The 51,686-nt window shown below is 69.9% G+C and carries 50 protein-coding genes; 20 read left to right on the forward strand and 30 right to left on the reverse strand.

Annotated elements, in window-relative coordinates; all coding sequences use genetic code 11:
* Positions 1 to 232: 232 nt before the first annotated feature.
* Positions 233 to 526, reverse strand: a complete 294-nt coding sequence (locus tag ACWGKT_RS06135) for a hypothetical protein (protein ID WP_356150815.1) — start codon at positions 524 to 526, stop codon at positions 233 to 235.
* Positions 527 to 747: 221 nt separating this feature from the next.
* Between ACWGKT_RS06135 and ACWGKT_RS06140 the strand changes: the two genes are divergently transcribed.
* The 5 genes from ACWGKT_RS06140 to ACWGKT_RS06160 all read left to right on the forward strand — a co-directional run bounded on the left by ACWGKT_RS06140 (position 748) and on the right by ACWGKT_RS06160 (position 3,742).
* Complete coding sequence (locus tag ACWGKT_RS06140) at positions 748 to 1,314, forward strand: hypothetical protein (protein ID WP_453272669.1); 567 nt, start codon at positions 748 to 750, stop codon at positions 1,312 to 1,314.
* A gap of 352 nt (positions 1,315 to 1,666) precedes the next feature.
* Positions 1,667 to 2,299: a nucleotidyltransferase family protein gene (locus tag ACWGKT_RS06145; RefSeq protein ID WP_453272722.1), complete on the forward strand. Its 633-nt coding sequence runs from the start codon at positions 1,667 to 1,669 to the stop codon at positions 2,297 to 2,299.
* Positions 2,296 to 2,580 carry a BON domain-containing protein gene (locus ACWGKT_RS06150; RefSeq protein ID WP_453272670.1) on the forward strand — a complete coding sequence of 95 codons (285 nt, stop codon included), beginning with the start codon at positions 2,296 to 2,298 and terminating at the stop codon, positions 2,578 to 2,580. The genes ACWGKT_RS06145 and ACWGKT_RS06150 overlap by 4 nt, the downstream gene beginning before the upstream one ends.
* Entirely contained in the window at positions 2,577 to 3,377 is an 801-nt protein-coding gene (locus ACWGKT_RS06155) for a metallophosphoesterase family protein (protein ID WP_453272671.1), read from the forward strand. The genes ACWGKT_RS06150 and ACWGKT_RS06155 overlap by 4 nt, the downstream gene beginning before the upstream one ends.
* On the forward strand, positions 3,374 to 3,742 hold the full coding sequence (locus ACWGKT_RS06160) for a low affinity iron permease family protein (protein WP_453272672.1): 369 nt from the start codon (positions 3,374 to 3,376) through the stop codon (positions 3,740 to 3,742). Before ACWGKT_RS06155 ends, ACWGKT_RS06160 begins: the two co-directional genes overlap by 4 nt.
* A gap of 36 nt (positions 3,743 to 3,778) precedes the next feature.
* Here ACWGKT_RS06160 and ACWGKT_RS06165 read toward each other — a convergent pair whose 3' ends face one another.
* The 11 genes from ACWGKT_RS06165 to ACWGKT_RS06215 all read right to left on the reverse strand — a co-directional run bounded on the left by ACWGKT_RS06165 (position 3,779) and on the right by ACWGKT_RS06215 (position 16,235).
* Positions 3,779 to 4,498: a UdgX family uracil-DNA binding protein gene (locus ACWGKT_RS06165; RefSeq protein WP_453272673.1), complete on the reverse strand. Its 720-nt coding sequence runs from the start codon at positions 4,496 to 4,498 to the stop codon at positions 3,779 to 3,781.
* Between the two features lie 53 nt (positions 4,499 to 4,551).
* Complete coding sequence (locus ACWGKT_RS06170) at positions 4,552 to 5,115, reverse strand: hemerythrin domain-containing protein (protein WP_453272674.1); 564 nt, start codon at positions 5,113 to 5,115, stop codon at positions 4,552 to 4,554.
* A gap of 528 nt (positions 5,116 to 5,643) precedes the next feature.
* Complete coding sequence (locus ACWGKT_RS06175; protein WP_453272675.1) at positions 5,644 to 6,561, reverse strand: LysR family transcriptional regulator; 918 nt, start codon at positions 6,559 to 6,561, stop codon at positions 5,644 to 5,646.
* Positions 6,562 to 6,649: 88 nt separating this feature from the next.
* Positions 6,650 to 8,353: an NAD-dependent malic enzyme gene (locus ACWGKT_RS06180; protein WP_453272676.1), complete on the reverse strand. Its 1,704-nt coding sequence runs from the start codon at positions 8,351 to 8,353 to the stop codon at positions 6,650 to 6,652.
* A gap of 176 nt (positions 8,354 to 8,529) precedes the next feature.
* Entirely contained in the window at positions 8,530 to 8,988 is a 459-nt protein-coding gene (locus tag ACWGKT_RS06185) for an SRPBCC family protein (RefSeq protein ID WP_356150833.1), read from the reverse strand.
* Positions 8,989 to 9,494: 506 nt separating this feature from the next.
* Entirely contained in the window at positions 9,495 to 10,646 is a 1,152-nt protein-coding gene (locus tag ACWGKT_RS06190; protein WP_453272677.1) for a vWA domain-containing protein, read from the reverse strand.
* Complete coding sequence (locus ACWGKT_RS06195; RefSeq protein ID WP_453272678.1) at positions 10,639 to 11,547, reverse strand: AAA family ATPase; 909 nt, start codon at positions 11,545 to 11,547, stop codon at positions 10,639 to 10,641. Before ACWGKT_RS06195 ends, ACWGKT_RS06190 begins: the two co-directional genes overlap by 8 nt.
* Complete coding sequence (locus ACWGKT_RS06200; protein ID WP_453272679.1) at positions 11,540 to 12,460, reverse strand: XdhC family protein; 921 nt, start codon at positions 12,458 to 12,460, stop codon at positions 11,540 to 11,542. The genes ACWGKT_RS06195 and ACWGKT_RS06200 overlap by 8 nt, the downstream gene beginning before the upstream one ends.
* A 10-nt stretch (positions 12,461 to 12,470) precedes the next feature.
* Positions 12,471 to 14,843: an aerobic carbon-monoxide dehydrogenase large subunit gene (locus ACWGKT_RS06205; protein WP_453272680.1), complete on the reverse strand. Its 2,373-nt coding sequence runs from the start codon at positions 14,841 to 14,843 to the stop codon at positions 12,471 to 12,473.
* A complete protein-coding gene (locus ACWGKT_RS06210) occupies positions 14,840 to 15,361 on the reverse strand; it encodes a (2Fe-2S)-binding protein (protein ID WP_356150843.1) in 522 nt (173 codons plus the stop codon). The genes ACWGKT_RS06205 and ACWGKT_RS06210 overlap by 4 nt, the downstream gene beginning before the upstream one ends.
* A gap of 1 nt (position 15,362) precedes the next feature.
* A complete protein-coding gene (locus ACWGKT_RS06215) occupies positions 15,363 to 16,235 on the reverse strand; it encodes an FAD binding domain-containing protein (RefSeq protein WP_356150845.1) in 873 nt (290 codons plus the stop codon).
* Between the two features lie 165 nt (positions 16,236 to 16,400).
* Between ACWGKT_RS06215 and ACWGKT_RS06220 the strand changes: the two genes are divergently transcribed.
* Positions 16,401 to 17,357 carry a LysR family transcriptional regulator gene (locus tag ACWGKT_RS06220; protein ID WP_453272681.1) on the forward strand — a complete coding sequence of 319 codons (957 nt, stop codon included), beginning with the start codon at positions 16,401 to 16,403 and terminating at the stop codon, positions 17,355 to 17,357.
* A gap of 53 nt (positions 17,358 to 17,410) precedes the next feature.
* Here ACWGKT_RS06220 and ACWGKT_RS06225 read toward each other — a convergent pair whose 3' ends face one another.
* The 5 genes from ACWGKT_RS06225 to ACWGKT_RS06245 form a co-directional block, all read right to left on the reverse strand.
* Positions 17,411 to 17,674, reverse strand: a complete 264-nt coding sequence (locus tag ACWGKT_RS06225) for a hypothetical protein (RefSeq protein ID WP_356150849.1) — start codon at positions 17,672 to 17,674, stop codon at positions 17,411 to 17,413.
* A 52-nt stretch (positions 17,675 to 17,726) separates the two neighbouring features.
* Positions 17,727 to 18,866, reverse strand: coding sequence for an inorganic phosphate transporter (locus tag ACWGKT_RS06230; RefSeq protein WP_356150851.1), 1,140 nt, complete (start codon positions 18,864 to 18,866; stop codon positions 17,727 to 17,729).
* 383 nt (positions 18,867 to 19,249) lie between these two features.
* On the reverse strand, positions 19,250 to 19,435 hold the full coding sequence (locus ACWGKT_RS06235) for a hypothetical protein (protein ID WP_453272682.1): 186 nt from the start codon (positions 19,433 to 19,435) through the stop codon (positions 19,250 to 19,252).
* On the reverse strand, positions 19,417 to 19,716 hold the full coding sequence (locus tag ACWGKT_RS06240) for a hypothetical protein (protein WP_453272683.1): 300 nt from the start codon (positions 19,714 to 19,716) through the stop codon (positions 19,417 to 19,419). The genes ACWGKT_RS06235 and ACWGKT_RS06240 overlap by 19 nt, the downstream gene beginning before the upstream one ends.
* A gap of 22 nt (positions 19,717 to 19,738) precedes the next feature.
* Complete coding sequence (locus ACWGKT_RS06245) at positions 19,739 to 20,143, reverse strand: LytR/AlgR family response regulator transcription factor (protein ID WP_453272684.1); 405 nt, start codon at positions 20,141 to 20,143, stop codon at positions 19,739 to 19,741.
* A 316-nt stretch (positions 20,144 to 20,459) separates the two neighbouring features.
* Here ACWGKT_RS06245 and ACWGKT_RS06250 point away from each other — a divergent pair, with 316 nt between their 5' ends.
* Entirely contained in the window at positions 20,460 to 20,822 is a 363-nt protein-coding gene (locus tag ACWGKT_RS06250) for an ATP-binding protein (protein ID WP_453272685.1), read from the forward strand.
* 659 nt (positions 20,823 to 21,481) lie between these two features.
* Positions 21,482 to 22,717: a BtrH N-terminal domain-containing protein gene (locus ACWGKT_RS06255; RefSeq protein WP_453272686.1), complete on the forward strand. Its 1,236-nt coding sequence runs from the start codon at positions 21,482 to 21,484 to the stop codon at positions 22,715 to 22,717.
* Between the two features lie 127 nt (positions 22,718 to 22,844).
* Here ACWGKT_RS06255 and ACWGKT_RS06260 read toward each other — a convergent pair whose 3' ends face one another.
* Positions 22,845 to 23,390 (reverse strand): YciI family protein, encoded by a 546-nt coding sequence (locus ACWGKT_RS06260; RefSeq protein WP_453272687.1) that lies wholly within the window; start codon positions 23,388 to 23,390, stop codon positions 22,845 to 22,847.
* Between the two features lie 190 nt (positions 23,391 to 23,580).
* On the opposite strand from ACWGKT_RS06260, the gene ACWGKT_RS06265 reads away from it, so the two are divergent.
* Complete coding sequence (locus ACWGKT_RS06265) at positions 23,581 to 24,342, forward strand: transglutaminase domain-containing protein (RefSeq protein WP_453272723.1); 762 nt, start codon at positions 23,581 to 23,583, stop codon at positions 24,340 to 24,342.
* A gap of 44 nt (positions 24,343 to 24,386) precedes the next feature.
* Here the strand turns inward: ACWGKT_RS06265 and ACWGKT_RS06270 are convergent, their stop codons facing one another.
* A complete protein-coding gene (locus ACWGKT_RS06270; RefSeq protein ID WP_453272688.1) occupies positions 24,387 to 24,722 on the reverse strand; it encodes a hypothetical protein in 336 nt (111 codons plus the stop codon).
* 160 nt (positions 24,723 to 24,882) lie between these two features.
* On the opposite strand from ACWGKT_RS06270, the gene ACWGKT_RS06275 reads away from it, so the two are divergent.
* Positions 24,883 to 25,140, forward strand: coding sequence for a hypothetical protein (locus ACWGKT_RS06275; RefSeq protein ID WP_453272689.1), 258 nt, complete (start codon positions 24,883 to 24,885; stop codon positions 25,138 to 25,140).
* Here the strand turns inward: ACWGKT_RS06275 and ACWGKT_RS06280 are convergent.
* Positions 25,104 to 25,844 carry an alpha/beta fold hydrolase gene (locus ACWGKT_RS06280; RefSeq protein ID WP_453272690.1) on the reverse strand — a complete coding sequence of 247 codons (741 nt, stop codon included), beginning with the start codon at positions 25,842 to 25,844 and terminating at the stop codon, positions 25,104 to 25,106. The two genes, ACWGKT_RS06275 and ACWGKT_RS06280, sit on opposite strands and share 37 nt — an antisense overlap.
* Before the next feature lie 333 nt (positions 25,845 to 26,177).
* Between ACWGKT_RS06280 and ACWGKT_RS06285 the strand changes: the two genes are divergently transcribed.
* Entirely contained in the window at positions 26,178 to 28,439 is a 2,262-nt protein-coding gene (locus ACWGKT_RS06285; protein ID WP_453272691.1) for an ATP-binding SpoIIE family protein phosphatase, read from the forward strand.
* 37 nt (positions 28,440 to 28,476) lie between these two features.
* Positions 28,477 to 29,313, forward strand: a complete 837-nt coding sequence (locus tag ACWGKT_RS06290; RefSeq protein WP_453272692.1) for a hypothetical protein — start codon at positions 28,477 to 28,479, stop codon at positions 29,311 to 29,313.
* Positions 29,314 to 29,372: 59 nt separating this feature from the next.
* On the opposite strand, the gene ACWGKT_RS06295 is transcribed toward ACWGKT_RS06290, so the two are convergent.
* A complete protein-coding gene (locus tag ACWGKT_RS06295; protein WP_453272693.1) occupies positions 29,373 to 30,440 on the reverse strand; it encodes an alkene reductase in 1,068 nt (355 codons plus the stop codon).
* Positions 30,441 to 30,674: 234 nt separating this feature from the next.
* On the opposite strand from ACWGKT_RS06295, the gene ACWGKT_RS06300 reads away from it, so the two are divergent.
* On the forward strand, positions 30,675 to 31,208 hold the full coding sequence (locus ACWGKT_RS06300) for a MarR family winged helix-turn-helix transcriptional regulator (protein WP_453272694.1): 534 nt from the start codon (positions 30,675 to 30,677) through the stop codon (positions 31,206 to 31,208).
* 838 nt (positions 31,209 to 32,046) lie between these two features.
* Here ACWGKT_RS06300 and ACWGKT_RS06305 read toward each other — a convergent pair.
* Both ACWGKT_RS06305 and ACWGKT_RS06310 read right to left on the reverse strand, forming a co-directional pair.
* Positions 32,047 to 32,841 carry an SDR family NAD(P)-dependent oxidoreductase gene (locus ACWGKT_RS06305; protein WP_453272695.1) on the reverse strand — a complete coding sequence of 265 codons (795 nt, stop codon included), beginning with the start codon at positions 32,839 to 32,841 and terminating at the stop codon, positions 32,047 to 32,049.
* Between the two features lie 202 nt (positions 32,842 to 33,043).
* On the reverse strand, positions 33,044 to 34,609 hold the full coding sequence (locus ACWGKT_RS06310) for a phospholipase D-like domain-containing protein (RefSeq protein ID WP_453272696.1): 1,566 nt from the start codon (positions 34,607 to 34,609) through the stop codon (positions 33,044 to 33,046).
* Between the two features lie 418 nt (positions 34,610 to 35,027).
* Here ACWGKT_RS06310 and ACWGKT_RS06315 point away from each other — a divergent pair, with 418 nt between their 5' ends.
* Complete coding sequence (locus ACWGKT_RS06315) at positions 35,028 to 35,351, forward strand: hypothetical protein (protein ID WP_453272697.1); 324 nt, start codon at positions 35,028 to 35,030, stop codon at positions 35,349 to 35,351.
* A 41-nt stretch (positions 35,352 to 35,392) separates the two neighbouring features.
* Here the strand turns inward: ACWGKT_RS06315 and ACWGKT_RS06320 are convergent, their stop codons facing one another.
* Positions 35,393 to 36,316, reverse strand: a complete 924-nt coding sequence (locus ACWGKT_RS06320) for a GNAT family N-acetyltransferase (RefSeq protein WP_453272724.1) — start codon at positions 36,314 to 36,316, stop codon at positions 35,393 to 35,395.
* Positions 36,317 to 36,749: 433 nt separating this feature from the next.
* Here ACWGKT_RS06320 and ACWGKT_RS06325 point away from each other — a divergent pair, with 433 nt between their 5' ends.
* Entirely contained in the window at positions 36,750 to 37,715 is a 966-nt protein-coding gene (locus tag ACWGKT_RS06325; RefSeq protein ID WP_453272698.1) for an alpha/beta hydrolase family protein, read from the forward strand.
* Between the two features lie 60 nt (positions 37,716 to 37,775).
* Here ACWGKT_RS06325 and ACWGKT_RS06330 read toward each other — a convergent pair whose 3' ends face one another.
* From ACWGKT_RS06330 to ACWGKT_RS06350, 5 genes are all read right to left on the reverse strand, one after another.
* Positions 37,776 to 38,798 (reverse strand): SDR family oxidoreductase, encoded by a 1,023-nt coding sequence (locus tag ACWGKT_RS06330; RefSeq protein ID WP_453272699.1) that lies wholly within the window; start codon positions 38,796 to 38,798, stop codon positions 37,776 to 37,778.
* A gap of 16 nt (positions 38,799 to 38,814) precedes the next feature.
* The gene (locus ACWGKT_RS06335; RefSeq protein ID WP_453272700.1) at positions 38,815 to 39,954 is read right to left on the reverse strand and encodes an enolase C-terminal domain-like protein; all 1,140 of its coding nucleotides are present in this window, start codon (positions 39,952 to 39,954) and stop codon (positions 38,815 to 38,817) included.
* Positions 39,951 to 41,756, reverse strand: coding sequence for a thiamine pyrophosphate-requiring protein (locus tag ACWGKT_RS06340; protein WP_453272701.1), 1,806 nt, complete (start codon positions 41,754 to 41,756; stop codon positions 39,951 to 39,953). Before ACWGKT_RS06340 ends, ACWGKT_RS06335 begins: the two co-directional genes overlap by 4 nt.
* Positions 41,757 to 41,798: 42 nt before the next feature.
* Positions 41,799 to 44,864: an FAD-binding and (Fe-S)-binding domain-containing protein gene (locus ACWGKT_RS06345; protein ID WP_453272702.1), complete on the reverse strand. Its 3,066-nt coding sequence runs from the start codon at positions 44,862 to 44,864 to the stop codon at positions 41,799 to 41,801.
* Positions 44,865 to 45,057: 193 nt separating this feature from the next.
* Positions 45,058 to 45,321: a DUF6343 family protein gene (locus tag ACWGKT_RS06350; RefSeq protein ID WP_453272703.1), complete on the reverse strand. Its 264-nt coding sequence runs from the start codon at positions 45,319 to 45,321 to the stop codon at positions 45,058 to 45,060.
* Positions 45,322 to 45,477: 156 nt separating this feature from the next.
* Here ACWGKT_RS06350 and ACWGKT_RS06355 point away from each other — a divergent pair, with 156 nt between their 5' ends.
* On the forward strand, positions 45,478 to 45,927 hold the full coding sequence (locus tag ACWGKT_RS06355) for a Ku protein (protein ID WP_453272704.1): 450 nt from the start codon (positions 45,478 to 45,480) through the stop codon (positions 45,925 to 45,927).
* Entirely contained in the window at positions 45,885 to 46,667 is a 783-nt protein-coding gene (locus tag ACWGKT_RS06360) for an Fpg/Nei family DNA glycosylase (protein WP_453272705.1), read from the forward strand. The genes ACWGKT_RS06355 and ACWGKT_RS06360 overlap by 43 nt, the downstream gene beginning before the upstream one ends.
* Positions 46,668 to 46,731: 64 nt before the next feature.
* Here ACWGKT_RS06360 and ACWGKT_RS06365 read toward each other — a convergent pair whose 3' ends face one another.
* On the reverse strand, positions 46,732 to 48,942 hold the full coding sequence (locus ACWGKT_RS06365) for a catalase (RefSeq protein ID WP_453272706.1): 2,211 nt from the start codon (positions 48,940 to 48,942) through the stop codon (positions 46,732 to 46,734).
* Positions 48,943 to 49,190: 248 nt separating this feature from the next.
* On the opposite strand from ACWGKT_RS06365, the gene ACWGKT_RS06370 reads away from it, so the two are divergent.
* The 3 genes from ACWGKT_RS06370 to ACWGKT_RS06380 are packed head-to-tail and all read left to right on the forward strand — an operon-like array spanning position 49,191 to position 51,601.
* Complete coding sequence (locus ACWGKT_RS06370) at positions 49,191 to 50,156, forward strand: LLM class F420-dependent oxidoreductase (protein WP_453272707.1); 966 nt, start codon at positions 49,191 to 49,193, stop codon at positions 50,154 to 50,156.
* Positions 50,157 to 50,215: 59 nt separating this feature from the next.
* Positions 50,216 to 51,106 (forward strand): Rieske 2Fe-2S domain-containing protein, encoded by an 891-nt coding sequence (locus tag ACWGKT_RS06375; protein ID WP_453272725.1) that lies wholly within the window; start codon positions 50,216 to 50,218, stop codon positions 51,104 to 51,106.
* An 18-nt stretch (positions 51,107 to 51,124) separates the two neighbouring features.
* Positions 51,125 to 51,601: a hypothetical protein gene (locus ACWGKT_RS06380; protein ID WP_453272708.1), complete on the forward strand. Its 477-nt coding sequence runs from the start codon at positions 51,125 to 51,127 to the stop codon at positions 51,599 to 51,601.
* Positions 51,602 to 51,686: the final 85 nt, after the last annotated feature.

Below are 51,686 nucleotides of genomic sequence, written 5' to 3' on the forward strand. Positions count from 1 at the left end.
GCCGCCGCACGGCTTCGGCCTCGTCGGCGACCTCGACCAGCTCCACGACGGCGGAGCGCCCCGCCAGCGCCGCCGTGTTCCGCCGCTGGACCAGCGGGGTGTTCGGGCAGCCGGGACCGCCAGCACGGTGACTCGCATCATCTCGCCTCGTCCTCCCTGTCCAGTACCTCAGTCGACGAGGCGGCGGTCAAGGCGCCCGTTGCGCGGGTTGCCGGCCACGGGCGCCACCTCGTTACGGCTGGGCCGTCTCCAGGCCCTTCAGGTTCTTGTCCACGGCGTCGCCGATCTGCTTCTGCATGATCTCGGTGGCGTACCGCTGGACGGTCTTGTCGTCCACGCCCTCGCACGAGTCGGGGCGGTCGGATGCGGCGGCCTTGTCACCGGCGGCCATGGCGTCCTTGAACTGCTTCTCCATGGCGGCCTTGCAGGCGGCGGGGTCGGCCTTGGAGTCGCCGCCACTGCCGCAGGCGGTGAGGGCAGCGGTGAGGACGAGCAGGACGGTGCAGGCGGCTGTGCGGGTCTTCATGTTTCCCCCAGGATCGGCTGATGCTGCTGAAGGATCATGATGCACACCGTGAGGTCACTGTCCGGGCGCTGTGGCAATCCTGTGACTGAAGGGTGGCAGGGCGCGGATCACGGCGGCGGTTGCGGCCCGACGTCCGCCCGAGGGATGGGCGTCGGGCGGGTTCTCGGCCACAGTGGACGTACTCGGTCGAGGGGGAAACCGTGGCGGGGGAAGGAAGAGCGATGACGGAACCCGGGCTGTTCGAGCTGGAATCTGTCGTGGTGGGCCAGCCGAAGCGATCACGGTGGCGCAGATACGTGGGCCCCGCCCTGGGCGTGTCCACCGTGGAGGGGGCCCCGCTCGCCTGGGTCACGTTCACCGACGACACGTACTGCGTCCTCACGACGACGTCCGGTGAGTTCATCGTCCGTATCGAGCAGTTCGGGCCGGTGGAGTTCCGCTTCACCGACGCCGCGGACCGGGAGGTCGGCACCGCCGGTGCCAGTGGACTCGTCAAGACCCGGCAGTTGAGCCTCCGGACGGAGCAGGGACGCCAACTCCTCCTCACGCGGCTGGGCCTCGTGTCCACCGAATGGCATCTCACGGAGACCGATCCGCAAGGGGGCCCGACGCCGGAGATTCTCGGCCGGGTCACGGTGAGCACCATCGACTCGTGGACCGGGCTGCAGCAGTACGTCGTCGAAATGGTCCCGAGCCTGGACGCCTCCGAGCGGCGGACCATCGTCGCCTCGGTCGTCTGCCTGCACCAACTCCGCCGACCTCCGGGCGCCAGCGCCTCGCCGGCGTGAGAGGGGGGCAAGCAGCTGGGCCAGTCGGCAAAGGCCGCCATCAGGGTGTCCGCCCTCAGCAGCAGCTCCAGGTCAGAGGTTCCGGTCAGGCGGACGGCACCTCATTGCGCGCACCACCTTGCGAAGAAGTAGCCGCGCTCCGGGTACCCGGTGGGCACCACCTTGTACAGGGTGTCGTCGGCTGTCGACGGGGTACCGGGGAGGGGATCCCGAAGCATCCGTGGGGGAGGTCACGGAGGTTTCCATGGCACTGCGCTTCCCGCCCCGCACGGCACGGCAGCATGGGCGACGAGCCGATGACCTGAGGGTCCCGCCTTCGTCGACCGACGTGGAGGACCGCAGTCGGCCGTTCATGGAGGAGCCGATGTCGAACCCGGCGCCGCAGGGGCAGGACCTGCCCCTTGATCGCAGCCAGGCGATCCTGGAGGCGACCAAACAGGTGGGCGCCATTCTCAAGCGGGCCGGACACAAGTTCGCGCTGGCCGGCAGCGTGGCCGTCTATGCCCACGGTGCCGCCGGGCGACTCCAGCACGACGCGGACTTCTGCGTCCTGCCCGAGGACGCGGAGGCGGTGGCGGCCTCGCTGACGGAGGCGGGCCTCACCGTGCGCGTGCCGCCGGAGGACTGGCTGCTGAAGACCACGTGCTTCGAGCAGGACGTCGACATCATCTTCGAGCTCGCCCACCAGCCGGTCACCCCCGCCCTGCTGGCCCGCGCCGAGGAACTCCCCGTGGACTCCGTACGCATGCCGGTCCTGTCGCCGACCGACCTCCTGGTCAGCCTGAACACCGCCTTCTCGGAACACCACTGCGACTTCGGTGCCGTACTCCCCGTGGCCCGCTCGCTGCGTGAGAAGGTCGACTGGCAGGAGGTGCGCGGCCGTTGTGGCGACGAGCCGATGCCCGCCGCGTTCCTCTTCCTCCTTGAGCGCTTGAACGTCATCGACGCCGACACGAAGTCGGCCGCACAGCAGGAGCGCCCATGAGCGGCCATGGTGCACAGCCTTCCGGCGCCCTCGAAGCGGGGAGCCCGGAATACCGCGTGGCTCATTTCGCCGAGCGGCTGGCAGAGGGCCACTGCGGCGAGCTGGGAGTGCGGGCCGAGGCCCGGGCCGGGGCGGTCCTGCTCACGGGCACGGTCCCGTCCGCGCAGTGCCGCGACGACATTCTCCGTACCGCCCGTGAGGAACTGGCGGGCCTGCCCGTGCACTGCGACATCGTCGTCGCGGACACCACCCCTCCCGACCACGCGGAGGAACTCGCATGATCCGGATAGCGGCCGTCGGCGACATCCACATGGGCCCCGAGAGCCAGGGCACGCTCCGCCCCGCCTTTGAGACGCTGCCGGACTGCGCCGACGTCCTGCTGCTGGCAGGCGACCTCACCCGGCACGGCACACCCGAGGAGGCGCGGGTCGTGGCCCGGGAGATCAAGGACCTGGGAGTCCCGGTGGTCGCCGTCCTGGGCAACCACGACCACCACGACGGGTGCCCGGACGAGGTGACGGCGATCCTGCGGGACGCCGGAGCGGACGTCCTGGAGGGCGAGGCGACGGTCGTCACCAGGGGCGGCGCCCGCATCGGCGTGGCGGGTACCAAGGGGTTCGGCGGCGGGTTCGTGGGTCGGTGCGCCGGCGAGTTCGGCGAGCCCGTCATGAAGGAGTTCGTCCGCTACTCCCGCCACCGCGCGGACAGTCTGCGTACCGCCCTGAAGGAGCTGGGCGGGCGGCGGTGCGATGTCCGGATCGCCCTGACGCACTTCTCGCCCGTGCCCGAGACGCTGGCCGGTGAGCCCTTGGAGATCTACCCGTTCCTCGGCAGCTATCTGCTCGCCGAGGCCATCGACACGGCGGGCGCCGACCTCGCCGTCCACGGACACGCGCACTCCGGCACGGAACACGGCATGACCAGCGGGGGAGTGAAGGTACGCAACGTGGCGCAGCCCGTCATCGCCCGTGCCTTCCACGTCTACCGGCTGACCGGACCGGATCGAGGGGCGCCGTCCGGCGGAACGGCGGGGCTCCACGATCTGGGCCCCGCCCCGCACCACAGGATGATCGAATGACCACCCCGCACCCGGCGGAGCGCTCACGCAACGGCCGGGGCTGGTTCGAGCGGTTGGCCGAAGAGGCCTCCAACTTCACCAGCTCCATGGTCTTCTACGGCCTGTGCCTCGCGCTCGTAGCCGCCTTCATCGCCATTCATGCCGCCGGTCTCGCGCTGGGCTGGCAGCTGTTCATCGGTGACGTCATGACGTCGGTCAACCTTCTCCTGCTGGCCCTGCTGAAGAACTCCGAACGCCGTGCCGAGCATGCCATCCAGCGCAAACTCGACAGCATCGCCGCCGCCCTGCTCGCACAGAAGGAGGGGGAAGCGGGCCAGGCCCATGAGGACCTGCGCAAGGCGATCCGGATGGAGGAGAAGCTCTGACGCCGACGGAGGCGAAAGTCCGGGGCCGGGGCCGACTCACGCCTCCTTCGCGCTCGACAGTATGTCCGCGACCACCCGGAGATCGGAGACAAGACCCGCGTACACGGCGTCGCGATCTTCGGCACGCAGGACGGCGGAAGGGTGGATCGTCGCCACCAGACCGCGTACGGCCCCAGCCGCGCCGCCCTGTTCACCGCTCCCTTCGGCACCCGGACCCAGGCCCTGATCCGGCCAGGGCAGGAGGGCGCCGCGCTGCTCGGACACGCGGAACGACGAACCGAGGAGGGCCTTCCCCGCGGTGCCACCGAGCGCGACGACCACCTCGGGTGACACGAGCCGCAGTTCGGCCATGAGCCACGGTCTGCACGCGGTCATCTCCCGCAGGTTCGGTGCCTTGTGAATACGGCGCTTACGCCCTTCCTGGACGGTGAACTTGAAGTGCTTCACCGCATTGGTCACGTACGTGTCCTCGAACGCGATGCCCGCGTCCTCCAGCGCACGCTGCAGAACCCTGCCGGCCGGACCGACGAACGGTTTACCCTGCCGATCCTCCTGGTCGCCGGGCTGCTCCCCGAGGAGCAGGACGCGGGCGGAGGCGTTCCCCTCGCCGAAGACCGTCCGCGTCGCGTTCTCGTGCAACGGGCAGCCGCGGCACTGGGCCGCGGCTTTACGGAGCCCCGCGAGACCGGCACGGCGGCTCGGCAGGTACGGCGTGGCGTCGTAGCCCTGCTTCCGATCACCGGTTGTCGTGGCCACGGCTCATCACCTCCCGCCGGCCCGCGTCCGCTGCCGGCTCCTGGGGTCTACCGTCAGTCGAGCTTCCCGCGGCCGCTCATCGCATCGCGCAACCGGTCGACCAACCCCGCACCCGGTGCCAGCAGTTTGTTCGCCGGCGGCTCGTCCGGGGCGGAAGGGTGGGGGCGGGTCGGCGCGATCTTCTTCGCCCGGCGGACCTTGTCGCCCAGATCGTCGAGAGCGGCGGGGGGACAAGCCGCGCGCAACCTCGGGAAGAGGTTCTGCTCCTCGTCGGAGAGGTGCGTCCGCACCTCGCTCATCAGGGAGCCCATCAGCAGGTCGAACCGAGGGTCGTCCGCCTCGCAGCCCTCCAGGTCCTTCATGATCCGCTCGGCCTTGGAGTGATCCTCGATCTCCTTGTCGGCCAGCGCGTCTCCGCCCGCCACGTGTTCGCGCACGGCCGGGTAGAGGTAGGCCTCCTCGGCCACCGAGTGCCGGACCAGCTCCATCGTGGCCTGGTCGGCATACACCTTGCGGTTCTTGGCACCGGGCGGCAACGCCTCGATTTTGCCGAAGATCTCCTCCACTTCCCGGTGATCGGTGACCAATTCGTCGATCACATTTCCGCCGTGTCCCATGTCGTCACCTCCGGTCACACCGCGACGGTCCGGACGGATCCGCCGCGGCCCCGAGTGCCCGCCGTCGGCGGGCTCACACGAATGCGCGTCAACCGCTCCGAATTCGCGGTGAAGGGCGCAAGGCGCAGAGCAACTGGTGGTGAGTCCTGCCCGATCGGGGGTACTCGCTCAGTCCGGCGGCGACTGGGAAAGGAATTGCCGCGCAGCCGCTTGAAAGACTTGAACAGCTGATTCCGCGGCGGCTCCTGCGGAAACGACCAGATTCCTCGATGCTCCTCGGTCCCGAGGCCGGTGGGCTGAATATCCCCGACACAGAAAGTAGTTGAGTTCCGTGCCAGCGCGCACTGTAAAGAAGGAAGTCCTGCGCGTGCCCGAAACGGGATGGGCGAAAGCTCATCACGTGCGGGGCAAGGGTGTCCGCACCTGCGTTTCCCCGGTCCGGGACACCAGTTCCCCGCCGTCGCGGCATACGAGCGTCGAGTGCAACATCATCAGGGGAGACGACTGACCGGACGAGCAAACAAGGCTTCAGGTGATCCCCGTAGCCGTTCCTCCTGCTTCCGCCGCCGTACGCAACGCGTGGTCCATGAAACGCTTCGGAGCCGGGGGCAGGGTGCGGGAGGCCAGCCAGGCGATGCCGATGTCGCGGGCGCCGTGGACGTCGGTGACCTCCAGGTAGCGGATGGGGAGGTCCGGGCTGGTCTCCGGAGCGTCGCGCGAGACGGGGATCAGGGACACGCCGAGACCGGCCGCGACCAGTCCGCGCAGGGTCTCCACCTCCTCGCCCTCGAAGGCGACGAGCGGGCTGAACCCGGCCTGACGGCACAGCGTCTCGGTGATGCTGCGCAGGCCGTAGCCGGGTTTGAGCACGATGAACTGGTCGTCGGACACCTCGGCCAGCCGGACCCGTCGGCGTTGGGCGAGGCGGTGGCGGGCGGGGACCGCGAGCCAGAGGGGTTCGACCAGGAGACATCGCCAGGCGATGAGCGGGTGGCGGGGGTCCTTGCTGGTGATGATCAGGTCCGCGGTGGCATCGAGGAGGATCTGGGCGAGGCCGTTCTCGTCGGACTGGTGCAGTTCGAAACGGACGCCGGGGAAGCTCTGGCCGAAACCGGTGACGAGCTTCGGTACGAGCCAGGTGCCCAGGGTGTGCAGGAAGGCCAACGAGACCACGCCGGCGTCGGGGTCGACCACTTCGGCCACGGCCCGCAGGCCCCGGTCGTAGCTGTCGAGTACGGCGTCGACGTACTCCTTGAACACCCGCCCGGCCGGAGTCAGTTGCAGGACGCGGCCGACGCGATGGAAGAGCTCCGCGCCGACCTCGCTCTCCAGCCGGTTCAGGGCCCGGGAAAGGGCGGGCTGGGTGATGTGAGCGTCGGCCGCCGCGTCGGTCACCGTCGCACCCCCGGCCACGGCCTGGAAGGAGCGCAGCACCTGCAGATCCATGCCCCTCATTCCTTCACTGGCGGCCGCCGCGCCATCTGCCGCAGGCGCCCGCGAGCGGCCGTCGTGCGGTCACCGCGCCTGCGGGATGTCACACGGCCTTGATGGGCGGGTAGACCGGCTGCCACATCGCGGCCCGGACGCGGTCCTCGATGGAGTCGTCGACGGCAGCGTGGGTGACCCCGTCCGCGGCCGCGGCGCGGGCGACGGCCACAGCGACGGCGGCTGACGTCTCCCGGAGCTGGTGCGTGAGGGGCAGGATCGGGGCGCCGGGGGCGGTGGCGTCGGTCTGCCCGGCGACCGCGTGCGCGGAGGCGACCAGCATGCCGTCCGTGATGCGGTCGGCTCGGGCGACGATCGCGCCCAGGCCGAGGCCCGGGAAGATCAGCGCGTTGTTGGCCTGGCCGATCTGGTACCGGACGCCGCCGTACTCGACCGCGGGGAAGGGGCTGCCGGTGGCGATCAGGGCACGGCCGTCGGTCCAGGCCAGCAGGTCGGCGGGGACCGCCTCGGCCAGCCGGGTCGGGTTGGACATCGGCAGGATGATGGGGCGCTTGGCGTGGGCGGCCATCGTACGGACCACGTCCTCGGTGAAGGCGCCGCCCTGGCCCGAGGTACCGATCAGGACGGTCGGCCGGACCCGCTCGACGACCTCGGCCAGCGGGATGCCACCCACCTTCTCGTCCCGTCGCCAGTCGGCGACCTGATCGGCCGGGCGGGCGTAGCGGACCTGGAAGTCGCGCAGGCCCTCCTGGCCCTCGGCGAGCAGGCCGTAGCGGTCGACGCCGAAGATGCGGGCGGTGGCCTCCTCGGCGCTCAGCCCATCGGCGACCATGGCGTCGCGCAACTGGTCGGCGATGCCGATGCCGGCGGTGCCCGCGCCGAAGATCACGATGCGATGCTCGCGCAGCGGCACACCGCTCGCCTGCACGCCGGAGAGTACGGCGGCAAGGTTGACGGCGCCGGTGCCCTGGATGTCGTCGTTGAAGGTGAACTCGCTCGGGCGGTAGCGGTCCAGGATGCGGCGGGCGTTGGCGGGGCCGAAGTCCTCCCAGTGCAGCAGGGCGTTGGGGAAGAGGCTGCGGGCGGTGGTGACGTAGGCGTCGATGAAGGCGTCGTACGTGTCCCGGTCCACGCGCGGATGCCGGTTGCCGAGGTAGAGCGGGTTCTCCAGGAGTTCCTGGCGGTTCGTACCGACGTCCAGCATGACCGCCAGCGTGCGGTTCGGGTCCACGCCGCCCGCGGCGGTGTAGACGGCGAGCTTGCCGACCGAGATGTCGATACCGCCCACGCCCCAGTCGCCGATCCCGAGGATCGCCTCGCCGTCCGTGGCGACGATCAGGTCCACGTCGTTCGGACCCAGGTCGGCGGCCTTCAGCGCGCGCTCGATCTCCTGCGGGGCGTCGACCGACAGGTACACGCCCGCCGGACGCCGGTATTCGTAGATGTAGCGCTCGATCGCGCTGCCGACGGTCGGGGTGTAGACGATGGGCAGCATCTCGTCGAGGTGGTCACCGAGCAGGCGGTAGAAGAGCACCTGGTTACGGTCGTGCAGCGCCGCGAGATTCACGTTCTTGGCCAGATCGGTCGGCTGCGCCGCGTACTGCTGGTACGCCCGTTCCGCCTGCTGCTCCAGGGTCAGCACCGCCGGCGGCACCAGGCCCACCAGGTCCAGTGTCTGCCGTTCCTCGCAGGTGAAGGCGGTGCCCCGATTGATCCGCGGCTGGGAGAGCACGGCACGTCCGCGCGCGGTCGTCTCGATACGTCCCTCGGTCGCGTTCCATCGGGTGTTCATGATCGACTCCTTGTCGCTACCGGTATCCGTGATGTCGGCAAGAGTCGATCGCCCGGCTCGCATACGTCCAATGCCTGGAATCGAGGTGATCAATGAATCTCAGGCATGCATGGTGCGGCACCTGCGGGTTTTGCCTTTTCTTGGCGTGTGTTCCGTCGGGGCCGCTCACGTATCCGTCAGCCCGGCTCGATCGCCGACTCGGCCGCTCCCTTGATCCGGGCGCCGAAGCCGTCGGCGTCCTTTCGGGCCGCGGAGAGGGCCAGGCCGACGAGCAGCTTGCCGAGCCCGTGGCCTTCCAGGACGTTGAAGATACGGACACGAGTCCTGCCGCCGGGCAGCGACTCCAGGTCGTAACCACCCTCTCGTGCCGTGACGCTGTTCTTCGACACCTCGGCCCACCGGAGCTTCACGGGGGCTTCGAGAGCGGTGATGCGGATCTCCCGGGCGGTCTTCATCCCCGCGTCCTTGACCGTGCTCCGGAAGACCGTACCCACGGCGGTCGCGGTGTCCGGGACCCGCTCGATCCTGAGTACCCGGGGGCTGAACTCCGGATCGTTGCGTCCGTCGGCGAGGTAGGCGAACACCTTCTCGATCGGCCGATCGACCTCGACCGTCGCCTCGAACTGTCCTGACATGGCCACTCCTGATCGGTCGAGCCGCGACGCGCCCGCGCCGCGTCGGCAGGCGTCCGCCGGACCGCTGGATGACGTGGGATCCGCCTCGCGCACGCGTGCAGGAACGCGACAGCCGCGCCGCCCATCGTGTCGTAGCGTCACCGCGACATTACGGGATCGGCGGGCCTGCCGCGAGGCGGAGAGCACGACGATGAGGGGGCCGGCCCGGACTGCCGCTCGTCTTCCCGGGACGTACGGTCGCCCGGGCCACCGGCCGCTTGGTTCGCCTCGGTGCGAGGCCGAGCCGTACGCGTCGGAGGGTGGTGGTAGGGGCGGTGATCGGTTCGGTCCTGGCGACCCGGACGAGATGCAGCCGCCCTGCGTTGGGTTCGACGTCCGTGCCGGGGAGTCCGGCAAGGCGGGCGCTCCTGGGCAGGGGAGCCAGGAGAGCGTCCCGGCGCTGGACGGCGTGCCGCAGGATGGCCACTGCCTGAGTGGCCGTCAGATCCCGCTTTCGGGGACGGGGTTCAGCGCCTGCGGCCCGGGGCGGACAGGGCCGCCGTGAAGTCGTCGAGGGCTGCGAGGTTGTGGGCGCTCACGACCGCGTCGCAGTAGGGCAGCGCGGCGGCCATGCCGGCGACGAGTGGGCGGTAACGAGGGTTTGCCGTACGTGGGTTGACCCAGACGATGCGGTGAGCGACCCGGGACAGCCGGGCCATGTGGGTGGCGAGGTCGGTGGGCGTGCCGGTGTCCCAGCCGTCGGAGATGATGACGACGACGGCGCCGTGCGCCATGCCGCGTCGGCCGTACCGCTCGTTGAAGTCCGCGAGGCACTCCGCTATCCGGGTGCCCCCGGACCAGTCCGGGGCCGTGCGTCCGGCCCGTGCGAGGGCGTCGTACGGGCCGGCCCGGCGGAGGGTGGGGGTGAGGCGGGTGAGCCGGGTGGCGAAGGTGAACACCTCGGCGTGCGCGGCGCGCGTGGCGCAGTAGAGCAGTTGCAGCATCGCGCGGGCGTAGGGCTCCATCGATCCGGAGATGTCGCAGAGCACGATGAGGTCGCGGGGGCGGGTACGGGGCACGAAGCGCCGCAGTCGCAGCGGATGTCCGCCCGTGCGTCGGCTGGTGGAGAGGGTGCGGCGTACGTCGACGCGCCGGCCGTGGAGCGCGGTGCGGTGCCGACGGGAGGGTCGGGCCGGGGTGCGCAGCACGATGGTGCGCATCAGCCGGGCGAGCCGGCTCAGTTCCTCGGCGGACAGGTCCGCGAAGTCGCGGGTGGCGAGTCGGTCGAGCGGGCTCGCGGCGAGGGGGACGGGTTCCTCCCGCCGCTGTGCGCCGGTCTCGCGGCCGCGTTCGTCCGTGGTGGGCCGAGCCCGGGCGCCGTGGACGCGGCCGGAGAGGACGGCCTGGAGCGTTCGGGGTGGGTCGCCGGGCTGCCCGCGCTGTGGTTCCAGGTCGGTCGGGGCGCTGAAGACCGTGCGGAAGACCGCGTCGAACGGCTCGATCTGGTCGCGGTCCGATACGAGGGTGGTGAGCGCGCAGTGTCGCAGTTCGCGTGTCGTCCGCGGGGAGAGCAGGGTGAGTGCGCGGGCGAAGCCGCGGGTGCGGTCGGGGCCCACCGAGATCCCCGCGTCGTGCAGGGCGGCGGTGAACGAGGCGGCCAGTTCCGGCAGGTCAGCCATCGGTGCCGGCCTCCGCGTCGACCAACTGCGCGAGTCCCGCCCGGCGTACGGCCTCCAGGTCCTCGGCGTACTTGAGCACCGCCCCCAGGGTGCGGTCGGCGGTATCGGTGTCGAGAGCGGTGAGCCCCAGCGCGTGCAGCGCGCCCGCCCAGTCGATCGCCTCGGCGATGCCGGGCGGTTTGGTGAGCTCCTGCCGGGCACGCAGGCGTGCCACTGCGCGTGCCACGCGCGGGGCCAGCCACTCCGCCGACTCCGGTACCCGTTTGCGGATGATCGCGGCGACGCGCGCGGTGTCCGGGTAGTCGATCCAGTGGTACAGGCAACGGCGCTTGAGCGCGTCGTGCAGATCCCGGGTGCGGTTGGAGGTCAGCACGGCCACCGGCGGCACCGTGGCCGTCCGGGTGCCCAACTCGGGGATGGTGACCGCGGCATCGGCCAGCAGCTCCAGCAGGAACGCCTCGAACTCGTCGTCGGCGCGGTCCACTTCGTCGATGAGCAGCACGGCGGGCCGTGGCCCCGGGTGGGAGATCGCGGCGAGCAGCGGGCGGGGCAGTAGGTAGTCCTCGGCGAACAGGTCGGCGTCGCGCAGGGACTCCCCACGGGACTCGGCCAGCCGGATGGCCAGCAGTTGCCGCGGATAGTTCCACTCGTACAGCGCCTCGGCCGAGGACAGCCCCTCGTAGCACTGCAGCCGGATCAGCGGGGTGTCGAGCACGGTGGCGAGTGCCCGCGCCGCCTCGGTCTTGCCGACGCCGGGCTCGCCCTCCAGCAGGATCGGCTGCCGCATGCACACGGCCAGCAGCAGCGCCGTGGTCAGGGCGTCGTCGGCCAGGTAGCCGACGGCGTCCAGCCGCGAGCGCAGGGCGGGGACATCGGCGGCGAGGGGGTCGGGGTCAGGCATGGGCGTAGGGGGAGGGATCGTCGGCGAAGGCGTGCCGGCACCCCGGCCCGCAGAAGTACACTCGGCCGTCGGCCCGGTCCAGGAAGAGGGTGGTGGGGGTGATCGCCAAGGTCATGCCGCACACCGGATCCACGCCCTCGGCCCGCGGTACGGCGGCCTCGGCCACGGGACGCGCGGTCCGCGCCGCCTGCGGCCGCAGCGCGATGATCTCGGCGTACACCGACAGCGCGACCTCCGTCGGGGTGCGTGCGCCGATGTCCAGTCCGGCCGGGGTGTGGATGCGTGCGCGTTCCTGCTCGGTGAGCCCCAGCCCGGCGAGCACCGCCGTGCCGCGCCTGCGGCTGGCCACCAGCCCGATGTACGGCACTCCGGCCCGCGCGGCCTCGATCAGTACGGGCTCCTCGTCGCGGCCGTGGGTGGCGACGACCACGACGTCCAGGTCGACGGGCAGCGGCTCCCCTGGCGAGGCGGGTCGGGCGTCGAAACCGAGGACACGACCGATGTCCAGCAGGGCGCGGGCGATGGGCGCGTGCCCGTGGACGTACGCCAGCGCCGGCGGGAGGTTCGCCTCCAGGAAGATGTCGAGCGTCCCGCCCGACAGACAGGGGTTGGTCACCGTGACCAGGCCTTCGTCCGGCTCGGGTGCACCCTGTCCCGCCGACTCCTCCGTCGGCGTGATCCGCAGCAGCAGCGACTCGCCGGTCTTCAGCACCCGCAGGCTTTGAAGTCGCACCGTCGTCTCGGCGCAGGTGCCGCCCACGAAGCCCTCCACGGTGCCGTCGGGCAGCACCAGTGCGCTGTCCCCGGGCTTGGCGCTGGTGGGCCGTTCCGCGCGGACGACGGTGGCCAGCACGAACGGGGTCCGGCCGTGCCGGAGTACGTCCGCGAGGGTCAGCAACTCCGTGTTCGTCATCGCGGGGGCCTCAGGTGATCGCCAGGTCGGGGCGCAGCGGCCGGCCCTGGGCGGCCCGCCACACCGCGGCGGGAGTCAGCGGCATGTCGACATGCCGTACGCCCAGCGGCTTCAGCGCGTCGACCACCGCGTTGACCACCGCGGCGGGTGAGCCGACGGTGGCGGACTCACCGACGCCCTTGGCACCGATGGGGTGGTGCGGGGAGGGGGTGACGGTCTCGCCGAGCTCCCAGGACGGGCACTCGACCGAGGTGGGCAGGAGGTAGTCCATGAACGACCCGCCGAGACAGTTGCCGTCCTCGTCGAAGGCGATCACCTGCATCAGCGCCATGCCGAGGCCGTCGGCGAGCCCGCCGTGCACCTGGCCCTCGACGATCGTCGGGTTGATCCGGTTGCCGCAGTCGTCCACCGCGACGAACCGGCGGACCTTCACCTGGCCGGTGGCCGCGTCCACGTCGGCCACGCAGATGTAGGCGCCGAAGGGGAAAGTGAGGTTCGGCGGGTTGTAGACACAGCTCGCGTCCAGGTGGCCCTCGACGCCCTCGGGCAGCTCCAGGTTGGAGTGCGCCGCGAGGGCGATCTCCGCCATGGTCCTGCCCTGGTCGGGGTCTCCCGCCACGAACCAGCGGCCCTTCTCCCACTCCAGGTCGTCCGGGTTCACTTCGAGCATCGCCGAGGCCACGAGCCGCGCGCGCTCGCGCACCTTGCGGGCCACCATCGCCGCCGCCGCTCCGGACACCGGCGTCGAGCGGGAGCCGTAGGTACCGAGCCCGAACGGGGTCTGGTCGGTGTCGCCGTGCACCACCTCGATGTCGTCGGGAGGGATGCCCAGCTCCTCGGCGACGATCTGCGCGAAGGTCGTCTCGTGCCCTTGGCCCTGCGTCTGTACGGAGATGCGCAGCACCGCCTTGCCGGTCGGGTGCACGCGCAACTCGGCGCCGTCGGCCATGCCCAGGCCGAGGATGTCCATGTGCTTGCGGGGGCCGGCGCCGACCGCCTCGGTGAAGAAGCTGACCCCGATGCCCATCAGCTCGCCGCGCTCGCGCCGCTCGGCCTGCTCGTGGCGCAGGTCCTCGTAGTGCGCCATGTCCATCGCCAGCCGCAGGGCCCGCGGGTAGTCGCCGGAGTCGTACTCCCATCCGGTCTGTGTCCGGTACGGGAACTGGCCGGGCCGCAGCAGATTGCGCATCCGCAGCTCGGCCGGGTCCACGCCGAGTTCGTCCGCGAGCCGGTCGACCATCCGCTCGACCAGGTACACGGCCTCGGTGACGCGGAACGAGCAGGCGTAGGCGACACCGCCGGGCGCCTTGTTGGTGTACACGCCGGTGACGCCGCAGTACGCGGCGGCCAGGTCGTACGAGCCGGTGAAGACGCCGAAGAAGCCGGCCGGGAACTGCGTGGGCTGCGCGGTCGCGTTGAAGGCGCCGTGGTCGGCGATCACCTGGACCCGCAGGCCCCGGATCTTCCCGTCCCGCGTCGCGGCGATCTCCCCGTGCATGTGGTAGTCGCGGGCGAAGGAGGTGCTCATCAGATTCTCCGAGCGGTCCTCCACCCACTTGACGGGCTTGCCGGTGACGATCGACCCGACGACCGCGCACACATAGCCGGGGTAGATGCCGACCTTGTTGCCGAAGCCGCCGCCGATGTCGGGGGAGATGATCCGGATCTTGTGCTCCGGGATGCCGGCCACCATCGCGTAGATCGTGCGGTGGGCGTGCGGGGCCTGGCTGGTGGACCACACCGTCAGTTTCCCGGTGATGGCGTCCATGTCCGCCACGGTGCCGCAGGTCTCCAGCGGCGCCGGGTGCACCCGTGGGTACAGCATGTCCTGCGCCACCACGACGTCGGCGCCCGCGAAGACCTCGTCGGTCTGCTCCTTGTCGCCCGCCGACCAGTCGAAGATGTGGTTGTCGGTCTGGTGCTCCTTGTCGTCGCGGATCACCGGCGCGTCCGGATCGAGCGCCCGGCGCGCGTCGACGACCGGGGGCAGCGGCTCGTACTCCACGTCGATCAGCTCAAGGGCGTCCCGCGCGGCGTACCGGTCCTCGGCGACGACGAAGGCGACCTCCTGACCCTGGAAGCGCACCTTGTCCGTGGCGAGCACCGCCTGCGTGTCGTACGAGAGTGTCGGCATCCAGGCCAGCCCGAGCCCGGCCAGGGTCTGCCCGGTGATCACGGCCTTGACCTTGGGGTGCGCCTCGGCGGCGCTGGTGTCGACGGACAGGATCCTGGCGTGCGCCAGCGGGCTGCGCAGGATGGCGCCGTACAGCATCCCGGGCAGCCGGACGTCGTCGACGTAGGTCCCGTGGCCGCGGACGAACCGCGCGTCCTCCTTGCGGGGCATGCGTCCGAAGCCGACCGGCCGTTCCTGGGTGGTGGTCATGTCCGCACCTCCTCGCGGTCGGGTGCCGACTCGGTGACCGCGTCCGCGCTCCGCTGTCCGCCGCCGTGCTCGGCGGCCCAGCGGATGGAGCGCACGATGTTCTCGTAACCGGTGCACCGGCACAGCTGTCCGGAGATGGCCTCGCGGATGTCCTCCTCCGACGGATCCGCGGTGTGGTCCAGCAGCCAGCGGGCGGTCATCATCATCCCCGGCGTGCAGAAGCCGCACTGCAGCCCGTGGCAGGCGACGAATCCCTGCTGCACAGGATCGAGTTCGGCCCCGTGCGCCAGACCCTCGACGGTCCGCACCTCATGGCCGTCGGCCATCACCGCGAGCACGGTGCAGGACTTCACCGGCGTGCCGTCCAGCCAGACCGCGCACACCCCGCAGTTGGAGGTGTCGCAACCCCAGTGGGTGCCGGTGAGGCCGAGTTCGTCGCGCAGGAAGTGCACCAGCAGCAGCCTGGGCTCCACGTCCCTCGTGTGCTGCTCGCCGTTCACGGTCACGGTGATCCGCATGTCACGCCTCCTGCCCCTGGGCGCGGGCGGCGGCGGCGCGCAGCGCCCGTGTGGTCAGCTCCCCGGCCAGATGCCGCTTGTAGTCCGCCGGGCCGCGCTGGTCGGCCGTCGGCCGGCACTCCCGCGCGGCAATCCGGCCCGCCTCGGCGAAGGCCTCGTCGTCCGGCCGTCCGCCGCGCAGGAACTCCTCGGCCTGCTCGGCCACGAACCGGGGCGCGCCCACCGCGGTCAGCCCGATCCCGGCCTCGGTGATCACCCCGTCGGCGACCTCCAGCACCGCGCCCGAGGCGACGACCGCCCAGTCACCGGCCCGGCGCTCGACCTTGCGGTAGGCGCTGGCGTGCGAACGGATCGGCACCCGGATCTCCACCAGCAGCTCCGCCTGGTCCAGCGCGGTCTCGTACGGGCCGAGGAAGAAGTCCCTGATCCCGATGGTGCGCCTGCCGCCAGGCCCCTGGGTGACAAGGGTGGCCCGCAGGGCCGAGAACGCGGCGGACAGGTCCTCCGACGGATCTGCCTGGCACAGCGATCCGCCCACGGTGCCACGGTTGCGTACGAGCGGATCGGCGATGACCCGTTCCGCATCCCGCAGGATGGGGAAGTGCTCGCCGACGACCGGCGAGGCGAGCAGCTCCGCGTGGCGGACCATCGCGCCGATGGACAGGTCGTGGCCGTCCACCCGGATCAACGCCAGTTCGCGCAGGCTGTTGATGTCGATCAGGGCCTCGGGCTGGGCGAGCCGCAGCTTCATCATCGGCAGCAGGCTGTGACCGCCCGCCACCACCCGGGCCTCGGGGCCGTAGCGAGTGAGCAGCTCGATCGCCTGCTCGACGCTGGTGGCCGTCTCGTACTGGAAGGCAGCTGGAACCTGCATCGGGCCCTCCTGAAACGATGTGCCCGTTGTGAGTTGTGCGGTGAAGCATGTGGGTTCTGCGAGCGATGCTCGTGGGCCCTGCAGTGATGCTGCGCGCTTCCGCACCGGCCATGCAATGGGCCGATAAGCATTCACTTATCCGTCAAAACGCAGGAAAATCGGATAGTGACCGTCACGCAGCTCAGCACCTTCGTGCTGGTCGCCCGGCTCGGCTCGGTCGCCGCCGCGGCGCGGACCCTGGGCGTCAGCGAGTCCGCCGTGTCGCAGGCGCTCACCGCGCTGCGCACGCACTACGGCGATCCACTCATCCGGCGCACCGGCGGCGCTGGCATGCGTCTGACGCCCGCCGGGGCGCGGCTGCTGCCGGTCGCGTCACGGATGGTCGCCTTGAGCGCGGATGCCGAGGCGGCGGTACGGGCGGCTCGGGGTGCGCCCGACGAGCTGCGGGTCGTCGCCACGAGCACACTGGCCGAGTTCGTGCTCCCCTCCCTCATGGAAGCCTTCGCCGACCGTTCGGGCCGCAGGACGGAGACCTCTTTCGGGGTTGCCGCCGGCAACGAGATACGCGTGCTGGTCGAGAACCGGCTGGCCGACGTCGCGCTCGGGCCGTACCTCGGCGCCGACCACGGGGGCGAACTGGTCAGCGAGCCGCTGTTCCGCACCCAACTCGTCGTCGTCACCGGCGCCAGGGCGCCGCGGCCGCCCGGTCCGCCCCGGCAGTGGTCCTGGCTGGTCGACTCCTCCGGGACCGATCCGGACGCGGACTCCGGGCGGCTGCTGCGTCGGCTCGGCGTGGCCGAGGGGCACGTGTGGGTGTTCCCCAACCAGGCCGCCACCTGGGCGGCCGCCGCCGAGGGCGCGGGGGTGGCACCGGCGTTGGCCCATCTGGTGTCGCCCCGCATACGGCGCGAGGAACTGCGCATGCTGGAGACCCCGGCCACGCCGTCCGATGCCACATGGCACGCCACCGCCCTGCGGCCCGAGCACCGTTCCCCGGCCGCCGACGCGTTCCTGCACTTCCTGCACACTCCCGCGGCGACCCGCATCATGCGCGCGCCCGGCGCGGGCGTTCCGCCGTCGCAGTTCCGGCCGCCGGTGTACGTCACGCTGTGGGGCGGGTGACAGGGAGCGGGCCGGCCCTTCCCGGGGGTATGCCGTCCCTCGCGGGCAGGCCGTCACACGCCGATGATCAGGACGAGCCCGTAGGCGGCGACCGCCAGGCACGCGCCGAAGCACAGCACCGCCGCTGCCATGGCGAGCGACCGGTTGGCGGTGCGCGCTTGCCCTCCAACCGCGCTGTCGGCACCGGGCCAGACGGCGATGCCGAGGGAGAACAGCACGACCGCGAGCAGGGTGATGCCGAGGCTCACGGCGAACACGCTGCCGAAGGCGCTCCAGTGGATGGTCATCGCCTGGGTGCTCATGGCCTGGTTGCTCATCGCCCTGCCTCCTTTCGCCGACGGACCGTACGGCCGTCCGCCCGCCGGGCGATCACGCCGCGGTCCGTTCCGTCTGTCCGTACTGTCGGGCAGGCAGTTCGTTGACGTTGTCGGGGGTCACGGGGCGGCGGCGCGACAGGGCCCAGAACCCGGCAGCGGCGGCGGCCGCCGCTGCCGCCACCAGGGCCACGCCCGCGGTGCCCCGGTCGGCGATCCAGGCCGCCGCGCCGCCGACGGCCGCCGCCGCGGGCAGCGTGAGCAGCCAGGACAGTGCGATGCGCCCGGCCACCCCCCACCGCACCTTGGCGAGTTTGCGGCCCAGGCCGGCGCCCAGGATGCTGCCGGTGCACACCTGCGTGGTCGACAGGGGGAAGCCCATGTGGGACGAGGCGAGAATGACGGTCGTCGCGCTGGTCTCGGCCGCGAAGCCCTGCGGTGCCTCGATGTCGGTGAGCCCCTTGCCCATGGTGCGGATGATCCGCCAGCCGCCCGTGTAGGTGCCGAGCGCGATCACCAGGCCGGCGCTGAGCACCACCCACCAGGGCGGCCCGGCGTTGTGGGGGAGCAGCCCGGCGGAGATGAGGGCCAGGGTGATGACACCCATGGTCTTTTGCGCGTCGTTGGTGCCGTGAGCCAGCGCGACCAGCGACGCCGAACCGATCTGTCCCCTGCGGAAGCCGGTCCGCGCCTGGCCGGGAGCCGTCCGCCGGGTGATGACGTAGGCGAAGTAGGTGGCCAGCAAGGACACGAAACAGGCGACGATCGGGGAGAGGATGGCGGGGATCACGATCTTCTCGATGATCGCCCCGAACTGCACGGCGGATGAGCCGGCGCCGACCCACACCGCGCCGATGAGCCCGCCGAACAGCGCGTGCGAGGAACTCGACGGCAGCCCGGCGAGCCAGGTCAGCAGGTTCCACAGCAGCGCGCCGACGAGTCCGGCGAAGATCATGACCAGGGACACCTTGGCGTCGTTCACGATGCCGCCGGAGATCGTCCTGGCGACTTCCGTGGACAGGAACGCGCCTGCCAGATTCAGCACTCCCGCGACGACGACCGCCACGCGAGGTCTGAGGGCTCCGGTGGCGATGGAGGTCGCCATCGAGTTGGCGGTGTCATGGAAACCGTTGGTGAAGTCGAAGGCGAGGGCCGTCAGAATGACCATGATGAGGAGGAACGAGACGGTACCCACTGGGTAACCTCCAGAGGCAGCGGAACCCGCGCCCGCCGTACCGTCTCAGCTCGGACGCGCCTTGCCTCCACGCTAAGCGGCACCTCCCGAGCCCGCGACCGTGAGGGAGCCGCTCAGGTCTGAGGGAGGCACGTCGACCCAACTGACGTGGTCGGTCAGGGGACTACGCTCCCCCGATGGCACCGAGCCGCCGTTGTCCCAGGCCGTCAAGGTCGGTGACTTGCTGTTCTCGTCCGGTCAGGGGCCACTCGACCCTGTCACACACGAGATCTCGACCCTGTCACGCACGAGATACCGGACGACTTCGCCGCACAGGTACGACAGGTGCTGCACAACCTCGTCGCGGTGTTCGAGGCCGTGGGCTCGGCGGGAACACCCGGATGTCATGCGAGACGGCGGGCTTCGGCGGTGACCTCGGCGCCGATCTCCGCCGCCGTCCTGTCGCCGTGTTCGAGGGTGTCGTACTCGACGTCGAGCTCGGCGAGCCGTCGGGTCAGGGCCAGGCCGTGCCCATGGCGGTGGTGGATGCGGCGTACGAGGTCCCGAGGTGTCAGCTCGCCGGCGAGCATGCGGCGTGCGAGTGCCCGCGCGGCGGCTTCCCGACCGGCCTCGTCGCCGATCGGTAGAAGGTGAGGCCGAGTTCGCCGAGTGCCTGCGGGAGCAGTTCGGGTACGTCGTAGTCCGCCTCGGCGCGTGTGCGGGCGGCCAGGATGCGCAGGGCGGGGCTGTCGAGTCCGGCGACGAGCGCGTCACAGGCGGCGCTGACGACGTCGGTCGCGCGGATTTCTCCCACGCTCCAGAGGGCGGCATGGTCCTGCAGAGCGCTTGCTGCTGATTCGGCCGGGGTCACGCGGCCATTGTCCGGGGGCTGATCATCCTTCCGCGGGCCCTTCTACCGGGTCGTCCCGTCGGCTGTCGTCCACCCCGCCGACCGCCGCGCGGATGGCGTCGCCCGACAGGACCGCTTTGGAGACGAAGCCCACCGCGGGGCTCGCCTCGATCAGGTCGGCGTAATCCTCTTCGGCGTGGCTGGAAATCAAGATCACCGGGAGGGGTGCCGGAGCCTCGCGCTGCAACCGGTCGGCCAGATCCAGCCCGCATTCCACCCCGAGGTCGATGTCCACCAGCGCCACGTCCGGCTCGAGGAGCTCAGCCATGCGAACGGCGTCGGTGCCGTTCGATGCCATGCCCACGACGGTCACGCTCTGGTGCTCCAGCAGGCAGCGAGCGGCCCTCAGGAAGTAAGGGTTGTCGTCGACGATCAGGCAGCGAAGCATGCGTCCAGGATCCCAGGGCGGTGCTTGGCGGGCATTCCTGCTGGCTGCATACTCTGTCCGCGCAGGCGGGCGAGGAGGGCTCGCGCCGGCGTCGAGGCGCCCCGCCCTGTCGCCCACCGGACGGTGGCACTCTTCCCGCTGACCGGTAGAGAGGTTGGGCGCTGGCCGCGAAGACGCGTACCGGTGCCGGGCGCGAGAATGGAAGGAACCGGCACGGACGTGCTCCAAGGCCGGGGCGCCGTCGAGGCGCTGGAGGAGGTGATGGGCGATGCCGTACGACTGCGGCAGGCCGATGCCCATATGTCCGTGGAGCCTGGTGCACCGCCCGGAAGCCGCCGCGCAGGCCCGTACGATCGCTCAGGAGTTGCTGACGCGGTGGGGAGTCGCCGGTGAGGTTGCCGACTCGGTTCTGCTGACCCTCTCCGAACTCGTCGCCAATGCCGTACGGCATGCCCAGCCGCCGCTGAGCTTCGGGCTCGATTGCGACCCCGACACCGGGCAGGTGCACGTCGAGGTGGCGAACGGAGGTCCCTCCGACGACTGCCGGGCGGCCGGCCTCGCCGCCGACGAACACGGCCGAGGGCTCCTGATCGTCGACCGCGTCACCGCGGCCCACGGCGACCGGCAGGAAGAGGACCACGCCATCCACTGGGCGGACATCACCTCCACGGCGGCGTGACGCGCCGATCCGCTATGCACTGGTGGCACCTCGTACCGGGGTGGGTGAGTGCTGCCGGTCCCTGGGTGCCGGTCGGCGCCGGGGCGGGTGCGGCCCTCGGCGATGTCGGCGATGTCGGTGTACGGGGAGACGAGCGGCGCGTCAGGGCTGCAGGTGCGTGCGGATGAACGCGGACGCGCGGTCGAGGGCCGCGTCGCCCTCGTCCAGGACTGGTGGGGCTGACGCGGGGATCTGCGGGGTCGGTGTCCCCGGCGTAGTCACGGGCCCGGGCCCCCAGGGCGGTGGTGCGCCCAGAGCTGGCTGCGCACCACCGTCCGCGCCGTCATGGCCGACGCACCCGACCTTCCCGCACGTTCCGTGTGACCGGGCCCGGACCTTGCCGCGGGTTCCCCGTGAACGGGCCGGGACAGTTCCGAACATCCCTGCTCGGGCGCATGCGAGCCGCGGCCGATGGTTGTTCCGGGTTCGGCGGAGGGGTAGCCTCCAGCTGGCGCACCCACCCGCCGGACCCCTGGACCAGGTGCTCACGCCACCAGGCGCCGCAGGGGCAAAGGTGATCTTCTTGTCGCCGTGGGTGACTCCTCTTTCGTTGTCTGCCCTCAGGGTGACGGTGACGATCTGCGTGAGGGCTCGCGCCGACCGCCCCGAGAGGACCGACGATGACCGAGCGGCGAGGGTTCAAGAAGCTGGTGCGCGGGCGGATGGCTCGCACCGGGGAGTCGTACACCACGGCCCGGCGCCACGTGCTGGCCAATGCGGCCAGGGCCGAGTTGCCCGCGTTGCCCGACGGCCTGCTGTACGCGGAGTTCGGCACCGACCAGCACCACGAGGCGTCCCTGATCCGGCACGCGCTGGGCAGCGTCCACGACGAGGCGCTGATCGCCGGGCTGGCCGGAGGCATCGGCTTCATGTACTTCGTCTTCGAGTACCAGGGCAGGCCGCCCCTGCTGACGATCGTCGCCCAGCACCATCCCGAGCCGTGGGTCCCAACGGCCCTGGACCGACTTCATGTGCCGTACGACGTCCAGCACAGCGGCAAGCCCCAGTGGGCCAAGCTGCGCAAAGCACTCGACGCCGGCCACCCGGTGTTCTGCACCGTGGACAGGTCACGGCTGCCGTGGCACGGGATGGAACCGGGATTCGGCACGGACCCCTACACCGTCGTCGTCGCCGGACACGACGGCGACACCCTTTACGTCGACGACGCGTCCGCGGCTCCACACGCCATCGGCACCGAGGAATTCGGCGCGGCCTGGTCGGCCCACAAGAAGGGCCGCCACCAGATGATCGTGCCGACCGGAGGAGCCATCGGTGCCCCGGACATCGACGACGCGATCGCCGCCACCGCGGCACACCTCACCGGACCGGTCCTGGGCAACAACTTCGACGTCAACTTCGGCTTCTCCGGAATGGAGAAGCTCGCCGCGCAGCTGCGCGACACCAGGACCAAGGCAGGGTGGGAGCGGCGCTTCGGCGAGCCGGTGCCGTTCTACCACGGAGTGCGCAGGCTGTATGAGTGCCTGGAGGTGGAGTACACGGCACCGGATGCCACCCGGCCGCTGTATGCCGACTTCCTGGACCTCGCCGGCCGGCCCGAAGCCGCGGCCCTGTTCCGTGAGTCGGCCCGAGGCTGGGAGCGACTGGCCGCGCTCGCCCTGGAGACGGTCTCCGGACTCGGCGCGTACGCGGAGATCTGCGAGCGGCGCATGCAGCTGATCATGTCCCGCGGCGGGGCAGCCGGGGAAGAGATCAGAACCCTCGGCCGACAAGCCAACGCCCTCGCCGAGGAGTACGGAGCACCCGACGCCGAACAGCGCCGGCAACTGTTCGACGAACTCGCCGACATCGTCGACGCGAACACGAGGCTCGAACGGCAGGCTGTCGAACTGCTGTGACGCCGGCTGCCGCAGTCTTCGGCAAGACACTCAGAGACTGCGGCAGTTCCTTTCCAAGGCCCGGCAGGACACGATCACCTGCCGGGCTTGCCTTGTAGGCTCGCCGGCTCGCCGGACGTCTCGGTGCCTACGACCGCCCGCCGAACTGCCAGTTGTGCACCTCGATGTCGGCGTATCGGTCCGGCGTCAGGATGGCGCGTGCCGTCTGCGCGTCAGGTGCCCGGACCAACACCGCCGTACCCAGCCAGGCGGTGCCGTCGTCGGACAGCAGCGGCCCGTAGGCGATCAGCTCATCCCGGTCGGCAGGCACCGCGAGGTCGGCGGCCTGCCCCCCGCCCAGGCCGATCACCAGGTAACGATTGCCGCCGGTCCGGCCGCCGGGGAAGTCCCACATGGTGCACCCCAACAGGTTGCGCCACCGCCGCACCAGGACGTCCCGGTAGACGCCGGCCTGGTAGTTCGGCTCGTCGAAGGCGAACGCGCGGGCGGCGGCGGCATCGGGCAGGTCGACGATGTGCAGGCTTCCCGTGGCCGTGTCGTCGTCGGCGAAGGTCGGACCCCGGGCGATCATCTCCTTCGCGTACTGGTCCATGTAGGACCAATGCTCTTCCAGCAGTTCGGCGCGCAACGTTGCGGAATCGGGCCGGTCGCGGTGGTAGCAGAGGAACTCCATGCGCATAGCGTCGCTTTGAGGGGGTCGCCAGGTCGAGGGGGTTTCCCTGCGGCGGCGACTGCGCGCACTGTAGTTGAACGCGTTCAATTTTCCTGTCACGATACGTCTTGCCGCCCGGAGAGTGCTGGACGAGAGGAACACGGTCATGACGAGCTCGCTTCTCGCGCCGCGAGGCCGTGTCCGCATGCGTATGGCCGACGGGGGAACAGTCACGGGGAGCACGGCGCCGACGCGGATTCTCGACTGGCGGCATCCGAACGTTTCCTCATTGCTCCGGCGGATCGACGTCCCGGTTGACTCGGGGGACTCGGGGGACACTTCGAGTCCCGCCCACCGGATAGCGGCCCTGCGCCAGGCTCACCGATGGATTGCCGCGGTTGTGCAGCCGGTGTACTCGGTTCAGGACGAGCGGCCCGTGTCGGAGGTGCTTCGCCGCCGCCGAGGCTCGTGCAGTCAACGGCTGGCGGTACTGGAATCCGTGGCGCGGGCCTCCGGGGTGCCCACGCGGGTGCGTGGCCTGCTGGTGGACGGGAGGTTCTGGTATCCGCGCTTCCCTCGCTTCCATCGGCTCGTCCCGCACCAAGTTGTGCTCGCATGGCCGGAGTTCCGCCTCGACGGGCCGTCGCTGACCGAACACCTCCCCGCGCCCTGGTTGACGGTCTCGGAACTCTTCGGTGGTCTCGACGAGTTGAGCGAAGACGGCGGTGGTGGCTTCACCAACGTCGGCGCGGAGACGCTCTTCGAGGCGTTGTCCAGGACAGCGATCGACTGGGACGGCGCGACGGTCTGCCCTGCCGTCGGTGCGGCGTGCGATCTCTCGGCCTACGTTCTGGCGGACCTCGGCCACTTCGACTCGCGTGATGAACTCTTCGCCCGGCATGGCCAGACCCTCTGCGGGATGGCGAGACTCCTGGCCGAGCCCATCCTGAGCCGCCGTTCGGCGGGCGCCTAGGACATGCCCGCCGAGTGAGCCCTCGCGTCGGCTGCAGTACCGGGCTACAGATCCACCCGGGACGTCGTCTCTTGGCCCACTCGTCGCAATACGACGTGCGCGGACCTGAACGGCAGGCTGCGCAACGTCGGTTCCATGACCTTGAAGAGCGCGTCGGCGTCGGCCCCGTAGGCGTACAACACCGCCTCGCCGCCACCGAACTCGTTCCCGCCGACCTCGCCTGCTCCCGCCGCATCGACTGCGGCCGCCATGGCCCGCTGAGCGCTGAAGATCGCTTCGCGCTCGGCGCGCGTGCCGTATTCGTCGTCGCTCAGGCGATAGTGAGCGATGACGGCTTCTTCCGGCGTCTCGGGTCCGGGGAGATCGAAGAGCTCGTCCATGGCCGCACCATCTCATCGACCACTGACAACGCGTCCGTTACTGCCGGGTGGTCGGTAGAAGCAACCCTTCCGGATGTGCCGCGGTCTTACCGGGCGTCGTGCCGACAGATTCAGCCTCTGTCGACTCGTACCGGCAAGCCGACTGGAAGGGGCGCCCTCCATGGTGCTGGATCCCAACTTCTGCCTGGACGTTCCGGAGGGTTTCGACGACTCGGACACCGAGACCGGCGTACACCCCATGGCCAGGAAACTGTTCCCCGCCACAAGTGCCGCGGACTCCTTCAGGAAAGCCCATGAGTGGGTGGGGGAACACAACGTCTTCCTGGTCGACGTCTCCTGGGATTTCGCGCACGACGAAGACCGACCCTACTGTCTGAGCATCTACTTCACGTTCGAGCTGGATCCCGGGGGCACCTGACTCGGGGAGAGGCTCTGTTGTGCATACTCCAGTATGCCGGTCTCCCTCAGGCGGGCGGTGTCGAGCGTGTCGTCGAGGATCGCGCTGAAGTCGTGCCGGATGAAGTGAGCGAAGTTGGCGGTGCGTTGGGCGTCGATGGGCTGTGGCGTGAGGTTGGGTTCGACGTCCTTGCTCGACGGGTCGATACCGAGGACCCGGGCGATCTCCGGGAAGACGGCCTTCAGTCCGGAGCGTCGGTACAGGCCCTGCAGCTCGGACAACTCCCCTTCGTGACGGGCGCGTTCGGTCTCCGGCAATAGCTGGGGCGCGACCGGTTCGTGGGCTATGAGGGTGCTGATCCGACCCGGGTGGCGCAGGGCCGTGTGCAGGCCGATGACGGCACCGAAGCTCAGTCCCAGCATGAGGACGGGGGAGTCGGTGAGCTCGGCGAGCAGTCGGTCGACGTCGTCGGCGTGCTCGGCGAGCGTGGCGCCGCGCTCCGGGTCCACGAGCCGGCTGCGGGACAGACCCCGGCGGTCGTTGGTGACCACGGTGTAGGAGTCGGCGAGCCGGGCGACGAGGTCGACGGTGCGGTCGACGTCGCCCTCGCCGCTCTGCGAGATGAGCAGGAACGGGCCGGTGCCGCGGACCTGGTAGTGCAGGACGGCGCCGGGGACGTCCAGGGTGCCGCTCGTCGGGTGTGCGGTGCCGGAACCGGTGGACATGAAGACTCCCTCGTGTGGGCGGACGGGCCGTCCGTCGCGCCGTACGAGAACACCCTCCCGAAGGGACCCACCGGCAAGATCCTCAAGCGGGAGATCGTCCCGCCGCCCGAAACCGGGCGGCCGTTGAACGGCGATCCAGTCGTCCGGGCCCGCCCATGAGGAACAGGAGCCGGCCCTGACGTTTCCGCATCCGGCCAGGGCGATCCGCAGGTCAGACGGGCGGCCGGAACCGTGCGCCGTACACGGGTCACCAGGTGTGCACACCCCTCGGAGTAGGGCGCCAGGGCCGGCACCAGTCGGAGTCAGGCGCGCGGACGGCGTACCGTCTTCAGTGTGGAGCCCACGGCTGACGGACTTCTGTCGCGTGCAGCGCACGAGCTCGGCTCGAAAGCGGACGAGCTGACAGCCGGGGTGGAACGCTGTCTGCGGCAGGAACTTCCCGAACTGTGGGAATACCCGGACGTCATGGCCTCGCAGAACATCGCCGAGCACGTGGACGCCGTGCTGGACGGCCTTGAGTACATCGGCGAGCCGGGCGAGATCCAGCTGCCGGTCGGCGACGTGGAGCGTTCGCGCCGGCTGGCTCGGCACGGGAAGCCCGTCAGCACCGCACTGCGGGCCTTTCGTCTCGCTCAGGGGGTCATCCTCGACAGCCTGCTGGAGGAGTTGCCCCGGCTGACGAACGATCCCGAGTTGCTCAGCGCGGCCACGCGCAAGCTGATCGCGGTGTCGACCGAGTACGTGGACCGTACGTCCGAGCAGGGCGTCGTGGCGTTCCAGGAGGAGCGGGATCGCCGGCTGCGGTGGCAGCTCTCGGTCGTGAACGAGGCGAGCATGCGCATCGGGACCACTTTGCACATCGCCCGTACCGCCCAGGAACTGGTGGATCTCGCGATAGAGCAGTTCGCGGACATGGTCACCGTCGACCTTCTGGAGTCCGTGCTCCATGGACGCGACACCCCGGCCGCGGACCCGCTCGTGGTGCGCCGGATAGCCCAGCGGTCAGCGGTCGACGGTTCGCCGGAACTGACGATCACCCCGCAGCAGCTCCACACCTGCCCGGCCGGATGTCCGTCGGGCCGCGCTCTGGCCACCGGGCAGCCCTCCCGCCACCGCCTCGACGCCTCCCACCTCCCGGATGGCTCGGTCCCGGCCGCCGACCCCAACGTCACCCCCGGTGACCAGGGTATCGACTCGAAGATCGTGGCCCCGCTGCGTGCCCGCGACACCACGCTGGGTGTCGCCGAGTTCTTCCGGCACCGCAGGCCCGAACTCTTCGACGACGCGGATCTGCTCTTCGTACAGGACATAGCCGCCAGGGCGGCGGTGGCCATCGACAACGCCCTGCGCTACACGCACGCGCGTGCCACCGCCCTCACGCTGCAGCACAGCCTGCTCCCGCGGCACGCGCCGCGGCAGTCGGCCGTGGAGGTCGCCTACCGCTATCTGCCGGCCGGCTCCGACGCCGGGGTGGGCGGCGACTGGTACGACGTCATCCCACTGTCCGGTGCCCGCGTGGCCCTCGTCGTCGGCGACGTCGCCGGCCACGGCATTCGCGCCGCCGCCACGATGGGCCGGTTGCGGACCGCCGTACGCACCCTGGCCGACATCGACCTGCCGCCCGACGAACTCCTCACGCATCTGGACGACGTCGTCCTGCGTCTGTCCGCTGAGGCCTCGTCCGAAGCCTCGACGGAAACCCCGACCGCAGCCTCGGCGGAACCCTCCACCGAAGCCTCCACCGAAGCGTCCATCGAGGCTTCCATCGACCCGGACGCCGAGAACGACGGAGACGTGGGCGCCACCTGTCTGTACGCGGTCTACGACCCCGTCTCGCGCCGCTGCACCCTTGCCCGTGCGGGGCACGTGCCACCTGTCGTGGTCCGCCAGGACGGAAACGCGGAACTCCTGGATCTGCCTCCTGGCCCGCCTCTCGGTCTGGGCGGCCTGCCGTTCGAATCGATGGAGTTCGAGCTGTCGGAAGGCAGCCTGATCGCCCTGTACACCGACGGTCTGATCGAGGCCCGCGATCACGACGTCGACGCGGGCCTCACCGCCCTGCGCCACGCCCTCGCTCAGTTCGCTCCGTCCCTGGAGACTGTCTGCGACAGCGTGCTCGATGCGCTGTTGCCCGCCCAGCCGGACGACGACATCGCGCTGCTCGTCGCCCGCACCCGGGCCCTCGGAGCCGACCAGGTCGCCACGTGGGATGTGGAGGCCGACCCCTCGGTCGTCGCCCGGGTCCGCGCGGACGTCTCCCAGCAGCTGAGCACCTGGGGGCTGGAGGGATTCGACTTCACCGCGGCACTGGTGGTCAGCGAGCTGGTCACCAACGCCATCCGCTACGGCCGGTCCCCGATCAAGCTGCGCCTCATTCACGACCGCACCCTGCTGTGCGAGGTCTCCGACGCCAGCGGTACCACTCCGCACCTGCGCCGGGCCAGGACCTCCGACGAGGGCGGACGCGGCCTGCTCCTGGTCGCCCAGTTCGCCGAGCAATGGGGAACTCGCCATGCCCGGCACGGCAAGACGGTCTGGGCGGAATTGAACGAGTCGGCCGCGTTCCCGGAAGTGGGTCTCGTGGAGGGCGTGTAGCCGCTGCGGCGGACCTGACACCGGTCGGCGACTTGCCTTGCAGGGCAACGCGAGTCGCCAGGCCGCCGCGGTCTTTCCGTTTCGGCCCGCAGGGCTGGCCGCCGTCCATCCGATGCTGCGGAACCGGCAGTTCCTCCATGGCGTGATCAAGTCGCCGTCGAGGGGCGGATGGACGCTGGTGATCGGTTCGGGCGGGCGGGGTCACATACCGTTCAGCGCAAGCAATCCGGACAACTATGCGATGAGTGTCCGCTTCTTGAGCGCGCAGGCCGGGATGCGGCGTCACAACCCCACCGACTGGAGCCCCATGCGCTCACGCCAGGGCCTCGCCCTCACCGTCATCGTCATCGCCATGGCCCTGACGGGCGCCTGCGCGGAACAGAAGAATCAAGAAGGGAAGGCCGAACCCGGCAACACGGCCTTGTCGAGTCCGGGCACCACCACACCAGCCCCCTCCTGGGACGGCAAGGAGGACCAAGAAGACGCCATGCGGCGCACCACGCTTGCCCTCAAGGCCGTGCAGCCCGATGGAGCCTCACGCGTGGTCGAGGGCATGGAAAGCCTGGCGCGGGGACTGAAGAAGACCTTCACGGCACAGGGAGACCGTCCCTACACCGTCGATGTCGCCTGCCAGGCACCCGCCCACCGCTCGGTGACGCTGACCCTCGCTCGGGGCGACGCACACAGCGAGTGGGAGGTGACGTGCGGCGACCGCGAGGCGGACCAGTTCAACATCGCCGTCGGCGGGCCCTTCACCGTCAGGATCACCCACGCGGGGCAGGACGCCGAGGGCCTCGTGCTGTGGCGCCTCAACACCGTGGCCCCCCAGGACGTGGACGGATGCGAAGACGACATCAAGGGGTGCGAGGGCTGACAGCCACCCGGGCCGGACCGGTGCGCCGGCCGGTCCGGCCCGGGTGTGCAGGTCACCGGTCAGTCGAGGGTGGGGTAGTCGGTGTATCCGCGGTGGTCGCCGCCGTAGAAGGTGGCCGGGTCCGGCGTGTTGAACGGACCGCCGTCGGCGAGCCGCCGGGGCAGGTCGGGGTTGGCCAGGAACAGCGCCCCGTAGGCGATCGCGTCCGCGCTGCCCTCCTCGATCAGGGCCAGCGCGTCAGGGCCGGTCACATCGGGGTGCGTGAACGGGTTGAGGACGAACGTGCCGGACCAGGCCTTGCGCAGCCGCGCGGTCAGGTCACGGTCCGGCCCTTCCAGCAGATGCAGATAGGCGAGCTCAAGGTCGGCGAGCCGGTCCAGCAGGGTGGGGTACACCTCGCCCGGGTTGTCCTCGGCGATGTCGTTGTACGGGTTTCCGGGCGACAGCCGCAGGCCGACCCGGTGACTCCCGATCGCCTCGGCCACGGCCGTGACCACCTCGACGGCGAATCGGATACGGCCCTCGGTGTCGCCGCCCCAGTCGTCGCCGCGCTGGTTGGTGTTGGGGGCGAGGAACTGGTGGATCAGGTAGCCGTTGGCGCCGTGGATCTCCACGCCGTCGAACCCGGCCTCGATGGCGTTGCGCGCCGCGGCTGCGAAGTCCTCGATCGTCTGCCGGATTTCCGCCTCGCTCAGTTCCTTCGGCGTCACGAAGTCCTTCGGTCCCACGTGGGTGTAGACCTGTCCTTGGGCAGCCACCGCCGACGGCCCCACCGGCGCCAGATCGTCGGGCAGCAGGACCGGGTGGCCGATCCGCCCGGTGTGCATCAGCTGAGCGAAGATCACGCCACCCTCGCGGTGCACGGCGTCGGTCACCGTCCGCCATGCCTGCACCTGCCCGGACGTGTGCAGACCGGGGGTGTCGGGGTAGCCCTGGCCGACCGGCGAGGGCTGGATGCCCTCGGTGACGATCAGCCCGGCACTGGCGCGCTGCGCGTAGTACGTCGCCATCAGCTCCGTCGGCGCGGCTCCGGGCCCGAAGGCACGGCTGCGGGTCATCGGCGCCATCACGACGCGGTTCGCCAGTCGCTTGCCGCCCAGGACGATCGGATCGAAAGCAGTGGTCATGGCCTCTTCCTCGGGTAAGTGCTGCTCAGCGGTGCTCTGTGGTGCGGGCACCTCGCTGCCCGCACCACGATTACCTGTTCGAACAGGTAAACCGCAGAACTTCATTCCCGAGGGCAGATGTGATGCCCGCCACACGCCTCCATCTGGCCATATCGCATGTGGACCTCGACTAGCCGTCGGGCTCACCGACCCGGAGGTAGGATTAGCTTGACCAGGCAGGAAAGTGAGCGGAACATGACGGAGTCGACACCGGAGGCCGGCAGAGGTCCTTTGGGGGCGGGGCAGGACGCCACTGTCCCGGTACCGGCCGCGGCCGCCAGCGGGCCGGTCAGCCACGCGATCTTCCGCCTGGCCCGCCTGCACCGCATGTTCGCGGGCCAGTTGCTGCGCCCGATAGGTCTGCACACGGGTCAGGAACTGGTCATGATGCACCTCTGGGAACTCGGCCCGCAGCGACAGGCCGACCTGGTGCGTCTGCTGGACTCCGACGCCGCCACCATGACCCGCACCATCAAGCGTCTGGAGCAGGCCGGCTTCGTCCGCCGCCGCCCCTCACCCACCGACAAGCGCGCGGCACTCATCGAACCCACGGCAGCCAGCCAGGCCCTGCGCCGCGAGGTCGAGCGGGTCTGGAGCCGGCTTGAGGACCTCGTGACAGGGGGCCTCTCCGCCGAGGAACAGGCCGCGGCCCTGCTCACCCTGGAACGTCTGGAGCACAACCTCGCAGAGGCCGCCGCCGATTCGACAGCCCCGGACGGGGAGGGGTAGCACGAATGCCGAGGCGTTCCGCCGACTTGCTACAACAGAACCGCCCCTGCCTGCGCGCCCACCTGGACCGCCGACCGGGAACACACTGGTGACCCCCGACGACGCCCTCAAGCACGTCAGCTGCATCCCGCGTGAGCGAGCGTTCGGCGGACACGTAGGGTCGGATCGGCTCATCCAGGCGGGGCTGGACGCACTGATCGCCGGAGTCGAGAGCCCCTCACTCGCTCTTCTGGCCGGGCTCCTTCGGAGCGAAGAGCCTGAAGCGTCAGCCCTCTTCAGCCAGGTGCTGGAGGAACTGGGACTGTCTATCGACCCGCCGGCTGAGCCTCGGGCCGCCAAGTGGGCGTTGGCCGAGTGGATCGCCGACGGATCCCTCGATCCCGCCACCCGGCACGCTCCACGTCTGGGCAGACGTCGCTCATGACCTCGACTACCCGGAAGAGCTGCAACCAGGGGCGCTCACTTCGACCTGTTCAGTGAAGTGCTGCAGGCTTCGGGCACGGCCGGTGGACAGGTGGAGGTTGGAAAGTGCACATCCAGTGGATCTGGCTGCTTCCGGTGGGTGCACTGCTCTTGGTGGCGTGGGACTACGGGGGCGTTGCGCGGCTGATGTGGGACATGCAGCCGGCGGCCCGGCGGAGAACGTGGCCAGGACCGACGGGCCTCCGTGTCATCGCCGGGATCCTGGCGATCGCCGCGACCATGACTCGTCTCATTGAGCCGGCCGTCAGCTGAAAGGCCTCAACTGCGGGACAGAGGACGGGAACCGAACCACTCGGCCGCGGTCGCGGAGGCGATGTGCGCTGCTGACACGGACCATGGCATGCGCTCAGTGAGATCACAACGTCTTGATCTGGCCGCCGTCGATGGTGAACTCGGCTCCTGTGATGTTGCCGGCGAGCGGGGAGGCCAGGAAGAGGGTCAGGTCGGCGACTTCGTGAGGTTCGGTGACCCGGCCGGTGGAGATGCCCATGCTCTGCGGCACGACGACATCGATGGCTTCCTGCGCGGTGGTGCCGGCCTGGGCCGCCGTGGCGTCGGCGAAGCCACCCGGGGCGGTCCAGAAGGGAGTGCGGACCGGTCCCGGAGCGATCGAGTTCACTCGTACGCCTCGCGGTGCGAACTCCTCGGACAGCGACTTGGTCAGACTCGTGAGCGCGGCCTTGGCCGCGGAGTAGTCCACGACCATGGGGAAGGGCAGGCGCGCGTTGATGGAGCTGATGTTCACGATGGAAGCCGTGTCCGCGCGCAGCAGGTGAGGGAGTGCCGCGCGGCTGGCCCGGACCGCGCTGAACAGGGTGATGTTGAAGATCCGCTCCCACTCGGCGTCGTCGATGTCCAGGAAGCTCGGACGCGGCGTAGCGGCGCCCAATGCGTTGACCAGGACGTCGACCCTGCCGTACTGGTCCACCGCGTGCCGGACGAGTGTGTCCGGTCCCTCTGCGGTGGTCAGGTCGATGGGAACCGTGGTGACGCCATGGCTCTCGTGCAACGCTTCCAGCTCGGGAGTGACACTTCGGCTGCCGGTGACGACATGTGCGCCTTCACGCGCGAACGCATCGGCGATGGCCAGGCCGATGCCCTTGCTCGCTCCGGTGACGACGGCGACCTTGTCCTTGAGCTGGAAGTCCATGGCGTACCTTTTCCGGTTTGATCACCACATATGTCGAGAGTACGCGGAACGGGCGTAGCCGGCTCAGGCGAGCAGCCGACCCGGGCGCGCCGTGATTCAGGCTTCGAATGCGTACTCGAATTTGGGCATGGCCAGGCTGGACGGGGGAGGGGGACGGTAGGGCCCCGCGTCGAAGGACAGCGCGGGGCCCTATTGCCCTCTGTCACTTCGGGCAGATGCCGCGTGCGTAGTCGTAGGTGGCTGTTGCCCGCGAGTACGTCCACTGCGGATCGAGCAGTTTCGTCGTGAGCTGTCGGGCGGCCGTGGGGCTTTCCACGATGTAGCCGAAGTCCTGCAGCCAGGACGGGTAGAGGTTCTTCGAGCCCAGGTAGAAGGCCGATCCGTCCACGGATACGAGTTTGTGGTGCTGTGCGTAGGGCTTTCCGTCCGACCAAGTGGCGCTGTCGGAGGAACGGGTGGTGGCGAGTTGCAGGTTGGCGCACATGGCTGCCTGGGCCTGCGGCAGGCTGCCGGTGACGAGTGCGAGGCGCTTGCGGAGCACGTCACTGATTTCGTTCAGTGACTTGATCTGGGAGTAGCCGCCGCTACCGATGGCACCGCGGTTGGCGGGGTCGCTGACCACGATGCGGACCTTCACACCGTCGGCGATCTTCGCCGCGAGGGTGTCGTACAAGCGGATGTCGTAGCGCGGTAGCGGCGGACAGGTGGCGTTCATGTCCTGCTGCGAGATCTCGACGTGGTCCTTCGCGCTGCCGACGAGTGCGCGCAGGGCGCTCTCTTCGGGGTTCACCGTGTCGTAGTCGCGGTCGGCGTTGGTGTAGTCGTGCACGCCGACCACGCACTTGGTGTCGGACGCGGTCGGCAGGGTCGGGTGGAAGGGCGACGACGGGTCGACGTCCTTGATGCCGACCCCGAGCCCGCCCACGGCCAGCACGGGAACGTCGCCGCTCGCGCCGGACGGGTCGGTGGCGGCGTCGTTGTCCTTCTCCAACGACGACATGCAGTCAGCGCTCTGGGACTTCGCGAGCCAGACCTTGGTCGCGTTGTTCCGGTTGTCGCACGTCCAGGACCACAGCTGGTCCAGGTACCGGGTGGCGGAGCCCGCGGAGGGCCCCGACAGGGCCAGGTCGACATCCGACACCGGGTGGGTGGTGTCGATGTAGTCGTTCTTCCAGTTGTTGATGCCGCCGGTGATCACCGACCGGCCGTCCACCACGAGCAGCTTGGAGTGGTTCCAGGAGAAGCCGGTCTTCGACGTCGTCATCGACGCGACGTTCAGCGTCACGTCGTCGGCGTACTCACCGAGTGCGGCGCGCAGTTCGTCGCGGTATTTCGACGGCACCACGTTCAGGTGGTAGATCGGTGCGGCGCCCACGAGGACGCGTACCTTGAGGTGGTGGCCGGCGGCGGCCGCCTCCTTGAGGCCGGCGACGATCGCACTCTGAAACGCGCCGTCGGGGAAGGGTGCCAGCGTCGATATGTCGACGGTCCCGGTGGCCGACGAGATGTTTTCCTCCATCTTGGTGAGCAGCTTCTGAGTGCCCAGGCGCTGGGTGCAGGCCGCGTCACCCCAGCAGCCGGGGGTCGGCAGCAGCCAGTCGGAGGGATCACCGCCGCCGGTGTCCAGGGTGTTGCCGTCCGTCCGTTCCCAGACCTGCCCCTCCAGACCTGGCGAGACTTCCCGCAGAGCACGCTCGACACTGTCGAGGTGCGGCGTCGGCGACTCGGCCAGAGCCGGGACTGCGGGCAGCGCGGAACTGATGAGCACGGTGAGTGCGGCGGTTCCTGCGAGACGGTGTAAACGGCGGGTACGGGCCAATGTTCGCGTCCTTGTCGACATGTCACTGAGACTCGTGGGCGTCGGCAGGCTCTGCCGGACATGGCCCGGCGAGCCGCGGTTCAAGGCCCACGAATGATCAAGTGAATGTACCAACCGTAGATGTCACGTGAACTGAGGGGATACGTTCCGCCTCGCATGGCGCTTGGAGCGCACCCGAGTTGACGGATCGTGCGCTCCACGGCATACCCACGGTCGTCACCACCGCGCGCGAAACCGGATGGCTCTGACCGGAAGCGCCCACTACATTCGCCGCGGAGGTGAGTCCGTGTCCTGGCCGTCTGTGATCATTCTTGCTCCGGTGGAGCAACGCCTGTCGCTGTCGACGCGAATCCGTGCCCTTGGTCTCGTGCCGGATCCGACGACGGGGGGCGAACGTCTGCACTGGCAGGGGTACTCGTACTGGTTCGACCTGTCGGGCGGGATCCTTTCGGACTTCGAGCCTGAGGACCTGGAAGAGATCACGGCGCGGATCGGGGAGCCGTACGGCGCCTACGTTTCATGCGAGTCCATGGACGCGGCCCGAGCCTTCCTACGGCAAGTCCTGACGGAGGTCACCGGACTTCTCGACACCAATCACCATGACGTTCTTCCGGCCGGCGAGTTCCTAGACCTTCTGGAACGTCACCCGCAGTGGGACTGGCGCCGGGTGCCGAGCGCGGACCTGCCGTAGTCCGGTTGGGGCGCGCGTGCACGGCCGTCTCGCCGTCGCGTTCAGCTCCAGGTCATGTTGATCTCGCGGCCGAAGTTGACGTATCCGGCGCGTTGGAACGCGTTCGCCATGGGGACGTTGCCCACGTCCGTGGACGCGCGAATGCGCGGGACGTCCTGCTGGGCGAGGATGCGGGTGCCTTCGTTGAGGATGTCGTCGATGTACCGGTGACCGCGATGCCGGGGGAGCACGGCAAGGTAGGCGATGATCGCGTTGTAGCCGTTGTGGGCCGGGATGACGAAGCCCACTGGCTCCGCGTTGGGCAACACCGCGACGCGCCACCAGTCCCTGGGGCTGGTGTAGCGGGCGAGTTCGTCCTCGTAGTGCTTGGTCGCCGCGGCGTCGGCGGACATCCGGGTCAGGTCGTGGCGACTGTGGGCGTCCAGCGTGCCATCCAGGACCTGGGTCATGAGGGCCGGCAGTTCGGCGTGGTCGCGGGGCGGGCAGAAGGTCAGACGCCCGCTCGGCTCGGGCAGCGGTGTCCCCGGCCGCCACTCCAGGCGAAGCCGCTCCACGAACAGTCGGGCGCCGGTGCGCTCCAGGATCGTCATGCGGTCTTCGACGATGCGTCTGGTGGCCGCCTCGTCACGCCAGTCGGGCGGGATGAAGCGGCCGTACTCGGGTGGAGGCGATCCGCTCGGGAGGGTGGCGGACATCGCGGTGCGCAAGAGCCGTACGCCGACGTCCACTTGGCCGGGCGCCGGGAGGCTGTCGTCGACATCCAGGATGTCCAGGTGGAGAGGGACCCTGTCGCCTGGTCGGCTCCACCAGGCCGCTCTGGCCAGCAGTCGGTCCCCTGCCAGCGCCACCCACATCCATTCCGGACGTCGGTGGCCCTGTACGAGGTCGTCCGACAACTCATCGTTGAGGACGTAGGGCAGTCGGCAGAAGAGGCTGAGTTCCTCACGCCCGGCGATCGGGCGCATCGTCAGGTTGTTCAGATCCACGGTCGAGGCATGCTCCGGTGAAGGGCGCTCGTCCGTTCCGGGGGTCAGACGCGGTCCGTACCCCGGGAGAAGACAAGCGCGGTGGTCGTGGGGATCATCGGCTTACCCCTCCTCTCGCTCACATGGCCCCTCGGTCTTGGTGCCGAGGAATCAGGGATCACTTCTATCCGGTCGACGGCTCCGCCTGCAATCCAGTATTCGATCCATCGCTGGGCGAGGCGCCGAACCAGCCGCCGGCCGACGGTCGTTGACAAAGCGGAACACCGCTCCGTATATTAAATGGAACAGTGATCCGCTTTCGCGATGACGGAAGCCGGACGCTACTGACCGCCTCGCCGGCCACTGACCGCCGGCCACCGGCCGCCGGCCGCAGGAAACCGGCATCAGAGGCCCTTGAAGGGAATTCCGCATCATGAGTGCATCGCCCCACACAGCCGACATCCTCAGCTCGCCCGCTCCCGTCCTCTCGGTCAGTCCGGTGGTGCTGCCGGCCCCCGGCCGAGCCGTGGACCTGGAAGTGCGCGTCTCCGTACCCGTGACCGGCAGCGACCTGCCGGTCATCCTCCTCTCACACGGCCAGGGCTACTCGAACAACCTCTCCTCGCTGAACGGCTACGCCCCCCTCGTCAACTTCTGGGCGGCGCACGGGTTCGTCGTCATCCAGCCCACCCACCTGAGCTCCAAAACGCTGAGTCAGGTCCTCGACCCCGACACCCCCGGCGCGCCTCTGTACTGGCGATCACGCGCCGAAGACATGAGGCGCATCCTCGATCGGCTCGACGTGATCGAGGCTGTCGTACCTCAGCTCCAGGGGCGCCTCAGTCACAGCAAGGTCGCCGTGGCCGGGCACTCGATGGGCGGGCACACCGCGAGCCTGCTGCTCGGCGCCCGGCTCACCGACCCGGACGACGGAACGGAAGTGAACCTCGCCGAACCCCGGATCAAGGCCGGTGTCCTGCTCGCCGCGCCCGGCCGAGGCGGCGATGCCCTCACCGGGTTCGTCGCCGAGAACTGGCCCTTCTTCTCGAGTACGGACTTCTCCGAGATGAAGACGCCCGCACTCGTCGTCGTCGGCGACAAGGACGACTCCGCCCACCTGACGGTTCTGGGCCCCGAGTGGCATGCCGACCCGTACGTCCTCTCCCCGGGCCCCAAGTCCCTCCTCACCCTGTTCGACGCGGAGCACGGGCTCGGCGGGGTCTCCGGATACGACGTCGCCGAGACCACGGACGAGCACCCCGAACGAGTCGCCACCGTCGCCCGGCTCACCTGGGCCTACCTCCGCGCCGAGCTTTACCCGGGGGATCCGGCCTGGCAGGCAGCGCGGGAAGCACTGACGGCAAGCCCCGACCCGCTCGGACGGGTCGACATCAAGTAGCTGATGAGGCGCCATGTTCTGTAGCGCGCCATCGGGTGGCGACCAGGGACCACCATGTGCCTACGAGCCGCCGCGTGCACCCCCGGAGATCCCTCGACGTGCGCCGGCTGCCGCGGCCACCAGGCCGGCTCCCACCGCAGCGGCCGTCATCGTCGGATGGCGGGCCAGGGCGGCCTGCCAGGAGTGGGTGTGGGACGCGTCGTCGAACTCGCCGTGCGCTCCGTAGTCCCTGCCTGATGGTGCGTCGGCCGGTGAGAACAGGTTGTCGGGGCCCTGAGGGGCTGGGCTGTCGGTCTGTTGCGCGTCGAATCCGGTGCGGGCCAGGTAGCGGTCCAGCAGGGCGGGGGCGAGGCGGTTGGCCCAGATGGTCGCCAGGGTCGGGGCTCCGATGTAGTACTGCTTGCGCTTCGGGTGGTCGGCGGCGTGCAGGACGCCGCGGGCTGCGACCTCGGGCTGGTAGATCGGCGGGACCGGCTGCGGATGCCTGGGCAGGCGGGATCGTACCCAGGAGAACTGCGGTGTGTTGACGGCCGGCATCTGGGCGATGGTGATGTGGACGCCACTGTGTCGGTGGAGCAGTTCGACCCGTAGGGAGGAGGTGAAGCCGTTGACGGCGTGCTTGGCTCCGCAGTACGCCGATTGCAGCGGGATGGCGCGCTCGCCGAGTGCGGAACCCACCTGCACGATGGTGCCGTGATCACGAGGCAGCATGCGGCGGAGAGCGGTGCGGGTGCCGTTGACGAAGCCGAGGTAGGTCACTTCGGTCACGCGCTTGTACTCCTCGGGTGGGATCTCGTCGAAGGGCGCGAACACGCTGGTGAACGCGCAGTTGACCCACACATCGATGGGACCGAAGGTCTGCTCGGCCATGTCGGCGAGGTCCTCGAGCTGCTGCGGGTCGGCGGTGTCGGCCACTTGGACGAGGGGCCGACCGCCGAGCTCCTCCACCTCGTCCGCCGCCGCGTCCAGCCCTTCCCGGCCCCGGGCGACGAGGGTGATGTTGGCACCGCGCCGGGCGAAGAGCCGGGCCGTGGCGCGACCGATCCCGGCGCTGGCGCCGGTGACGACGATGTTTTGGGGCATGGTCCTTCCTTCGGGCTCAGCGCACGTGCCGGAAAGGCTCCGCGCGCTCGGTGTTGAGACTCAGTCCCAGACCCGTTGGTCCGTCAGTGCCAGGGGTGATGTCGCCGCCGCTGGGATCAAGGGTGCCGTCGAAGAGCAGGCGCTCTATGCGGATGTGGTCGTGGAACCACTCCAGGTGCCGCAGGTTGGGGACGGCAGCGGCGGCGTGGGCGTGTGCGTGCGGGGCGCAGTGCCCGGAGATGTCCAGGCCGTGTGCCTGGGCGAGCGTTGCGACGCGCAGCCATACGGTGACGCCGCCGCAGCGGGTGACGTCGGCCTGGAGACAGTCGACGGCACCGGCGGCCAGCATGTGCTGGAAGTAGGGCAGGGTGTAGCCGTACTCCCCGGCGGTGACGTCGACACCGATCCGGCCGCGGATCGCGGCGAGCGTGCGCAGGTGGTCGGAGGAGACGGGCTCCTCGAACCATGTCACGCCCTGGTCGGCGAGGGCGGCGGCCACTCGGACGGCTTGCTTGGCGCTGTAGCCGCCGTTGGCGTCCACGTACAGTTCGGCGGCCTCGCCGATGCTGGCACGAGCCTGCGCCACGCGCCGCCGGTCCCGGGATTCGCGCTGCCCCCAGGAGTCCCCGATCTTGATCTTGACGCGGGGAATGCCCTCCTTCTCGACCCAGTCGCGTAGTTGTCTGTCCTGTTGTTGGTCGTCGTACGTGGTGAAGCCGCCGCTGCCGTAGACGGGCACGTCGTCGCGTGCCGCGCCGAGGAGGCGGACGAGAGGGAGGCCGAGCAAGCGGGCCTTGGCGTCCCACAGAGCGATGTCGACGGCGGAGACGGCCTGTGCGCAGACGCCGGGCAGGCCGGCGTTGCGTACGGCGCGCTGCATGGCCTCGTTCAGGCGCGGCACGTCGAAGACGGAGGCGCCGGTGACCACGTCGGCGAGGAGGTCACCGATGACATACGCCGTTGCCGCGGGGGCGTAGGTGTAGCCGAGCCCGGTGACGTCGGCGCAGTGGACGGTGGCCAGGACGAGCGTGGTGCTGTCCCAGGCGAGGGTGCCGTCCGCTTCGGGCGTGTCGGTCGGCACCGTGTAGACGGCGGAGTCCAGGCGTGCCACCCGTTCGGCGCTGTCCACACGTGCCACCAGCCCCTCGGTGGTCACCGATGCTCCACGCGGTGACGGTGGCCGGGCAGGAATTCCTGGACCTTGGCCTTGAACCCCTGCCGGACCATGGCGACGCGGTCGCTGTCGCCCCTGAGGACACTGGCCGTGGCGGCCTCGATCTGGTCGAGGGTGGCGTGCGGCGGGATCGGTGGCACCGCCGGGTCCGTGAGGAAGTCGAGCACGCAGGGCCGGTCGCCGTCGAGCGCCGCCTTCCAGGCGCCCTCCACCTCGCCCGGCTTCTCGATCCGCAGACCGTGCAGGCCGAGCGAGCGAGCGAAGTCGGCGTAGGCGACATCGGGGAGCGACTGCGAGGGCAGGAACTGCGGTGCTCCCTCCATGGCGCGCATCTCCCAGGTGACCTGGTTGAGATCCCGGTTGTTGAAGACGGCGACCACCAGCCGCGGATCGTCCCAATCCCGCCAGTACTTGGCAACGGTGATCAGCTCGGCCATGCCGTTCATCTGCATCGCCCCATCGCCCACGAGAGCGATGACCGGCCGGTCGCCGTGGGCGAACTTGGCGCCGATGGCATACGGGACGCCCGGTCCCATGGTGGCGAGCGTGCCCGACAGCGAGCCGCGCATCGCGCCGCGCAGCTTGAGATGGCGCGCGTACCAGTTGGCGGCCGACCCGGAATCCGAGCTGAGGATCACGTTCTCGGGCAGCAGGCCGCTGAGCGCGTGGGTGACGTACTCCGGATTGATCGGGTCGGCCTCGACGGTAGCGCGTCGGTGCATGACGTCCCACCAGTGGGTGACGTTGTCCTCGATCGTCTCGCGCCAGCTGGGGTCGGTGGCCTGTCGCAGCAGCGGCAGCAGCCGGCGCAGCGTCCGGGCGGCATCGCCGACGAGATTGACCTCGAAGGGGTAGCGCAGGCCGACCATGTGCGGGTCGATGTCGATCTGCACGGCCCGGGCCTTGCCGAATTTCGGCAGGAACTGGGTGTAGGGGAAGGACGAGCCGATCACGAGGAGGGTGTCGCAGTCGCGCATCATCTCGTACGACGGCCGGGTCCCCAGCAGGCCGATGGCACCGGTGACGTAGGGCAGGTCGTCGTCGAGCGCGTCCTTGCCCAGCAGGGCCTTGGCCACGCCGGCACCGAGCCGGTCGGCAGTTTCCATGACCTCCGGCCGGGCTCCCCGCGCGCCCTGACCGATGAGCAGGGCGACCTTGTCCCCGGCGTTGAGCACCTTGGCGGCGCGGGCGAGGTCGTCCTCGTCCGGCACCGGCGCGTAGTGCGGCATGCCGAGGCTGGAAGGCACCATCTTGAAGGCGTGCTCGGGCGGGGAGTAGTCCAGTTGCTGGACATCGGCGGGGATGATCACGGCGGTGACCGAACGCCTTGCCACGGCGGTGCGCAGAGCCCGGTCGAGCACGTTGGGCAGCTGCTCGGGGACGGTGACCATCTCGCAGAAGTCGGAGGCGACGTCCTTGTACAGGCTGACCAGGTCGACCTCCTGTTGATAGGAGCCGCCCATGGCGCTGCGGTTGGTCTGGCCCACGATGGCGACCACGGGCACGTGGTCGAGCTTGGCGTCGTAGAGCCCGTTGAGGAGATGGATGGCGCCGGGGCCGGAGGTGGCGGCACATACGCCCACGCGGCCGGAGAACTTGGCGTAGCCGACCGCTTCGAAGGCGGACATCTCCTCGTGGCGCGACTGGATGAACCGTGGGTTGTTCTCCGCACGGCCCCAGGCGGCGAGCAGTCCGTTGATGCCGTCGCCCGGGTAGGCGAAGACGTGCTCGACCTCCCATGCGCGCAGCCGCTGGAGGACGTAGTCGGAGACCTTCGTCGACATGACTGGGATCCTTTCCGGGTTTGGCCGGCGGTCCGCTCCGGGTCAGGAACTGCGCAGGCGACGTACGACGCCGAGACCCGTGGTGGCCGTGAGGGCGGCGGCGCCCGCCGTGGCCGCCCAGCGAGCCGTGCGGGACGGGACGTCGGGCCGCCCGGCCAGGCGCTCGGGATGTTCGCTCGGCAGTGGGCCGTCGAGCCCGAGGGCCAGGGCCTCGGCGAGGTGCAGGGCTCGCCGTCCGGTGTCGCCGTGCTCGATCTGGGTGCGGCAGCTGAAGCCGTCGGCCAGCAGCAGGCTGTCGGGGGCGGCCTTGCGGACGGCGGGCAGGACGCCTTGTTCGGCCACGGTCATGGACACCTCGTGGTGGCCGCGTTCGAAGCCGAAGTTGCCGGCCAGGCCGCAGCAGCCCTCGTCGAGGACGTCGGCGTCCAGGTGAGCGCGGCGCATGAGTTCCCGGTCGGCGTCGAATTTCATGATCGCGTGCTGGTGGCAGTGGGTCTGTACCGTCGCCTGCCGCGCCAGATGGGGCGGTCGCCAGTACCTGGGGGCGTGCTGGACGAGCTGCTCTGCGAAGGTGCGCACCTGGCCGGCCAGCCGCCGCGCATCCTCGTCCTGCGGCAGCAGTTCGGGTGCGTCGGCGCGGAAGACCGCGGTGCAGGAGGGTTCCAGGCCGACCACGGGCGTGCCGGCGTCCAGGTAGGGGCGCAGTACGCCGAGCGTGTGGCGCAGGACCCGCTGGGCGACGGCCAGTTGGCCGGTGGAGATCCACGTCAGGCCGCAGCAGACAGGTGCGTCGGGTACGGCGACCCGGAAGCCGGCATCCTCCAGAACCCGTACGGCCGAGATCGCCACCGATGGGTGGAAGAAGGTGCTGAAGGTGTCCGGCCAGAGCACCACCGCGGTGGGATCCATGGGGTCCGGCTGTGCGCTCCCGCGAGCGCGCCACCACTGGAGGAAGGACTCCTCGGCGAACACGGGCGCCGACCGGGCGGCGTCCACGCCGGCCAACCGCTTGCCCGCCCGCGCGAGGCCCGGTGCGTGCAGCAGGCTGTTGACCAGCCTCGGCGCCGGACGCGACAGCCGCGCCCATATCGGCAGCCAGCCCATCGAGTAGTGGGCCGCGGGACGCAGCCGTCCGGCGTAGTGGTGGGCGAGGAACTCGGCCTTGTACGTGGCCATGTCCACCCCCGTCGGGCAGTCCGACTTGCACCCCTTGCACGCCAGACACAGGTCGAGCGCGTCGCGCACCCCGGTCGACCGCCAGCCGTCGACGATCGCCGAATCGGGGTGGCCGTCGAGCATCTCGAACAGCAGCCGGGCGCGTCCGCGCGTGGAGTGCTCTTCCTCCTTCGTGGCCCGGTAGGAGGGGCACATCACGCCGCCCCGGTGGGTGCGGCAGTTGCCGATTCCGACACAGCGCAGCACCGCGCGGTTGAAGGAGTGGTCGTCCTCGGGGTAGCCGAAGTACGTGTCGGGTGCGGTCGGCCGCCAGGTGGGGCCGAGCCGCAGTTGCCCGTCGACCGGATGCGGGTCGACGACCTTGCCGGGATTCATCCGGTCGCCCGGGTCGAACAGTGCCTTCAGTTCGACGAAGGCGGACACGAGCCGGTCGCCGAACATACGGGTCAGCAACTCGCCTCGGGCCTGGCCGTCGCCGTGCTCACCCGACAGTGAGCCGCCGTAGGAGGCGACGAGGTCCGCGGCCCGCTCCAGGAAGCGGCGGAAGTCCGCGACCCCCTGCGCCGTCCTCATCCCGAACGGGATGCGCGTGTGCACACAACCCTGCCCGAAGTGGCCGTACAGCGAAGGGTGGTTGTAGTCGAACTCCTCGAACAGCCGCTTCAGGTCGCGCAGATAGTCGCCCAGACGGTCGGGTGGGACGGCGGAGTCCTCCCAGCCCTCCCAGGTCTCCCGGTCGTCCGGTGGACGGGCGGTCACCCCCAGCCCGGCCTCGCGGGCCCTGAGCATCCTGTGCTCCCGCTCGGGATCGTCGGAGAAGGCGACCGAAGCGTCCTTCTCGCCGCGGCCGATCGCCTTCAGCAGCGCGTGCGCCTGCTCGTCCGCCTCCTCCTGGTTGTCGCCGTCGAACTGCAGAAGCAGCCAACTGTCGCCTTCAGGGAGGGTGTTGAGCGAGTCGAGGTAGGCGTGCTCCTCGCGCATCAGCTGGGCCATCCGCCCGTCCAGGGCCTCCAACTGGCCCGGAGAGCAGTGCTCCAACAGTCGGGGCACGTCGTCGGCGGCGTGGCAGATGTCGTCGTACCCGAGGACCAGCAGCGACTGCCAGGCCGGCACCGGCACGAGGTCGAGTTCCGCACGCAGCACGGTCACCAGGGTGCCTTCGCTGCCGACCAGGGCCTTGGCGAGGTCGAGGTGGTTCTCCGGCAGCAGGGAGTCGAGGTTGTAGCCGGACACCCTGCGCGGGATCTTGGGGAACCCGCGGCGGATGTCCGCCAGATACTCGCCGACGATGCGGTCCAGACCGTCGTAGATCTCGGCCCGGCGCCCGCCCTCGGCGGCGATCTCGGCACGCTCGGCCCGCGACGTCGGACCCACCCACATGCGCAGTCCGTCGTAGGTCAGGACCTCCAGCCGGCGCACGTTGTCCACCGTCTTGCCGTACGCCTGCGCGGACCCTCCGCACGAGTTGTTGCCGATCATGCCGCCCAGGGCGCAGTGGCTGTGGGTAGAGGGTTTCGGCCCGAACTGCAGGCGGTGGTCGGACAGCCGCCGGTTGAGTTCGTCCAGGACGATGCCCGGCTCCACCACACATGTGCGGGTCTCGGGGGAGACGGAGACGAGGGCGTCGCAGTACTTGCTCCAGTCGACCACCACGGCCGTGTTCGTGCTCTGCCCGGCCAGGCTCGTGCCTCCGCCCCGCGACAGCACCGGAGCCCCGAACCGTGCACACACCTCCATCGCGTGGGCACCGGCCTCGACGTTGCGCGGAACCACGACGCCGATCGGCACCTGCCGGTAGTTGGAGCCATCCGTGGAGTAGGCGCCCCTGGTGCCCGCATCGAAGCGGCCCTCGGCATCGGTCTCGTCGTGCAGAGCGGCGGCCAGTCCCGCCGTGTCCACGGTGACCGTGCGTCGTGCAGGTGCGATTGTCATCGACGCGATCCGCCCATCATTTTTGTCACTCCTGTCGCGTAGGCCCGGCCCAGCCGTCGGCCGGGCATCCGGCTGCTGGGAGGGGCCCCGCCCTTGCCGACAGGCTTGCTCATGATCGGTCTCCAGTCCTCGCACTGAGATCCGCCCGCTCAATAGGCCTGCGGGTACCCCGGATCGTGGAGACGTCCTCCCGCTACGGGCGTTCCTTCGCCCGTCTTCTCAGTACGGCCGCGAGGTTCACCGCCGAGATCAGGGTCAGCACGCCGCAGATCCCGGCCAGCACCTCGAGCTCGCCGGTGTCAGGGCTCCCGTGGGGTGATGAGGAAGCCGCCCACAAGCTGAACGACACCGTCGCCGCCGTGAAGAGCACCAACCCGGCGGCGGCCAGTACGGCACGCAGCCCGAGGGCGCTCCGGGCGGTCGTCGGCTCGGTTCCGGTCCGCTGGGAGTGGCTCATCATCAACTCCTGGTCCCCGCGCGGTCACGCTCCGCCGAGGTGCCTGTGGCCTCGTACGGGACGAGTGCCCAGCACCTTGATCGTCTATCACCCAGAAGTCCAGGATGCGATCAGCGCCCTGACGGGGTGCGATGGGTGTGTGCGGAGGTGAGCGCCATGGCGCGGGCTGTGTGGAGTGGAGTGCTGACGTTCGGGCTGGTGACCGTTCCCGTGCAGCTCTTCACCGCGACGGAAACCCATGCGGTCCACTTTCACCAGCTGCAACGTGGCACTTCGGACCGGGTGCGCAACAAGCGGGTGAACGAGCGCACCGGTGAAGAGGTGCCCTTCGACGAGATAGTCAAAGGCTTCGACACGGGCGAAGGCGAGTACGTCATCGTCGAGCCGGAGGAACTGGACGACATCGCGCCCGGACGGTCACGAGCCATCGAGATCGACGGCTTGGTCGACCTGGACGCCATCGACCCGGTGCTGACGCGCCGGCTTCCGGCGGCGGGCGAAAAGCGCGTGCTTCCTGACAGGGCCGGCGTGCGGGCCCGCCCCGTGCGGGTACCCGTCCTTGCATGCCCGAACTTCCGGATGTCGAAGGATTCCGCCGGGCGCTGATGAGCTGCGGCGGCCGTCGGTGTGTCACCGACATCGAGGTACGGGACAACGGGGTTCTGCGGGGTGGAGTGACCGAGGAGCGGCTGCGCGGGCAGCTGAAGGGAAAGCGTCTCGGGAAGGCGTGGCGGCACGGTAAATGGTTGTTCGTGCCAACGGTCGACGGCCCCACACTCGTCTGTCATTTCGGGATGACAGGGTCACTACGATGCTGCGCTCTGGACGAGCCGATCGCGGCGCATGACCGCATCGTGCTGACCCTCGACGACACCCGGACCCTGCGCTATCGCGATCAACGCAAGTTGCAGGGCGTGCAGTTGGCCGACAAGAACGCTGTCGACCGGCTTCTGGAGGGGCTGGGCCCCGACGCCGCGGGCGTGCGGAGAACGGAGTTCAGGGAACTGCTGTCGGCGCGGCGCGGCGCCATCAAGAGTGCCCTGATGGACCAGTCCGTGATCGCCGGTCTCGGAAATCTTCTCTGCGACGAGATCCTCTGGCGGGCTCGGATCCACCCTCGGACTCCGGCTCGGGACCTCAGCGAAGCGGACCTGCGTCACCTTCATACGGCCATGGGCCGAGTGCTCGACACCGCCGTGCGTGCCGGGCGCGTGCCTCCGCGTCGCTCGTGGCTCACCGGGCGCAGAGACGACAGCGAGCCCGTGTGCCCCCGGTGCGGCATCCTCCTGTGCTCCAGCCGTGTCGCCGGACGCCGCACGGCCTGGTGTCCGCAGTGCCAGTCCTGACCGTCGGTGTGCTCGACCTTCGCGTTTCGCCGTGCCTCAACCGGTTTCCCGGGTCGGTCGGCTTTCACATGAGCGCCGGGAAACGGTCCCACACGCGGTGCCGAGCCAGCAGGTCGGTCACCAGGCTCAGGGCGGCCGTGCCGTCGTCCCCGCTCACCACGCCCGGCGCGTCGGAAGCGATGCCGAGGGCCTCGTACACCTGCCGGGCACCGTTCCAGCCGCCGATGGCCTTGGCATGGCGGTACGCCTCCCCGACGAGCAGCAGGACCCGCGGGTCCACCGGCGCGTCGCCGCCACCGGCGGCCTTGGCGTCCCGGCTGCCGTGGGCGTCCGCGGCGGGCGCGGGCGCACCGGCCAGCAGCAGCGCGTCGAATTCGACGGACCGGGCCGCGGCGAAGGTCCGCTGCACGGGGACCGGCTCCGTACCGCCGTCGCCCAGCACACCGCCGGACGGACCGATGACCAGGGGCACCATGCTCTGGTCGAGCACCGACTGCCGTACGGCCTGGACGGCGGCGAGGTCGCTCTTGTCGTCGGCGATGATGCCGATGACTCGGCCGACGGACGGCCACTGCTTCCCCACCTGCGCCAGGGCCGGGCTCGGCGCGACGTCGGCGAGCGGCTCGGTCGGCTGGGGAGCGGGCAGGCCAAGACCGGACGCGACCTCCTGGCAGAGCTGGGCGTCGATCTGCGCGAGCGTCCGCAGGACACGTTCCTTGATCGCCTGCTCGTAGCACTTGCTGAGCTCGAAGGTGTAGGCGGCGACGACATGCTCGCGTTCTACCGGCGAGAGGCTCAGCCAGAACCTGCGGGGTTGGCTGAAGTGGTCCTCGAACGAGGCCGGAGCCTCGCGCACCTTCCGCGCGGCCGGCATCTCCAGGGGCACCTCGACATGGCCCGCCGCCTCGGGGCCCGCGGCGAACGGGCATCCGCCGTCGAGTGAGTTGGGCCGGTACGGAGCCACGCCGCTGTGGACGGCCGTCTGGTGCACGGCGTCGCGCTGCATGTCGTTGACAGGGGAGTGCGGGCGATTGACAGGTATCTGTGCGAAGTTGGGGCCGCCCAGCCGGGTGATCTGAGTGTCGAGATACGAGAAGAGCCTGCCGGCGAGCAGCGGATCGTCGGTGATGTCGATGCCGGGGACCAGGTGTCCGGGGTGGAAGGCGACCTGCTCGGTCTCGGCGAAGAAATTGGACGGGTTGCGGTCGAGGGTGAGCAGCCCGATCGGCTGCACCTGGGCCATCTCCTCCGGCACGATCTTCGTGGGATCCAGCAGGTCGATGCCCTGGAAGGTCTGTTCGGGAGTGTCGGGGAAGGTCTGGATGCCCAGCTCCCACTGGGGGAAGGCGCCCGCCTCGATCGCGTCGGCGAGGTCCCGGCGATGGAAGTCGGGATCGGCGCCACTGATGATCTGAGCCTCCTCCCACACCAGGGAGTGCACACCGAGCTTCGGCTTCCAGTGGAACTTCACCAGGGTCGTGGCGCCGTCCTCGGCGACCAGGCGGAAGGTGTGCACGCCGAACCCCTCCATCATGCGGAAGGACCGCGGGATGCCGCGGTCGGACATGTTCCACAGCGTGTGGTGGGCGGCCTCGGTGTGCAACGACACGAAGTCCCAGAAGGTGTCATGGGCGCTCTGTGCCTGCGGGATCTCCCGGTCGGGATGTGGCTTTCCGGCATGGATGACGTCCGGGAACTTGATCGCGTCCTGGATGAAGAACACCGGGATGTTGTTGCCCACCAGGTCGAAGACACCCTCGCTGGTGTAGAACTTGGTCGCGGAACCGCGTGTGTCGCGGACGGTGTCGGCCGAGCCCCGCGAGCCGAGCACTGTGGAGAACCGGACGAAGACCGGTGTCTCCACCTCCTCGGCGAGAAATGCGGCCTTGGAGACCTTCGACGCGGTGCCGTATCCCCGGAAGACGCCGTGCGCGGCGGCTCCACGGGCATGCACGACCCGTTCCGGGATGCGTTCGTGGTCGAAGTGGGTGATCTTCTCCCGCAGGTGGTGGTCCTGAAGGAGTACGGGACCGCGCGGACCTGCCTTGAGGGAGTGGTCGGTGTCCGGCAGCCGTAGGCCTTGGGCGGTGGTGTGCCGATCACCGGCCTGGGCGACCGAGGCCGCGTCGAGTCCGGTGGGCTGCCCGGTGGGGCTGTAGGTCTCGGGCCCCCGCTGATCGGGCTTGGGCGGCAGCGGACCGCGTGGCTCGGTGGGCTCCTCGATCCGAGGCGGTTGCGCGGCGGGACGACCGGGAATGGGGTGCGACGGGCTCATGGGATTCCTCGCGGGCAAATCGGCTCGATAAGTACGGCAGCATCCGTCCCGAGGGCGTCCTTCGGTCGATGTCCCTCTCGGGGGGAGCGGTGGGCCGGCGGTTGACGGGCACCCTTATGCGACGGTTCATGACGTCCTCCGGGAACTGGATGCTCGTCGAGTCCCCGCGGGCACCAGGAGGAAACGTGGGTGAGGCCGGCTCACCGCCGTTGTCGTTTCCTTGTGAGCCGGTCGGGTAGTCGCGACATATGGTGCGATTCGGATACACGATGATGACCGAGCAAGCCGGTCCACAGGACCTGGTGACGCATGTCGTGCGGGCCGAGGAGGCCGGCTTCGACTTCTCCGTGACGTCCGACCACTACTTTCCATGGTTGGACGAGCAGGGGCACGCCCCGTACGCCTGGAGCGTGCTGGGCGCGGCCGCGCAGGCCACCTCACAGATCCCCTTGATGACGTACGTGACCTGCCCGACGAGGCGCTACCACCCGGCGGTCGTGGCACAGAAGGCGGCGACGATGCAGTTGCTGTCCGGCGGCCGCTTCCGGTTGGGGCTGGGCTCCGGTGAGAACCTCAACGAGCACGTCGTGGGTGGCGGTTGGCCATCCGTCGACATACGTCACGAGATGCTCGCCGAGGCGATCGAGATCATCCGGGCGCTGTTCGGCGGCGGTTACGTCAACCACCGTGGCGAGCACTTCGACGTGGAGTCCGCCAAGCTCTGGGACCTGCCCGACAGGCCGCCGCCCATTGGCGTGGCGGTCTCCGGGCGGCAGTCCTGCGCGCTGGCGGGCCGCCTCGCCGACCTGATGATCGCCGTCGAGCCGGACGCGAACCTCGTCACCGCCTTCGACGAGTACGGGGGTAGGGGCAAGCCGCGTGTGGGGCAGCTGCCGGTCTGTCACGACCCGGATCCTGACGAAGCCGTACGGCGGGCACATGAGCAGTTCCGCTGGTTCGGCGGTGGTTGGAAGGTGAACGCCGAGCTCCCCGGGACCGCGGCCTTCGCCTCCGCCAGTGCGTACGTACGCGAGGAGGACGTGGCCGACTCGATCCCCTGCGGGGACGACCCGGAGGTGTTCGCCGAGGCCGTGCGCCCCTACGTGGAAGCGGGGTTCACCGAGATAGCCCTCGTCCAGGTCGGCGGAGCATCCCAACTGCCGTACCTGGACTGGGCGGAGAAGACGCTGCTGCCCGCCCTGCGCGAGCTGTGAAAGCCCGCCCCTGGGTGGGCCGCCAACGCAACAAAGGAGGGCCGGTCTTCATGAAACTCATGGGATTGACGACCGGAACACACGGACCGCACAGCGGCGCACTCGCGGCCGCGATGGACGCCCTCGAAGGCCAGGCACGACTCGACGCCATGGCCGGGACCATACGCAAGGTCGTTCGCGCACTCCCCCTGGGGAAGGGCAGGGACGCGCTACGAGGTCTTTGGCTCGGCCACCCACTCCACCCCGCCTTGGTGCAACTGCCCATCGGCTCATGGAGCTCGGCCGCGATCCTCGACCTCTTCCCCGACGAGAGCCGCGCCGCACGCCTCCTCATAGGCGTCGGCCTGGTCTCCGCGGGACCGGCCGCCCTGGCCGGCTGGGTGGACTGGGCCGAGCAGCGCCCCCGACAGGCCCGCGTGGGCCTGGTGCACGCCGCGGCGAATCTCGCCGCGGTCACCGCCTACTCCGCCTCCCTGGCGGCGCGGACGAAGGGGTACGACGTGCTCGGCCGCCTGCTCGGCTTCGGGGGTCTGACGCTCGCCACGGCCGGGGGTGTGCTCGGCGGCCACCTCGCCTATCGGCAGGCCGCCGGCGTCAACCACGCGGAAGCCGTCCCCGTGCTGGTCGAGCCCGGCTGGCACCGGATCGGGACGCTGGACGACTTTCCCGTGGGCGAGCCCGTACGGCGGACCGTCGACGAGGTCGCACTGGCCGTCGTGCGGGACGAGGACGGCGTGCCGAACGCCCTGGCCGACCGGTGCAGCCACATGGACGGACCGCTCCATGAGGGCAAGGTCCTGGAGGGCTGCATCGAATGCCCATGGCACGGCAGCCGGTTCCGGCTCTCCGACGGCGTGAACGTCCAGGGCCCTGCGACGGCGCCCCAGCCGCGATTCGACTGCCGGGTCACCCCGGAAGGCGCCGTCGACGTCCGGCGCGCGGAGCTTTGAGGGATCGAGGAGGTCGCCATGCGCCGGGAAGCTCTCGGGATCTATCTGAACGACCACCTGGCCGGAGCCACGGCCGGGCGACTGATCGCACATCGTCTCGCCGAGCACTACCGCTCATCGCCCTACGGCGGTGAACTGCACCGACTGGCGGTCGAGATCGCGGAGGATCGGCAGACCCTCCTCGACCTGATGGACGCGCTCGCCGTCCCCGCCCGCCGCCACAAGGTGTTCGCCGGGTGGCTCGGCGAGAAGGGACGCCTGCTCAAGCTCAACGGGCGGGCGACACGGCGCTCCGGGCTGAGCACCGTCATCGAACTGGAGATGCTGCGCCTGGGCATTGAGGGCAAGTCCCTGCTGTGGAAGACACTGCTGGCGCTCACTCCGGCCAGAGAACTGGACGAGACGCTGCTGAAGGAACTGCTGGACCGCGCCCGGGACCAGATCGACACGGTGGAGACGGTCCGTACTGGTGCGGCCGTCGCCGCCCTGCGCTGACCCGTGCCGGGCCGGCGGGGGGGGGGCGCCCCGCCCGCGGCGCCCCGCGCCCGGGGGCGCGGGCGTGGTGGAAAAAAAAAAACAC

The organism is Streptomyces sp. NPDC054794, from assembly GCF_053611585.1.

What these genes read in the sequence shown, in the direction of transcription:
- ACWGKT_RS06135 (WP_356150815.1), bottom strand. Translation starts at nt 526, where the DNA reads ATGAAGACCCGCACAGCCGCCTGCACCGTCCTGCTCGTCCTCACCGCT.
- ACWGKT_RS06140 (WP_453272669.1), top strand. Translation starts at nt 748, where the DNA reads ATGACGGAACCCGGGCTGTTCGAGCTGGAATCTGTCGTGGTGGGCCAG.
- ACWGKT_RS06145 (WP_453272722.1), top strand. Translation starts at nt 1,667, where the DNA reads ATGGAGGAGCCGATGTCGAACCCGGCGCCGCAGGGGCAGGACCTGCCC.
- ACWGKT_RS06150 (WP_453272670.1), top strand. Translation starts at nt 2,296, where the DNA reads ATGAGCGGCCATGGTGCACAGCCTTCCGGCGCCCTCGAAGCGGGGAGC.
- ACWGKT_RS06155 (WP_453272671.1), top strand. Translation starts at nt 2,577, where the DNA reads ATGATCCGGATAGCGGCCGTCGGCGACATCCACATGGGCCCCGAGAGC.
- ACWGKT_RS06160 (WP_453272672.1), top strand. Translation starts at nt 3,374, where the DNA reads ATGACCACCCCGCACCCGGCGGAGCGCTCACGCAACGGCCGGGGCTGG.
- ACWGKT_RS06170 (WP_453272674.1), bottom strand. Translation starts at nt 5,115, where the DNA reads ATGGGACACGGCGGAAATGTGATCGACGAATTGGTCACCGATCACCGG.
- ACWGKT_RS06175 (WP_453272675.1), bottom strand. Translation starts at nt 6,561, where the DNA reads ATGGATCTGCAGGTGCTGCGCTCCTTCCAGGCCGTGGCCGGGGGTGCG.
- ACWGKT_RS06180 (WP_453272676.1), bottom strand. Translation starts at nt 8,353, where the DNA reads ATGAACACCCGATGGAACGCGACCGAGGGACGTATCGAGACGACCGCG.
- ACWGKT_RS06185 (WP_356150833.1), bottom strand. Translation starts at nt 8,988, where the DNA reads ATGTCAGGACAGTTCGAGGCGACGGTCGAGGTCGATCGGCCGATCGAG.
- ACWGKT_RS06190 (WP_453272677.1), bottom strand. Translation starts at nt 10,646, where the DNA reads ATGGCTGACCTGCCGGAACTGGCCGCCTCGTTCACCGCCGCCCTGCAC.
- ACWGKT_RS06195 (WP_453272678.1), bottom strand. Translation starts at nt 11,547, where the DNA reads ATGCCTGACCCCGACCCCCTCGCCGCCGATGTCCCCGCCCTGCGCTCG.
- ACWGKT_RS06200 (WP_453272679.1), bottom strand. Translation starts at nt 12,460, where the DNA reads ATGACGAACACGGAGTTGCTGACCCTCGCGGACGTACTCCGGCACGGC.
- ACWGKT_RS06205 (WP_453272680.1), bottom strand. Translation starts at nt 14,843, where the DNA reads ATGACCACCACCCAGGAACGGCCGGTCGGCTTCGGACGCATGCCCCGC.
- ACWGKT_RS06210 (WP_356150843.1), bottom strand. Translation starts at nt 15,361, where the DNA reads ATGCGGATCACCGTGACCGTGAACGGCGAGCAGCACACGAGGGACGTG.
- ACWGKT_RS06215 (WP_356150845.1), bottom strand. Translation starts at nt 16,235, where the DNA reads ATGCAGGTTCCAGCTGCCTTCCAGTACGAGACGGCCACCAGCGTCGAG.
- ACWGKT_RS06225 (WP_356150849.1), bottom strand. Translation starts at nt 17,674, where the DNA reads ATGAGCAACCAGGCCATGAGCACCCAGGCGATGACCATCCACTGGAGC.
- ACWGKT_RS06235 (WP_453272682.1), bottom strand. Translation starts at nt 19,435, where the DNA reads ATGCTCGCCGGCGAGCTGACACCTCGGGACCTCGTACGCCGCATCCAC.
- ACWGKT_RS06245 (WP_453272684.1), bottom strand. Translation starts at nt 20,143, where the DNA reads ATGCTTCGCTGCCTGATCGTCGACGACAACCCTTACTTCCTGAGGGCC.
- ACWGKT_RS06255 (WP_453272686.1), top strand. Translation starts at nt 21,482, where the DNA reads ATGACCGAGCGGCGAGGGTTCAAGAAGCTGGTGCGCGGGCGGATGGCT.
- ACWGKT_RS06260 (WP_453272687.1), bottom strand. Translation starts at nt 23,390, where the DNA reads ATGGAGTTCCTCTGCTACCACCGCGACCGGCCCGATTCCGCAACGTTG.
- ACWGKT_RS06265 (WP_453272723.1), top strand. Translation starts at nt 23,581, where the DNA reads ATGGCCGACGGGGGAACAGTCACGGGGAGCACGGCGCCGACGCGGATT.
- ACWGKT_RS06270 (WP_453272688.1), bottom strand. Translation starts at nt 24,722, where the DNA reads ATGGACGAGCTCTTCGATCTCCCCGGACCCGAGACGCCGGAAGAAGCC.
- ACWGKT_RS06275 (WP_453272689.1), top strand. Translation starts at nt 24,883, where the DNA reads ATGGTGCTGGATCCCAACTTCTGCCTGGACGTTCCGGAGGGTTTCGAC.
- ACWGKT_RS06280 (WP_453272690.1), bottom strand. Translation starts at nt 25,844, where the DNA reads ATGTCCACCGGTTCCGGCACCGCACACCCGACGAGCGGCACCCTGGAC.
- ACWGKT_RS06295 (WP_453272693.1), bottom strand. Translation starts at nt 30,440, where the DNA reads ATGACCACTGCTTTCGATCCGATCGTCCTGGGCGGCAAGCGACTGGCG.
- ACWGKT_RS06300 (WP_453272694.1), top strand. Translation starts at nt 30,675, where the DNA reads ATGACGGAGTCGACACCGGAGGCCGGCAGAGGTCCTTTGGGGGCGGGG.
- ACWGKT_RS06305 (WP_453272695.1), bottom strand. Translation starts at nt 32,841, where the DNA reads ATGGACTTCCAGCTCAAGGACAAGGTCGCCGTCGTCACCGGAGCGAGC.
- ACWGKT_RS06320 (WP_453272724.1), bottom strand. Translation starts at nt 36,316, where the DNA reads ATGCGCCCGATCGCCGGGCGTGAGGAACTCAGCCTCTTCTGCCGACTG.
- ACWGKT_RS06325 (WP_453272698.1), top strand. Translation starts at nt 36,750, where the DNA reads ATGAGTGCATCGCCCCACACAGCCGACATCCTCAGCTCGCCCGCTCCC.
- ACWGKT_RS06330 (WP_453272699.1), bottom strand. Translation starts at nt 38,798, where the DNA reads ATGCCCCAAAACATCGTCGTCACCGGCGCCAGCGCCGGGATCGGTCGC.
- ACWGKT_RS06340 (WP_453272701.1), bottom strand. Translation starts at nt 41,756, where the DNA reads ATGTCGACGAAGGTCTCCGACTACGTCCTCCAGCGGCTGCGCGCATGG.
- ACWGKT_RS06345 (WP_453272702.1), bottom strand. Translation starts at nt 44,864, where the DNA reads ATGACAATCGCACCTGCACGACGCACGGTCACCGTGGACACGGCGGGA.
- ACWGKT_RS06350 (WP_453272703.1), bottom strand. Translation starts at nt 45,321, where the DNA reads ATGAGCCACTCCCAGCGGACCGGAACCGAGCCGACGACCGCCCGGAGC.
- ACWGKT_RS06355 (WP_453272704.1), top strand. Translation starts at nt 45,478, where the DNA reads ATGGCGCGGGCTGTGTGGAGTGGAGTGCTGACGTTCGGGCTGGTGACC.
- ACWGKT_RS06360 (WP_453272705.1), top strand. Translation starts at nt 45,885, where the DNA reads ATGCCCGAACTTCCGGATGTCGAAGGATTCCGCCGGGCGCTGATGAGC.
- ACWGKT_RS06365 (WP_453272706.1), bottom strand. Translation starts at nt 48,942, where the DNA reads ATGAGCCCGTCGCACCCCATTCCCGGTCGTCCCGCCGCGCAACCGCCT.
- ACWGKT_RS06370 (WP_453272707.1), top strand. Translation starts at nt 49,191, where the DNA reads ATGGTGCGATTCGGATACACGATGATGACCGAGCAAGCCGGTCCACAG.
- ACWGKT_RS06375 (WP_453272725.1), top strand. Translation starts at nt 50,216, where the DNA reads ATGGGATTGACGACCGGAACACACGGACCGCACAGCGGCGCACTCGCG.
- ACWGKT_RS06380 (WP_453272708.1), top strand. Translation starts at nt 51,125, where the DNA reads ATGCGCCGGGAAGCTCTCGGGATCTATCTGAACGACCACCTGGCCGGA.